The following is a 55,793-nucleotide window of genomic DNA, read 5'->3' on the forward strand; positions in this document are numbered from 1 at the left end:
CGCTCGACACCGCGACCGGCGCGGCCGACCTGCTGGTAGTAGGCCACCGGCGAGGACGGCGCGCCCAGGTGGGCGACGAAACCCAGGTCGGGCTTGTCGAAGCCCATGCCCAGCGCCGAGGTCGCCACCAGCGCCTTGACCTCGTTGTTCAGCAGCTCGCGTTCGGCGGCCAGGCGCTCGTCGGGATCGGTCTTGCCGGTGTAGGCGCGGACCTCGTGCCCCTGCTCGCGCAGGTACTCGGCGGTCTGCTCGGCGCCGGCCACGGTGAGGGAGTAGACGATGCCGGACCCCGGCAGCTCCCGCAGCCGCTCGGCCAGCCACGACAGGCGCGTGGGCGCGTCCGGTGTGCGGACCACCGACAGCCGCAGGCTCTCGCGGTCCAGCGGGCCGCGCAGCACCAGGGTGCCCTCGCCCAGCTGCTCGGCGACGTCGTGGGTGACGCGCGCGTTGGCGGTGGCGGTGGTGGCCAGCACCGGGATGTCGGGACGCAGCCCGGCCAGCAGGTCGCGGATGCGCCGGTAGTCCGGCCGGAAGTCGTGGCCCCAGTCGCTGACGCAGTGCGCCTCGTCGATGACGATCATCCCTGCGGTGCGCGCCAGGCCCGGCAGCACCGCCTCGCGGAACTCCAGGTTGTTCAGCCGCTCGGGGGAGACCAGCAGGACGTCCACCGAGCCGGTGCGCACGTCCTCGCTGACCCGCTCCCAGTCGTCGACGTTGGCGGAGTTGATGGTCGCGGCGTGCACGCCCGCCTTGGCGGCGGCCTCGATCTGGTTGCGCATCAGCGCCAGCAGCGGGGAGATGATGACCGTCGGGCCCGCGCCCTCCGACCGCAGCAGCGCCGTGGCCAGGAAGTACACCGCGGACTTGCCCCAGCCGGTGCGCTGGACGACCAGGGCGCGGCGGTGGTGCACCACGAGCGCCTCGATCGCGGTCCACTGGTCGGGGCGCAGGCGCGCGTCGGGCCCGGCCAGGTCGCGCAGAAGCGCCTCGGCGCGGTCCCTCAGGTCGTCGGTCATGCCGTCATTGGTACCAGGCGGGTCCGACAAAGGCGACGACCGGGACACGTGCGTGCGACACCGGCATCCCATAAGACGGGACACGATGGCCGCAATGCGGGACGCGTGGATATCGTGCACTAACGTCCCCTGAACCCGCGTTAAGACGACGAGAGCACGGAGGCAGATCGGTGACAGCGATCGCGGTCATTCCCGGCGACGGCATCGGCACGGAGGTCATCGCGCAGGCGCGCAAGGTCCTCGACGTGGCCCTGCCCGGATACACCGCCACCGAGTACGACCTCGGCGCCCGTCGCTACAACGACACCGGCGAAGTCCTCCCCGAGTCGGTCATGAACGAACTCGACGGGCACGACGCGATCCTCCTGGGCGCCATCGGCGACCCCAGCGTCCCCCCGGGCGTCCTGGAGCGGGGCCTGCTGCTCAAGCTGCGCTTCGACTTCGACCAGTACGTGAACCTGCGCCCCTCCCGCCTGTGGCCGGGGACGACCAGCCCGCTCGCCGACGTCAAGCCCGGCGAGATCGACATGGTCGTCGTCCGCGAGGGCACCGAGGGCCTGTACGCGGGCGCCGGTGGCGTCCTGCACGCCGGGTCCTCCGCCGAGATCGCCACCGAGGGCAGCCTCAACACCCGCTACGGGACCGAGCGCGTCATCCGCGACGCCTTCGAGCGCGCCCGCCGCCGCGACCGCAAGCACGTCACCTGCGTGCACAAGTCGAACGTGCTCGCCTTCGCCGGCGGCCTGTGGAAGCGGACCTTCGACGAGGTCGCCGCCGAGTACCCCGACGTGGCCACCGACTACCAGCACGTCGACGCCGCCGCGATGTTCCTCGTGACGCGCCCGCAGAGCTTCGACGTCATCGTCACCGACAACCTCTTCGGCGACATCCTCACCGACATCGCCGCCGCCGTCACCGGCGGCATCGGGCTGGCCGCGTCCGGGTGCGTCAACCCCGGCCGCTCCCACCCGTCGATGTTCGAGCCCGTGCACGGCTCCGCGCCCGACATCGCCGGCAAGGGCGTCGCCGACCCCATCGCCGCGATCATGTCGGCCGGGCTGCTCCTGGACCACCTGGGCCACGGCGAGGCCGCCACCGCGGTCACCGACGCCGTCGCCGCCGAGCTCGCGGAGCGAACCTCCGGCGAGCCGATCCGCACCGACGAGGTCGGGGACCGAGTAGCCGCGCGGGTAGCCGGGCTTCTCGGCTAGCCGCCGTGACCTGACCGTGTAGAAGACATCCACGACGGGCGCCCGGCGGAGCATTCGCCACGGGCGCCCGTCGTCGTTGTGGTGGGCTCGCACCGGCGCTCCTGAACGAACGGTAAGTTTGCCTTGAACACCACCATGACCGTCCCCGCCCCGGCGGGGGCCACCCCCAGCATTTCCGGAGGTCCACGCATGAGCGGCGCCGCACTGCTCCCGTTCGAATTCCGGCCGAACCCGAACCCCGCGACCGACGCCGAGCGTGCCGCGATCCTGGCCGACCCGGGTTTCGGCAAGACCTTCACCGACCACATGGTCACCATCAAGTGGACCGAGGGCGTTGGCTGGCACAGCGCCACGGTGGAGCCCTTCGGCCCGATCCCGATGTCCCCGGCCACGGCCGTCCTGCACTACGCGCAGGAGATCTTCGAGGGGATGAAGGCGTACAACGCCGCCGACGGCTCGATCACGATGTTCCGCCCCGAGGCCAACGCCCGCCGCTTCATCGAGTCGGCGCACCGCATGGCCATGCCGGAGCTCCCCGAGGAGCTGTTCGTGGAGTCGCTGCGCCAGCTGGTGCGCACCGACCGGGCGTGGATTCCCTCCGGTGAGGGCAGCCTGTACCTGCGTCCCTTCATGTTCGCCTCCGAGGCGTTTCTGGGCGTGCGGCCCGCCAAGGAGTTCCTGTACTGCGTGATCGCCTCCCCGGCCGGCGCGTACTTCAAGTCCGGCCCCAAGCCGATCTCGGTCTACGTCTCCGAGGAGTACACCCGGGCCGCCCCGGGCGGCACCGGCGCGGCCAAGTGCGGCGGCAACTACGCCACCTCGCTGCTGCCGCAGGCGCAGGCCATCGAACAGGGCTGCGAGCAGGTGGTGTTCCTGGACGCCGTGCACCGCAAGTACGTCGACGAGCTGGGCGGCATGAACGTCTTCTTCGTCTACGGCCTGGACCGCACCATCGTCACCCCCGAGCTGGGCACGATCCTCCCGGGCATCACCCGCGACGCGATCTTCGCCCTCGCCCGCGACTTCGGCTACGAGGTCGTCGAGCGCGCCTACTCCATCGACGAGTGGCGCGCCGACGCCGCCGACGGCAGCCTCACCGAGGCCTTCGCGTGCGGCACGGCCGCCGTGATGACCCCGATCGGCATGGCCAAGAGCGTCAACGGCGACATCGAGGTCGGCGGCGGCAAGGCCGGCGAGGTGACCATGCGGCTGCGCCAGGCGCTGCTGGACATCCAGCACGGCGCCGCCGAGGACACCCACGGCTGGATCACCCGCATCCAGTAGCGCGACGGGCGGACGGCGGGCGCGCGCCCGCCGTCCTACTTCTCCGCCTCCTGCTTGCGGGTCTTCTTGTTGATCCGCTTCTTGGCCGGGGCGTTCAGTTCGGCGCGGATGCTCAGCACGTTCGCGCGGGCGACCAGCACGTCCGGCGCGCTCGCGGGGTCCCCCTCAGCGCGCTCGCAGCGCGCCAGGGCCTCCCCGAGGACCCGCTGGGCGCGCTGGAGGCGCCGCACGATCCGCTTGCCGTAGAGGCCGTAGTCCTTGGCGGCCTTCTTGCGCGCGTGGCGGCGGGTCCGCAGGGTGCGCATCGCGTCCAGCTCATCCGGCGTGATCACCTCCGCCGGCTCCCCGGCCATGATCTCGGTGAACCAGTGCCACTCGCGGCGGGCGGCCATCCCGTAGACGATCAGGAAGAACACCAGGATCAGCGCGCCCTTGCCGTAGATGGCGAAGAAGCCCAGGCCCTTGGGCAGCCACGCCGGCAGCGGCGAGTTCCACAGGAAGTGCAGGGCCCACGCCGCCGTGAAGCAGCCCGCCGCCACCCCGAAACGCGTGTAGAGCGTGCGGTGGGTCTGCGTGGCGAAGAACGCGATGCCGAGCCCGGCGACGCCGCTGTACACCGGATGGCTCCACGGCCCGGCGATGAGGATCCGCAGCAGCGTGATCGAGACCGAGCCCGCGACATCGCTGTTGGGGTTGCTGAGCGCGTTGTTGATCGCGTACAGCAGGTTCTCCACGATCTGGAAGCCCAGGCCGACGAAGGCGCCGTAGGTCAGGCCGTCCATGCTCCGCTGGAAGTGCTCGCGCACGATCAGGACCAGGATGACCACGCCGATGGTCTTGACCCACTCCTCGTTGATCGGGCCCGCCAGGGCCGCGCCCCACTTCGCGGTGAACTCCACCCCGTAGGTCTTGGTGAGCAGCGAGATCAGCGCGTTGTTGGCGATGATCGCCACCGACGTCGCCACCAGCGCGCCCCACAGCATCGCCGCCGCCCGCACGGCCGCCGGCTCGCGCTCCAGGTAGTCCAGCTTGCCCAGGATCCACACGAACAGGACCGCCATCGCCCCGTTCAGCACCAGCGGCACCCACAGCGCCGAGGCGATGTGGTCGAAACCGCCGCGCAGGATCCCGCCGATGTGCAGCAGCCCGAACGCGATCAGCCCGACATAGACCCAGTAAGCGGGACGGCGGACGCGGACGAACGTGCCCTGCCCCTCCATCACGACCCGCTCCATCACCACGCGCTTGACCTCACTCGCCACCGCGCACCTCCAGCCCGGCCAGGATGCGGGTGATGTCGTCCATCTGCGACTCGACACTGCCCAGCGGCGCCGCCGCCGTCAGCACCGCCGCCGCCCCGTCATGCCCGACCACCACCAGCGCGCCGCCGTAACGGTCACCGGTCAGATCACCCCAGAACCCCGGCAGCCCACCCGGCGACGTGTACTCGTGCGAGCCCGTGGTGAACATGACCCGCGAGGCCACCCGCAGATCCCGCGACTGCCGGTCGAAGAGCAGCTTCAGATCACTCACCCCCGCCACCGCCTGCACCCGCACCACGATCGACCCGGCCACCAGGATCACCGAGTTCGACTTGTTGGCACCCCGGTCGGTGACCCAGCCCGGGCCGGGGACCGTGAAGGTCACGCCGCCGTGGCCCGCCGCGCCCGGGTTCGGGGCGGCTTCGAGGCGGTAGACGGTGCCGTCGGGGACGGGGAGCTCGCCGTCGACGGAGTTGTTCCACTGCGTCCATAGGACGGCCGGGGCGAAGACGGCGAGGAGGACGAGGATCGCGGGCAGGAGTTTGCCGCGCTCCAGGCCGAAGCGATTGAGTTGTACCGCGCCTTCGATCACGCCGCCCCCGGGGTCGAGTGCTGTGTTGTCCTTTGCTGGGGTGTTTGAGGGGTAGCTTAGGGGGGTTCGTCTGGTTTGGGGGGGATTGACGCTCGGGAATTGGGTTTTGGGGTGGGGGGCTGTGCCTCCGGTGCCTGGGTGTCCGCGCACCCGCCCTTGCGTCCCCGTTTCCTGGGCGTCCGCGTGTCCGCGCGTCCGCGCTCCTGCTTCGCTGCCCCTGCCCCTGCCCCTGCCCCTGCCCCTGCCCCGCACACCGCACGCCCGCGTCCCCGCCCCTGCACGCCAGCATGCCCCCGCCGCGCGTCCCTGCACCCCCGCCGGCTGCGCCGTATGCGCCCCGCTTCCCCGCTCCCTGGGCGTCCGCGCTCCTGCTTCCCTGCCGCCTGCGGCCCCGCCCCCCGCCCTCCGCCGCACACCCGCACACCCGCGCCACGCCCCCCCGCACGCCCGCGTCCCCGCCCAAGCACGTCCGCACCGCCGCCTGCACCCCTGCCTCACTGCGGCTCGGCCTGTTCGCTTGCGTCCCGTCCGGTGCGGGCGTGGGTGTCATGCTCGACGCTTGTGCCGGGCCTTGGGGGTGTGGTCTCGTTAATCGGGGTTCGCCTCATGGAGTCGCTGTGATCCGCGAGTCGCCGCGTTTTGGGGCGTCGGCGGGGGTGTGCTGGTCGGCACTGGCCTGCGTCGTCTCGCTTGTGCTGGCCCGGCTTGCACCATCCTGGCCCCAACGCCTCACTCCGCCCGGCCCGCACCGTCTCGGCCCCTAGCGCCTTGCTCCACACAGGCCCGGGCCGCGCCGCCCCGGTTCGGGCCGCTGTCTCTCGGCTTGCGGGGTGTGCGTCTTGCCTCCAGCCGTCGAGTGCACGCCATCCCGCCTTCCGGGGCTCCGTGTGAACCCCACCGCAGCGACTCCTCCACCCCTCAGCCTCGCACCAGCCGCCCCCGCACCACCCCGGCCCGCATCAGCCTCGTCGTGCCTCTCCGCCTTGGCCCGTCGCCTTCCATCCCCACCGTGGTCGTTCGGGTTACCGGCCGCGGATCTTCCGTCGTTCGGCCTCGCAGACGGTGAACGAGGAACCTGGGGGTGTCAAGACGGAAGAACATGTCTTGACACCCCCAGAACCCTCGTTCCAAAGACCCGTCAGGCCGCACGCCGAAAGATCCAGCTCTCGAAGGAAAGGTTGTGCGGGGCCTGGTCTGTCGTGACGGGCAGGTTTGCAAGCTGCGGGTCAGGTCAAGAGCCCTACCCTGCTACGCATCGCACCCGGCTCGACACATCGTCCCCGGACCTGTCTTCGGGCGGGCTTCACCCATCGCTGCCTTCGTGGCCCGGCCAGGACTTCGTCTCACCCTCACTGCACCAGGCTGCGCATCACATCCGGCCTGTCTTACGTCGTTCGCTTGTCTTCGGGCTTGCTTCACCCATCGCCGTGTGCCTGGCTCGGCTTTGCCTTCGTCGCGCGGCTTTGTTTTCAGCCGCAGCAGCCGCCTCCGCAGCATCCGCCGCCACCGGCGGGTGCCGCTGCTGCGCTGGTCGATGCGCTGCCGGTGATGCCCACGGTGGTCAGGAGTTTCACCGAGTCGGTGTGGCCTTGGGGGCAGGGGGCGGGGTCGCCGGATTCGCGCATCGGGCGGGTGAGTTCGAAGGTGGCGCCGCAGGAGCGGCAGCGGTAGTCGTAGCGCGGCATGGGGTGAAGTTTAGGTGGGAGATGTGGGGGGTGTGGGTGGTGCGGGGGTTGGTGCTGTGAGGAGGGCGTCGATGGCGGAGGTGATGAGGGCGTCGACGTTTTCGGGGAGGGCTGCGCGGGCGGTGTGCGCTAGTTGCGTGTGGCCGAGGTAGATGCTGACGCCGAGGGTGGCGCGGTGGTGGGCTTCTTCGGGGGTGAAGCCGACTTCCTCGAATAGTTCACGGACGTATGTCACGCGGCGTTCGGCGACGCGTTGCAGCACCGGTCCTACGGCGGGGTGGTCGCGGGAGCCGAGGAGGGAGAGCTCGATGCGGTGGGAGAGGCCGAATGCGATGACGGTGGTGAAGAGTTTGCGGAGTTTGGCTTCTGGACCCTCTTCGGCTTTGAGGGCTTCGATGACCTGTGAGGTGCCTCGCTCTTCCCAGCGGTGGAGGGCGGCTTCGATGAGGGCGTCGCGGTTGCGGAAGTGCCAGTAGAACGAGCCCTTGGTGGTGCCCAGACGTGCGGCGATGGGTTCTACGGCGATCGCCGGGAGGCCGCCGCGCCCTAGGGCGTCGAGGGCGGCGTCGGCCCAGTCTTCCGCGGACAGCCGTTGCGTCATGTCCATACGGTAGCGTACGGTCCAACCATACGGTCCCGTATGGAGGTTGCCATGCGAAACGTCCACAGTCGCGTCATCGACGCGCCCGCCCATGTCATCGACGGTCTGCTGGCCGGGCTCGCCACTCGGGAGGACCGGGTTTGGCCTTCGCCGCGGTGGTGGCCGATTCGCTTCGACGGGCCCGTCGTGCCGGGGGCGCGTGGGGGGCACGGTCCGGTTCGTTACGCCGTGGAGGACGTGGGTGTGGGGCGGGTGCGGTTCCGTTTCGATCCGCGGATCGGGCTCAGGGGGTATCACGAGTTCACGCGGGCCGAGGACGGTGGGGGCCGGACGGTCGTCACGCACGTCCTCGAAGGCCGCGCGAGTGGGTGGATGCGGGTGTTGTGGCCGCTGATGGTGCGGTGGTGCCACGACGAGCTGACCGAGGACGCCCTCGACAATCTCGAAGCCGCCGCCACCGGACGTCTCGGCGCGCCCCGGCGCGGGAAGGCGTGGGCGAGGTTGTGGCGGCGGTTCCTCTACGACCGGCCGAAGCGCTTGGACGCCATTCCGGAGGCGGCGCGGCTCGCCCATGGCGCCTTCGAGAAGCCCGACTACTGGGACTCCTTCGCGATCCCGCTGCGGCCTGGTCTGCCGCGTGATCCGGGGGAGTGGGCGGGCGCGATCTTCTTCCACAAGCCGTTCTCCGGCTACGGCAGCGCCGACGGGGAGGCGCTGATCGGTGATGTGAAGCCGGTCGACTTCCGGGTCTCGATCCTGGTGGAGGACGAGCGGCTGGTCATGTCGACGGTGGTGCGGTTGCGGGGGCCGGGGGAGCGGCTGTACTTCCGGGGTGTGCTGCTGATGCACCGGACGTTCGTGAAGTTCATGCTGCGGCGGGCGGTGCGCCGTGCGGGGCTGGCGCCGCGCGGCACACTGGTCGGGTGAGCGATGAACTCCCCGACTACGCCGACCGCGTCCTGGAGGTCGCCGAGCTGATCCCGCCGGGGAAGGTGATGACCTACGGGGACGTCGCCGACCTGCTGGGGCAGGGCGGGCCGCGCCAGGTGGGGCGGGTGATGGCCGTCTACGGCGGGTCCGTGCCGTGGTGGCGGGTGACGCGCGCGGACGGGACGCTCCTGCCCGGCCACGAGCAGCGCGCCCTCGCCCACTACCGGGAGGAGGGCACGCCGCTGCGGTACGCCGGCGACCAGTCGACGGGGCACATGCCGAAGGTCGACATGCGCAAGGCACGCTGGTCGTCTACAGAGTGACCACCCGGTCGGCGCGCGCCAGCGCGTACGGGTTGTGGCTGACGGCGAGGACGGTGCGCTCGCCGTCGAGAAGACGGTCCCACAGGTCGCGGGCGGTGACGGCGTCCAGCGCGCTGTCCACGTCGTCGAGGACCAGCAGGCGGGGGGCGCGGGCGAGCGCGCGGGCCAGCGCGAGCCGCTGCGCCTGGCCGCCGGACAGGCGCCGCCCGCCGGAGCCGATCCGGGTTTCGGGCGGGGTCTCCAGGACGGCGGTCGCCGCGGCGGTGGTGATGTCGCCGTCGGCGCCGAGGGCGATGTTCTCGGCGACGGTGCCGGTGAACAGGTGCGGCGCCTGCGGGACGTAGCCGGCCAGCGGCGCCTCCAGCCGCCCGGCGGGCACGCCGTTCCAGCGCACCTCGCCTTCGTGGGGGACCAGGCCGAGCGCGGCGCGCAGGGCGGTGGTCTTGCCGGAGCCGACCGGGCCGGTCAGGACGGTGAGGGTGCCGGGTGCCAGGCGCAGCGCGAGGCCGGGCAGGTCGATCTCCACCGACTCCAGCGGGGCGGCGGCGCCGATCGGCTCGACCGGCGGGAGGGGACCGGTGAGGTGGGTGGCGACGTGGCGGGTGACGGAGGCGTCGGAGAGCTCGCCGAGGCGTTTCGCCGAGACACCGGCCTGCCGGGCGCGGGCCGGGGCGAGGCCCGCAAGGAACACGAACTCGCCGAGGCTGCCGCCGAAGGCCAGCAGGAGCGCCATGTCGCCGACGCTCAAGGTGCCCGCCGCCATCGCGTGCGCCGACAGCATCATGATCGTGGCGCCGCTCAGGTTCATGGCCAGGTTGAGCGCGCCGGACTGGGCCTGCCCGAAGACGGCCTCCCGGACGGCGGCGCGCTCGCGCCCGCGGTTCAGGCCGCGCAGGCGCGCCACGGCGTGCCCGGTGTGGCCGAGCGCCTTGAGGGTGGCCGCGGCCCGCACCGATTCGCCGATCATCGCGCTGACCTCCGCCGAGGTCTCGCGGGCCGCCCGGCGCAGGCGGCCGACGGTGGTGTCCAGGACGGCGGCGAGGACCACGGCCAGCACGAACGGCACGACCACGCCGATCGCCACGAGGGGGCTGATCCAGAGCATCGCGGCCAGCATCGGCAGTCCGATGGCGGCGCGGCTGAGGCTGCTGGCGGCCCACAGGGGGAAGACGCGCAGTTCGTCGACGTCGCCGCCGAAGCGCTCCACGACGTCGGCGGGCGGCGGGGTGCGGCGGCGCAGGATTCCGGCGAGGGCGTTGAGGCGCAGGCCCTGCGCGGTGTCCTCGCCGAAGCGGGTCTCCAGGCGGCCCATGATCACGTCGCTCCAGATCACCGTCTGGGTGAGGAACGCTCCGGCCAGCAGCGCCAGGAGCGGCCACAGGGGGAGTCCGCCGCCGAGCCGGTCGAAGACGAGTTTGAGCAGGAGCCCGGCGGCGATCAGCGCCAGCCGCGAGGTGATCCACACGGCGGTCAGCAGCGCGAAGTAGCCCTTGCGGGCGGTGAAGATCTCCCGGACGCGGTTCATCGGCCGGCCTCCAGGGCGTGGGCGAGGAGGGAGCCGCCGGTGGCGGCCAGGTCGGCGAAGGAGCCGCGCTCGGCGACGCGCCCATCGGCGATGACGGCGACCTCGTCGGCGCCGGCGACGGTGTCGAGGCGGTGGGCGATGACGATGGCGGTGCGGCCCGCGGTCAGCCGGTCCATCGCGGCGGCCACCGCCGCGCGGTCGCCGGGGGCGATGCGCGAGGACGCCTCGTCGAGCACCACCAGCCCGGGGTCGCGCAGCAGCACCCGCGCCGCCGCGAGGAGCTGCTCCTCACCGGCCGACAGGCCCGCCGCGGCGCCCAGGACGGTGTCCAGGCCGTCCGGGAGCGCCGCCAGCCACCCGCCGAGCCCGACCTCCTCCAGTGCGGCCACCACGTCGGCGTCGGCCACGTCCGGGTCGAAGAGGGTGAGGTTGTCGCGGACCGGGAGGGCCATCACCCGCACCTCCTGGGTGACGTAGCCGATCGAGGCCCGCAGCGACTCCGGCTCGGCCTCGCGGGTGTCGACGCCGCCGAGCCGGACGGCTCCGGCGCCGGGGAGCAGCGCCCGGGTGACCAGCCGCGCGATCGTGGTCTTGCCCCCGCCGCTCACGCCCACCAGCGCCAGCGTCGACCCGGCGGGCACCGACAGGGACAGCCCGCGCAGGACCGGCGCGTCGGCGTAGGCGAAGTCCACCGCGTCCAGCTCCACCGACAGGGCGCCGGAGGGCAGCGGCGTGGTCCCCGGGGCGATGGACGGCCGCTCCGCCAGCAGCTCCCGGCAGCGCCGGATCGCCGCGAGCGCCTCGTCCACCTGGGACATCTGCCCGGCGACGATCATCAGCGGCATCCGGGTCAGCGTCAGGTACGCCAGGACCGCGTAGACCTCGCCGAGGCTGATCGCCCCCGCCCGGTGCAGGACCACGGCCGCCGCCAGGCCGCCGACGGTGCCGATCCAGGCCATGTGCTGCGCGGCGCGCGGCCAGCGGACCTGCGTCAGCGCCGAGAGCCGCCGCGCCCGGTACAGCTCCCGGCCGCGGATCACCAGGCCCCGCAGGACGTGTGCGGTGGCGCCGTTGGCGGTGACGTCCTCGGCGCCGCGCACGTGCTCCTCGACGTAGCCGCCGATCCCGGCGGCCAGGCGCGCGGCCTCGGCGGTGACCGTCACCGCCGCGCCGATCGTGCGCCGCACCATCGCCAGGCCCGAGGCGAACAGCAGCGCGCAGCCCAGCCCGACACGCCAGTCGATGAGCCACACCATCGCGCAGACCCCGGTCAGCAGCAGGGCGTTGACCGCCACCAGCAGGATCAGCCGCGAGGCCAGCCCGGCCAGTTTGCCGGTGTCGCCGTCGATCCGGGAGATCAGCTCGCCGGGGGAGTGCCGGGCGTGGAAGTCCAGGTCGGCGTCGAGGCAGTGCCGCAGCAGGTCCTCGCGCAGCGCGTTCGTCGCGCGCCAGGCGAGCCGGCCACCGGCGGCCTCGGCGGCCACCGTCGCGGCCGTGCCGCCCAGCACGACCAGCGCCAGCAGCGAACCGGTGGACACCGGCGCCGCGCCACCGGCCACGGCGTCGACGAAGGAACCCAGCAGCCCGGGACCGGCCAGCCCGGCGGCGGTCTGGGCGAGCAGCAGGACGGCCACCGCGAGCGCGAGCGGCCAATGGGGACGGACGTGGCGGAGCAGCAAGAATCCTCCGGAAGAAGGGCACGGTGATCCGCACGCGATATGCGCGTGTGGGCGAAGAAGAGTTGAACCGGCCTCACAGTAGCCCGCTGAGCTGCGAAAACACAGCCTGTCATTTCGCCGGTCCCGCTGATATGGTTGCCGAAGAGGGGGATTTCCGGGCTCCCTTTTTCTGCGCCCTTTCCCCCGCCCCGCCGCCGTTTTCGCCCTAATCTGCGATCATGGCCCCACGTCCCCGGCGTCCTCGCTCGACGATCCGCGAGCACCTGCGCGACACCCTCTGGTTCGCGCCGCTGGCCGCGATGGCCGCCGCCTGGTTCGCCGCGGTCTTCTCGGTGGCCATGGACTCGGTGATCGTGGAAGCCGTCCGCGACGCCGAACCCGACTACGTGGCGAGCCTGACGGCCTTCACCTCGGCGGCCAAGGGCATCATCTCGGCGGTCACCTCGGCGATGCTGACCTTCGTCGGCGTGGTCTTCTCCATCAGCCTGGTCGCGCTGCAGATGGCCTCCAGCCAGTTCTCGCCGCGCGTGCTGCGCCTCTACGTGCGCAGCCGCATCACCAAGGCCACCCTGGCGATCTTCCTGGCCACCTTCGTCTTCGCGCTGAACGTGCAGCTCGGCTACGACGACACCCCCGGCGACGAGGTCACCTCCGTGCCGCTGTTCTCGGCGGCGGTGGCGCTGCTGCTGGTGCACGTCAGCCTGGTGCTGTTCGTGCTCTACGTGAACTCGACCCTGCGGCTGATGCGGGTCACCTTCGTCATGGAGCGCATCGTCGCCGAGACCATGCGCACCCTGCGCCACTGGAACGCCCAGACCCCGCCGGACGGGCCGCTGCCCGAGCCGGTCACCGTCGTCGGCCACGACCGCCGCTCCGGCGCGCTGCGGGACGTGAACCTGTCCCGCCTCATCCGCATCGCCCGCCGGTACGGCGTGGTCGTCGAGGTCGTGCCCGAGGTCGGCGACTTCCTCACCACCGGGACGCCGGTCTTCCGCGTCCACGGGACGCGCGTGCCGCCCGCCCGCCGCCTCACCGGCTGCCTGTCGGTGGGCGCCGAGCGCAGCATGCACCAGGACGTCGGCTTCGGCCTGCGCCAGCTGTCCGACATCGCCATCCGCGCGCTGTCCCCGGCGGTCAACGACCCGACCACCGCCGTCACCGCCATCGACCGGCTCCAGCAGATCCTGGCCGTGGTGGCCACCGAACCCGACTCCGACACCGCCTGGCTCGACCGGCGCGGCGCCCTGCGCGTGGTCATGCCCGAACCGGGTTTCGCCGGGATGGTCGCGCAGGCCTTCACCGAGATCCGGCTGTGCGGGCGCGGGCAGCCGCAGGTCACCCGCCGCCTCGTCGCCGCCCTCGACGACCTGGAGGCGCTGGCCGCCGGCGAGCACCGCGAACCCCTGCGGGAGCAGCGCCGCCTGCTCACCGCCGACGTCCTGGCCAGTGTGGACGCCCCCGGCGAGCAGGTCTTCGCGCTGCGGCCCGACCGGCAGGGGATCAGCTGACCTGGCGCGGCTTCCAGAACGGCAGGTAGCGCACCGCCAGGTAGGCCAGCAGCCCCAGCGGCCCGAACATGATGGTCAGCAGCAGGATCGGCGCCATCAGCAGGCCGTGGACGCCCCGCTCGCGCGAGTCGAGGTACATCCAGCGCCCGGCGAACAGGTCGAAGGCGATGAAGTGCGCCCAGGCCAGCGCGGTCCCGGTGGGCTGGGCGAGCAGCTCGCCGATGCCGCCGATGCTGGGACTGGCCAGCGGCGCCCACAGCTCGGCGAGGCGGGGGATGGCCAGGACGGCGTAGATGGCGGCCGCGGGCGCGGCGATCAGCGGCGAGCCGACGATCCTCCGCGTCCACTTCCAGCCGGGGAACAGGATCATGAGCCCCCAGAAGGGGGCGGCGGTCAGGAAGACGACGCTGAACAGGGTCTCGGCCATCGGGGGCTCCAGGGGGAGAGACGTGGTTATGGATAACGATACTACCCACTATCCATTGGATCTCGGGTGCCCGAACGGTTACGGTGAGTGCTCTACTGGGGACCGTACGGAGTGGAGTGGGGCATGTTCGGTCGGCGCTACCCGGGACGGTTCATCGCCGCCCACCGGACGATCTTCGGACTGCTGACGCTGGGGGCCGTGGTGTGGCACCTGGTGCGCGCCACCGGTACCGACGACGCCTTCAACCCCGTCAACTATCTCTCCTACTTCACCATCCAGAGCAACATCATCGGCGGCGCCGTCCTGCTGTGGGGCGCCGTCCGGTACTGGCGGGGACGCGCCGAGACCGCCGCCTTCGGCTCGCTGCGTGGGGCCGCCGCGCTGTACCTGGCCACCACCGGCGTGGTCTACCACGTCCTGCTGGCCGACGTGGACGCCGTGAACGGCTCCACCCCCGGCGTCCTCAACCTGATCTGGCACACCCTCCTGCCGCTGGTGATCGTCCTCGACTGGCTGGTCTGGCCGCCGAAGCTCCCACCCGCCTACCGCGACATCCCCGTCTGGCTGATCTACCCGCTCGTCTACGGCGTCTACACGCTGGTGCGCGGGCCCGTCGCGGACTGGTACCCGTACCCGTTCATCGACCCGCGCCCGCACGGCTACGGGCACGTCGCCCTGATGTGCACCGGCGTGGCGGTGTGGTTCGTGGCCGCCGCGGCGGCCCTGGTGTGGGCCGCGCGGGCGATCACGGCGTCCCGAGCGCGGCGGAGCGCACGTCCAGCGTCCCCAGGACCTGGTCGATGACCACCGGGTCGTAGCCCGGCGAGCGGCGGGCGTCCACCAGCGCCGAACGGGCCGCCGACAGCAGGTGCCGCTCGGTGGCGCGGAGGTAGTCGCGCCGCTCGATGACGCGGCGGCGCTCCTCGCTCAGCTCGGCGTCGGGCAGGTCCTCCGGCGCCAGGAACAGCAGCTCGAAACGGGCGCGCATCCGGTCGCCGATCTCGCGGTCCAGGCCCTTCTCGCGGATGATCTCGTCGAGCGCGGCGAAGGCGGCGTCCTCGGCCACCGTGATCACCTTCCGCAGCGCCGCCGCCTCGCGCTCGGCGTCGCGGCGCAGCCCGATGCGCGCGATGATCCACGGCAGCGTCAGGCCCTGCAGCAGCAGCGTCACCACGACGACCACCATGGACACGAACAGGACCTGCGAGCGCCCCGGGAACGCGCTGCCGTCGTCCACCGTGAACGGCACCGCCAGCGCGGTGACGATGGTGACCACGCCCCGCATGCCCGACCAGCCGGTGACCAGGGCCTCGCGCCAGTCGAAGGTCCGCCCGCGCCAGTTGAGGCCCCGCCGCGACATCAGCCAGCCGATGGTCATCCACAGCGCGCGCACGGCGATGACGGTGCCGCTGATCAGCAGCGCCTGGAGCAGCAGCGTGGCCGCCGAACCGCCGACGTCGCGCCACACGTTGACCAGTTCCAGGCCGATCAGCCCGAAGGTCACCGCGGTGACCATCAGCTCGGTGACCTCCCAGAACGAGCCGCGGATCATCCGGCCCTCGATGTCGTCGGGATCCTGCGACTTGGCGCCCAGGTAGAAGGCGGTGACCAGGACCGACAGGACACCCGAGGCGCCCAGCTCCTCGGCGGGCAGATAGGCCAGGTACGGGATGAGCAGGCTCAGCGCGGTGGTCAGGCGCGCGTCCGACAGGTGGTCCAGCAACAACTTCGCGGCGAAACCGATGAGCAGGCCCACCACGATCGCCGCCAGCGACGAGTACGCGAACGACCCCACCGCGCCCCACACCGAGATCGAACCGGTCAGGACCCCGGCGATGGCGACCTGGTACAGCGTCAGCGCGGTGACGTCGTTGAACAGGCCCTCGCCCTCCAGGATCGTCACCGTCCGGCGCGGCAGGCCCAGCCGCCCGGCGATCGTGGTGACCGCGGCGGCGTCCGGCGGCGAGACGATCACGCCGAGCACGATCGCCACGCCCACCGGCAGCACCGGGTGCACCGTCGCCGCGACCAGCGCCACCGCCGCCGTCGTCACGAAGACCAGGACCACCGCCAGCACCAGGATCGGCTGGTAGTTGTCGGCGAACTCCCGCCACGACGAGCGGCGCGCGGCGGCGTACAGCAGCGGCGGCAGCACCAGCGGCAGGATCAGCTCCGGCGGGACCGCCAGGTTCGGGATGAACGGCAGAACGCCCAGGAGCAGCCCGTAGAAGGTGGTGAGCACCGGCGCGGGCACGCGCAGCCGCTCGGCCAGCGGGATGAGCAGGATCCCGCCCAGGACCAGCAGGAACAGCAGGCTGAACTGCCCCATGTCAGTGGAAGACCTTCAGGCCCACGACCCCGGCCACGATCAGCACCAGGCACGTGATCCGCATGATGTTGTGGGACTCGCCCAGCCACACCATCCCGATGATCGCCGTACCGACCGCGCCGATGCCCGTCCACACCGCGTAACCGGTGCCGACGGGGATGTCGCGCAGCGCCAGGCCCAGCCCCGCCATGCTCGCCAGCAGCGCCACACCGAAGACGACCGTCGGGGTGGGCCGGCTGAAGCCCTCCGACTTCTCCAACGCGACCGCCCACGCGGTCTCCAGGAAACCCGACAGGATCAGCAGCAGCCACGACATAGGGTCAGACTAGGACAGAACACCCGCCCGACCGGCGGGTTTGAAAGGCCTTCACCACCGCGCGGGCCGAGGTAGCGTCGCCTCGGAGGCGACGCGGGGGAGCGGTGCCCACGGGGGAGGAAACCACCATGGCCGTACCGTCGATCCTGCTCGTCCACGGCTTCTGGGGCGGCGCCGCCCACTGGGCGAAGGTCATCGTCGACCTGAACGAGCGCGGCTACCGCGACCTCCACGCCGTGGAGAACCCGCTCACCGCACTCGCCGACGACGCCGAGCGCACCCGCAAGATGGCCGCCCAGATCGACGGGCCCGTCCTGCTGGTCGGCCACTCCTACGGCGGCGCGGTCATCACCGAGGCCGGGGACCTGCCGAACGTCGTCGGCCTCGTCTACATCGCCGCCTTCGCACCCGACGCCGGGGAGAGCCCCGGCGCCATCACCGAGCAGCACCCGCCGGCCGCCGCCGCCAACCTCGCCCCCGACTCCGACGGATACCTGTGGGTCAAGCCCGGCAAGTTCCACGAGAGCTTCTGCCAGGACCTGCCCGAGGACGAGGCCCTCGTCATGGCCGTCACCCAGAAAGCGCCCCTGGCCGGCACCTTCGGCGACACCGTCACCGCGCCCGCCTGGAAGTCCAAGGCTTCCTGGTACCAGGTCTCGGCGGCCGACCGCATGATCCACCCCGACAACCAGCGCCGGATGGCCGCGCGCGTCAACCCGCACGAGATCATCGAGCTCGACAGCGGGCACGCGTCCCTGGCCTCGCGTCCCCGCGAGGTCACCGACCTGATCACCAAGGCGGCCGACGCGCTCGCCTAGGCTCAGTCGAGCAGGGCCTCGCGCAGGCGCGCGACGGTGCCGGGCCCGGCGTCCAGGCCCTCGGCGAGGAACGCGGCGAAGGACCCGTAGCGCGCCTCGGCCTCGTCGAAGGCGGCCTCCAGGTAGGCCGGGCGCTGCTCGATGAGCGGACGGTACAGGCCGGGGTCGATGTCGAGCCCGGACTGCGCCATCTTCGCCAGCATCGCCTCGCCGACGGGCAGGAAGTAGCGGTTGGACAGCAGGTAGTCGGCCATGACCTGGTCGCGCGGCACGTCCAGCGCGGTCAGCACGATCGCGGCGAGCCAGCCGGTGCGGTCCTTGCCGGCGGTGCAGTGGAACAGCAGGGGACCGCCGTCGGCGATCAGCGCCAGCGCGACGGCGAACTGAGCGCGCTGCTCGTCCTCGGCGACGAACGCGCGGTTGATGCCCGCCAGGACCTGCTCGGCGCGCCCGCCGCCGAGCAGCCGCTCGCGCGCCTCGGCGTCGGTGGCCGTCACGTAGTACTCGTCGAGGTTGCCGCCGCCCACCGGCAGCAGCACCTCGGCGGCGCCGTCCGGGAGCCGGTCGGCGCCGGAGGAGGCGATCTCGCCGGGCGTGCGGAAGTCCACCACCGTCTTCAGGCCCAGCCCGGCCAGGACGCCCAGGTCGGCGTCGGTGGCCCGGCCCAGGGCCGCGCCCCGGAACAGGCGGCCGGCGGCCACCGTCCGGCCATCGACGGTGGTGTATCCGCCCAGGTCGCGGACGTTCAGCGCGCCCTCAAGCGGGATGTGGCGGGCCTCGGCCATGCGGTCCTCCTCGGTGTGGGTGCACAGCCTAACGTGAGGACATGAGGATGATCGGGCGTGACGGCGTGACCGAGACGGAGATCAAGAAGTCGCGCTTCGTCTGCGCGCTGGCCCGCGTCCGCACCGAGGACGAGGCGGTCGCCTTCATCGCCGCCCGCCGCCGCGAGCACCGCGCGGCCACCCACAACTGCACCGCCTACGTCCTGGGCGACTGGGCCGACATCTCCAAGAGCAACGACGACGGCGAGCCCTCCGGCACCGCGGGCGTGCCGATGATGGAGGTCCTGCACCGCCGCGAGCTGACCAACGTGGTCGCCGTGGTGACCCGCTACTTCGGCGGCGTGAAACTCGGCGCGGGCGGGCTCGTACGCGCCTACGGGCAGTCGGTCGCGGCGGCGATCGACGCGGCGGGCGTCGTGGAGCGCGTTCCGGTCACCATCGTCACGGTGACCGTCGACCACACCCGCGCCGGGCGCTTCGCCGCCGACCTGCACGCGCGCGGCCTGAACCTGGGCGAGACCTCCTACGGGACCGGGGTGTCCACCGAGGTCCACGTGCCCGACGGCGAGCTCGGCGCGTTCACCGCGTGGGCGGCCGAGGCGACCGCCGGGCACGCGTCCGTCGAGCTCGGGGCATCGACCTATGTGGAAGTCCCAGTGGTCTGAATCGGCCACGAAACCACCTCTGACCTGTGATGATGATCGCGGCACGGGGAGAGGGAGTGCGCAATGGGACGACGTTGGAGCGCCGCGCTGGCGCTGCTGACCGCGTGCACCGTCCTCGCCTGGCCGCAGGCCGCCGCGGCCTCGCCGGTGGTGGTCCTGCCCGGTGGCGCGGGGCTCATGGGCACCTTCGACGCCAGCACCCGCGTCTTCCACGGCGTCCCCTACGCCCGCCCGCCGGTGGCGAACCTGCGCTGGCGCCCGCCCGCGCCGGCGATGACCTGGCAGGGCATGCGCGACGCGACCCGCCCGTCCCCGCGCTGCCCCGGCACGAGCCGCGCGAGCGGTGAGGACTGCCTGTACCTCCAGATCACCGCGCCCACCGACGTCCGCACGCCCCTGCCCGTCATCGTGTGGCTGCGCGGCGAGGACGACGGCGAGCACGACGCCCGCCGCCTGGCCGCCCACGGCGACGTCGTCGTGGTCCAGGCCGACACCCGCCGCGGGATCTTCGCCAACTTTGCCCACCCCGGCCTGGCCGAGTCGGGCGCGTTCGGGCTGCTGGACGCGCAGGCCGCGCTGGTGTGGGTCCGGGAGAACATCGCCGCCTTCGACGGCGATCCCACCACCATCACCCTCGCCGGTGAGGCCGACGTGTGCGCGCACCTGGCGTCCCCCGACGCCGCCGGTCTCTTCCAGCGCGCGGTCATCCGCAGCGGCGTGTGCACCTGGGACGTCCCCGCCACCGCCCTCGGCCCCGGCCACGCCGCCACCCCCTCGTGGACCCCGCTGGCCGAGGCGAGCGCCCTGGGCGAGGCCACCGCCGCGTCCCTGTGCGCCGGCGCCGCCGACGGCCTGGCGTGCCTGCGCGAGCTGCCCGCCGACCGCCTGACCGGCTTCACGCCGCGTTTCCCCGTCCCCGCCTACGGCGGCCGCGTCCTCCCGCGTCACCCCTACGACGCCATCCGCGAGGGGACCGTCCACGCCGTCCCCGTCCTGTCGGGCACCACCCGCGACGAGGCCCGCGCCCACGCCGTCGCCCACGCCCTCGCCGGTGAGACCGACTACCCCGCGCTGCTGACCGCCGCCTTCGACGACCGTGCGCCGGAGGTCCAGGCCCGCTACGCCACCCCCGGCGAGCATCCGGCGCTGACCTGGTCGCGGGCGATGACCGACCGCGTGTACACCTGCCCCGCCGCCGAACGCCACCGCCTGCTGGCCGCCGTCGCCCCCACCTACGCCTACGAGTTCGCCGACGCCTACGCGCCGAGCGCCTTCCCCGGCTTCACCGCCTTCCCCGACGGCGCCGCGCACGGCTTCGACGTCCCCTACCTCCTCGACGGCCCCGACGGCAACGACGCCCAGCGCGCCCTCGCCGACCAGATGGCCGGGTACTGGGCCGCCTTCGCCGCGATGGGCGACCCGAACGCCCCCGGCCTGCCGACGTGGCCGCGCTTCGCCGAGGGCGAGACGCTGCGGCTGGTGCCGGAGGACGTGCGGGCGGTGGATCTGGCGGGGGAGCGGGGGTGCGGGTTCTGGGCGGCCGTCCCCGCGCCGTGACGCGGGAACGGCCGGAAGGCGCTAGACCAGTTCCCCGCGACGGGCCACGATCCGCCCGCCCTTCACCACCAGGTCGCGCACGGGCCGCACCATCACCGCCTCCGCCGCGTTGCGGGCGGGCACGACGACGAGGTCCGCCACCGAGCCGACCGTGAGCCCGTAGTCGGGCAGCCCGGCCACCGAGGCGCCCCAGTAGGTGACCGCGTCGACGGCGAGCTGGATCTCCTCGTCGCGGGCGAAGCCGGCGTTCTTCGCCTGGAACAGCGCGCGTTCCAGCATGTCGCCGGTGCCGTAGGGGCTCCAGAGGTCGCGGATGCCGTCGTTGCCGAGGGTGACGGGGACGCCGGCGGCGGCCAGGTCGCGGATGGGCAGGGACTCGGCGGGGCCGGTGGAGGCGAGTGAGATCCCGTTCTCGGCGAGGGCGGCGATGAGCCGTTCGCGGGTGGCGGGATCGGCGCCGGCGAGGGCGTAGCCGTGGGAGATGGTGACGCGGCCGGAGAGGCCGAGGGCGCGGGTGCGCTCGATGATGAGGTCGTACTGGAAGACGCCGAGGGTGCCGCGGTCGTGGAGGTGGACGTCGACGCCCACTCCGTACTTGCCGGCGAGGGCGAAGACGATGTCGAGGTGGCGGACGGGGTCGCGGTCGACGCCGGCGGGGTCGATGCCGCCGATGTGCTCCACACCGGCCTTGAGGGCCTCTTCGAGGAGGGCCTCGGTGCCGGGGCTGATCAGCATGCCGGTCTGGGGGAACGCGACCAGTTCGGCGGTGATGCGGCCGTCCAGGCGGGACAGGGCCTCGCGGACGGCGTGCACCGAGCCGAGGCCGACGTCGGGGTCGACGTCCACATGGGACCGGACGTGGGTGGTGCCGAGGGTGACCATGTGGGTCAGCAGGGCGGTCACGTAGTCGGCGGAGGGGATGCCGAGCTCGGGGCGGCGGACGCGTCCATTGTGGATCTTCGCGGCCAGCCCGGCGGGTGCGGTGTGCGGGACCCAGGGGCCGCCCCAGAGGGTCTTGTCCAGGTGGGCGTGGCCGTCGATGAAGCCGGGCAGGACGAGGGCGCCGCCGAGCTCCTCGACGGCGGGGGCGGTGAGCCCGGCGCCGGTGGCGGCGATGCGCCCGCCGGAGATGAGGACGTCGGTGGGCGCGCCGGAGCCGAGGACGGCGTTGCGGAGAAGAAGGTCGCTCATGGGCGCCAGAATAACGGTATACCGTTAACTTCGGCTACCGTCGAAGCCCACGTGAGAGGGGGGTCATGAGCGGCACGCCCAGGCGCGACCACGCCCACGCCACGCTCAAGCGGCGCATCGTCGAGGCCGCCTACCTGCCCGGCCACCGCCTCGTCGAGCGGGACCTGGCCGAGGAACTGGACCTCTCGCGCATCCCGCTGCGCGAGGCGCTGCGGCAGCTGGCCGCCGAGGGCCTGGTCGTCACCGTGCCCGGGAAGGGCACCATCGTCGCCCCGGTCACCCCCGACGACGTGCGCGACCTCTTCGACGTCCGCGAGGCCCTCGAAGGCCTGGCCGCGCGACTGGCCGCCGAACGGGCCACCGACGAGGGCAGGGCACGGCTGCGAGAGTGCGTCGAGCGGGCCCGGGACGTGCGCGGCGCCGAGCAGATCAACGCGCGCGCCGACTTCCACGACGAGCTGGTCGCCCTGTCCGGCAACGCGCTGCTCGCCGACGTGCTCGGGGGCATCTCGGCGCGGGTGCGGCGGCTGTTCCACCTCACCGGCGACCGCGACGCCGAGGTCCAGTGCGCCGAGCACGAGGCCCTGTACGAGGCCATCGCGGTGGGGGACGGCGTGCGCGCGGCCGAACTGGGCGTCCGGCACGTCACCGGCGGGCGGGCCGAGACCATCGCGGCCGCCGAGGCGTGGACGGGCGTCGACCCCGAGGAGGCCACGCGGACCCGCAGGCGGCGCCGCGCGGGTTAGGTTGGCGCGATGACCATCGAAGGGAAAACGGTCCGGCTGCGGCCCGGACGCGATGAGCTGGGCGAGCTCTACACCGTCGCCAACGGAGAACCGGACGCCGTCGACGTCCCGCTGGAACTCGCGCTGCACGCCCGCATCACCCCGATCGGGCTCGCCGAGCGCGTCCTGCGGGCGGCCGTGGACGGCGGGCGCACCGAGGGCATCCCGGACGACCCGACCGCGCTGCCGCCGAAGCGGACCCGCGCGGGCGCGATCATCGTCCGCGACGGCATGGTCCCGCTGATCAAGTACCTGACGCCGCACGGCGAGCTGCGCTACGAGATCCCCGGCGGTGGCGTCGAGGAGGGCGAGGACCTGCACGCCACCCTGGCGCGGGAGATCACCGAGGAGACCGGCATGACCGGCCGCGCCGTCCGGCACATCGCGACGGTGTACCGGACCAGCGAGCGCTTCCCGGGCCTGTACCTCGACCACTACTTCCTCGCCGAGGCCGAGGGCGAGTTCGGTCCACTGGAGACGCTCGACCTGGACGCGGGCATGGAACCGGTGTGGGTGCCGCTGGCCGACGTGGTGAGCCTGCCGGTATGGCCGCGCCGGATCCGCTGGCGGATTGCGCACTGGCACGCCCACGGCTGGCCGGAGACGCCGCTGGTGCTGGCCGACCGCAACGCCGCCGACCTGGCCGCGCCCTGTCATTGGTGAACGGCGAGCGGCCCGCGTCCACAAGGGACGCGGGCCGCTCATCGCACGGGCGGACCTAGGCCAGCGCGGCCTCGGCGTCGAGGGTCACCGCGGCCGCGTGCACGACCGCCGCGATGCGCAGGGCGTCGTGCACGTTGTCGCGAGAGGCACCGGCCTTGGCCAGCGTCTTCTCATGCGACTCCAGGCACACCCCGCAGCCGGTGACGGCCGAGACGGCCAGGCACCACAGCTCGAAGTCGACCTTGTCCACGCCCGGGTTGCCGATCACCTGCATGCGCAGGCGGGCGGGCAGCGACTGGTAGGCGTCCTCGCCGATCAGGTGCTTGCCCCGGTAGTAGATGTTGTTCATCGCCATGATCGAGGCGGCGGCCTTGGCGGCCTCCAGCGCCTCGGGGGAGATGTTCTCGGCGGCCTCTTCGGCGATCTCGCGCAGCACGACGGCGTTGCGCGACGCGACCGCGGTCGCCACCAGGGTGCCCCACAGCTGCAGCGCCGACAGCGACGACGTTGTCGCCACCGAGCCCAGGTTCAGCTTGGTGTCCTTGGCGTAGGCCGGGAGGGATTCCTTGATGGTGTCGACGCCCATGGGATTCAGCCCGCCAGCAGCTTCTTGGCGTCGAGGGTCTCGCCGCCCTTGTTCCAGTTGCAGGGGCACAGCTCGTCGGTCTGCAGGGCGTCCAGGACGCGCAGGACCTCGGCCACGTTGCGGCCGACCGAACCGGCCGTCACCATGACGAACTGGATCTCGTTGTTCGGGTCGACGATGAACGTCGCGCGCTGGGCGACGCCGTCCTCGCCGAGGACGCCGGCGGCCTCGGTCAGCTCGCGCTTCACGTCGGCCAGCATCGGGAAGGGCAGCTCGCGCAGGTCGGGGTGGTCCTTGCGCCACGCGTGGTGCACGAACTCGTTGTCCACCGACCAGCCCAGGACCTGGGCGTCGCGGTCGGCGAACTCGCCGTTGAGCCGGCCGAACTCGGCGATCTCGGTGGGACAGACGAAGGTGAAGTCCTTCGGCCACGCGAACAGGACGCGCCACTTGCCTTCGTGGGACTTGCTGGTGATGGTCTCGAAGGCGTTCTCCGGGTCGAGGGAGACGCAGGCGGTCAGCTCGTAGGCCGGGAAGTGGTCGCCGACGGAAAGCACGATGAAGGCTCCTTGTGGACGCGCGTATGGGTAGCGACTCCATCACGATGGGTATTTTCTGGAGTCGTTCCAAATTATGGCCGATGACTCTCCGTAACCCAAGACCGAGGGTGCCCTAAGTGGGAGAGATCACCGATCATGGCGTCACGCTGCGGATTCGTCGCCGGATGCGGCGCACGGATGGCCGACGCGTAGGGGATGTATCAAGTGCCGCGCGCACGCTTCGGGCCGGTTCAGAGCGCGCCACGCGCCGCTCCGGAAAGGAAAACCTCATGCGTGTCAGAGCACGAACGTTCGCGGCCGTCGCCACCGTGGCGACCGTCGCCGGACTTCTCTTCACGGGTCCCGCCCACGCGGCGAAACCCACCTACACCGACGCCCAGATCGCGGCGATGAGCCAGCCGCAGCAGGAGCGCCTGCTCGGTCCGCTGCGCCGCGTCGCCAACGCCATCGGCGACTACGGCCGCCTGGGCGGTGCCGGCCACTTCTCGGGCATCGAGCTCGACGCCAACCACGGCGAGGTCACGGTCTACCTGACCGACACCGGCCGGAAGGGCGAGTTCCTGGCCGCCGCCCGCGGCGCGGACAAGGGTGTCGACACGAGCATCGTCCGCTTCGCGAAGAGCACCTACACCAAGCGGGACCTGCGGGCCGCGCGCGAGAAGCTCCTGGCGCAGCCGTCGCTGGTGCCGCAGGCGATTCGGACGATCTCGGTCCCGGCCTCCGGTGAGGGCCTGCGGATCGGGGTCTACGGCGCCGCGCTGTCGGCGGCTCCCGCGCCCAGCGAGGTCTTCGGCGTCCCGGCGCTCTTCGAGGCGGCCACGGACGTGCCGCAGACCATGTCGCGACGCAAGGACGAGCGGCCGTGGATCGGCGGCGAGGGCCTGAGCACCGCCGCGCGTGGCACGTGCACGTCGGGCCTGCCGGCCAGGCGCAACTACGACGGCCGGTCCTTCCTGATCACCGCCGAGCACTGCGGCGAGGAAGGCGAGTGGTTCTACACCGAATGGGAGAACAGCACCCGGAACTACATCGGCCGGACGACCTACACCCACGTCCAGTACGACGCCGCGGCGATCGACACCAATGACACCGGGGTGACCGGTGGCCGGACCTGGGAGGGCCCGAACGACGGGCGTGCCACCGTGGCGCCCATCGACGGCATGCGCTACTCGTACAACGGCGACTGGGTCTGCCACTCCGGCTTCCCGTCGGGCCAGGTGTGCGGCATCCGCGTCTGGGACCAGGACAAGACCTGGACGGACGATTCCGGCCACACCCGCCGTGGCGTGGTCGCCGAGAAGACCGACGGTCCCGCCGGCGCCCAGCACGGCGACTCCGGCGGCCTGGTCTGGACCTACACGAGCAACGGCCGCCAGGCCCGCGGCATCATCAGCGCGGGTAGCGGCCGGGACGTCTACTGGACCGAGGCCGTCGACATCCTCGGCGCCTGGGGCATGCGCCTCGCCTGACGCCTGAAGACGGCAGAGTGAAGGGCCGGGCGATCATGCTCGGCCCTTCGCCGTACCTAGACGCCGTCGAACAGCACGCTCAGGCTCTCCCGGTTGTGGATGCGCGCGATCGCCTCGGCGAACAGCGGCGCCACCGAGGCCACCCGGACCTTCGCGGAGAACTCCACGGGCTGGTTCTCCACGGTGTCGGTGATCCACAGGGTCTCGATGGGGCTGTCGTCGAGACGGTGCATGGCCTTGCCGGTGAACACGCCGTGGGACACCGCCGCGCGGACCGAGCGCGCGCCGCGCTCCATCAGGCACTCGGCGACCTCGGCGAGGGTCCCGGCGGTGATGGTGAAGTCGTCCACGATCAGCGCGTGCCTGCCCGAGACGTCCCCGATCAGGTCGATGACGCGCGCGGCCTCGCTGTGGTCGACGCGCTCCTTGTCGGCGATCGCCAGGGGCGCGTCCAGCGCGCGGGCGAACAGCCGGGCCTTCTTGGCGAAACCGGCGTCGGGGGAGACCACCACCAGGTCCTTGACACCCTCGTCGCGGATCGCGGTGACCAGCACCGGCAGGCCGTACAGGTCGTCCACCGGGACCTGGAAGAAGCCCTGGATCTGCGGTGCGTGCAGGTCCAGCGTCACCACCCGGTCGGCGCCGGCGGCCTCCATCGACTGCGCGCAGACCCGCGCGCGGATGGATACGCGCGGCTCGTCCTTCTTGTCGCCCTTGGCGTAGCTGAAGTAGGGCATGATCACCGTCACCGACGCCGCCGAGGCGCGCTTGAGGGCGTCGATCCAGAACAGCAGTTCCATGAAATGGTCGTTGGCCGGGAACACCGTCGACTGGACCAGGTAGACGTGGCGTCCGCGCACGTTCTCCCCGACCTTGACGAAGAGGTTGCCGTCGGAGAACTGGAGGACCTCACCCCGGCCCGCCTTGATGCCGAGGTGCCGGCAGATCGACTCGGTCAGGACCGGGCTGGCCGATCCGCCGAATACCAGGAGTTCGTCGTCGTACGCCATCATGATTGCCTCCCTGCGCCTATGGGCCTTCAACCGGCCCGCCGGGGGACCGGAAGGTTTCCATCACATGGCGCACGCGTCTCTTTCTCGCGGCCACGGGGAGGATCATGCCATGCCGCGCCGCGCCGGAGCGTTGGGTTCCCGACACGCCGAGTATCCCGCGAAGTGGGAAAGCGGGCCAAGATCTGGACAGCGCTGGCATACTCGTCGCCGTGAACCTCAGCCTCATTATTGGCCCCTAGCGCGCTGTCGAACGACCGGACAGCGCGCAGACCTCCCGTGACCACGGGGGGTCTTCTTGTTTTCCAGGCCAGAGGCGACGAAAGGAAACCCGAGATGATCGGTCCCGCCGACGAGTTCCACGTGTTCGACACGACCCTGCGCGACGGCGCGCAGCGGGAGGGCATCCGTTACTCCGTAGCCGACAAGCTCGCCATCGCCCGCCTCCTCGACGACCTCGGCGTCGACTACGTCGAGGGCGGCTGGCCGGGCGCGCTGCCCAGCGACACCGAGTTCTTCCGCCGGGCCCGCGCCGAGATCGACTTCAAGAACGCCACGCTCGTCGCCTTCGGGGCCACCCGCAAGGTCGGCCGTCACGTGGAGGACGACCCGCAGGTCAAGGCCCTGCTGGACGCCGAGACCAGCGCGCTGTGCCTGGTCGCCAAGTCCGACGTCCGCCACGTCGAGCGCGCCCTGCGCACCACCCGCGAGGAGAACCTCGCCATGATCGCCGACACCGTGTCCTACGGGGTGGCCATGGGACGCGAGGTCTTCCTCGACTGCGAGCACTTCTTCGACGGGTACCGCCACGACCCCGGCTACGCCGCCGCCGTCGTGGGCACCGCCCTCGAAGCCGGAGCCGACGTCGTCGTCCTGTGCGACACCAACGGCGGAATGCTCCCCTCAGACGTCCGCGACACGATCGCGGGACTGCGCGAGCGCCTTGGGGGCCAACCCCGCCTGGGCATGCACGCGCAGAACGACACCTCCTGCGCCGTGGCGAACACCATCACCGCGGTGCAGGCCGGGGTCATGCACGTACAGGGCACCGCCAACGGATACGGCGAGCGTCCCGGGAACGCCGACCTGTTCGCCGTCCTGGGCAACCTCGCCCTCAAGCTCGGCCTCCCCGTCCTACCCGACGGTGGGCTGGCGAAGATGACCCACGTCTCCCACGCCATCGCCGAGATCGCCAACCTCGCGCCCGACACCCACCAGGCCTACGTCGGACACGCCGCTTTCGCCCACAAGGCGGGGCTGCACGCCAGCGCGATCAAAGTGGACCCCGAGTTGTACAACCACGTCGACCCGGCGCTCGTCGGCAACGACATGCGGGTCCTCGTCACGGAGATGGCCGGCCGGGCCAGCATCGAGCTCAAGAGCGCCGAGCTGGGGCTGGACCTGACCGGCCGTCCCGACGTCTCCGCCCGCGTCACCGAGCGCGTCAAGGAACTGGAGGCCGCCGGGTGGTCCTTCGAGGCCGCCGACGCCTCCTTCGAGCTCCTCGTCCGCGACGAACTCGGCAGCCCCGTCCCCGCGCCCTTCACCCTGGAGTCCTACCGGGTCATCGTCGAGCACCGCGAGGACGGCGCCGTGGTCAGCGAGGCCACTGTCAAGGTCGGCGTGCGCGGTGAGCGGGTCATCGCCACCGCCGAGGGCAACGGACCCGTCCACGCCCTCGACTCGGCCCTGCGGCAGGCGCTCCTGCCACACCACCCCGGCCTGGCCGGGGTCGAACTGGCCGACTACAAGGTCCGCATCCTGGCCGGATCCCACGGCACCGCCGCCGTCACGCGCGTCCTCATCGGCTCCAGCGCCGGTGAACGCGAGTGGACCACCGTCGGCGTCCACGAGAACGTCGTCGAGGCCAGCTGGCACGCGCTCGTCGACGCCCTCGCCTTCGGGCTGTCCAGGGAGGTCGGCACCACCTGATCAACCGGGGCGCGGGGTCGACGCGGCTGGGTACGGTTGGCGCGTGAGCATCAACGAGACCCGCCGTTACGTCCCGCGCCCCGACCCCGCCTTGGCGCGCCGCCGGATCGTGGCCGGCGCGCTGCTCGGGCTGCTGCTCCAGATGCTCGTCGCGATCGTGCTGGGCCTGATGATGCCCGGCACGTCCTTCTCCGACGGCGTCACCATGTCGGCCATCTCCAGCATGGTCGCCACCCCCGCCTGCTTCGCGGTGGCCTTCTCCCTGATGTTCAGCCCCCGCACCCGCCAGGTCGGCGTCGGCCTGCTCATCGGCGCCATCGTCGGCACGCTGCTGCTCGCGGGCGGGTGCGCCGCTTTCGGCTGATCCGGTCCTAAAGCCGCGATAGCGTCACCCCGGGAAGAACCGACCAGTCCTTGGGGGGACGCCGCCATGCCAGCCGACCCGGTTCACGGGAAATACAGTCGTGTGCGCACCATCGCCGATCTCGTCCGCGCCGAAGCCGACCGGATGCGCCGCCAGGCCCAGGTCCTGGCCGACATGCCCGCCGTCGCGCCCGACGCCGTCCTGCGCGAGGAACTCGACGGGCACGGACGCCGCTGCCAGACCGTGGCCCGCCAGCTCGACGCGCTCGCGGCCACCATCGACGCCCACGCCGGTGCGGTGGAGGGCCCGGCGGTGCGTCGGCACCTGCCGGAGATCGCCGCCGCCATCGGCGTCGGCGCGGCCGTGGGGGCCGGGGTCTACGCGCTGTCCCGGAGGACGAAATGAGTCAGGCCACCGGCCACAAGCACGATCACGACGTCCACGAGCACACCGCCGAGGAGGTCGAGGGCCTGATGGGCCTGGCCCGCGACCTGGGGGTCTGCGCCGAGCAGATCGCCACCACCGCCGCGCGGCTGACGGCGCTGCTGAGCGACCCCGTCCTGCTGCGCTCAGTGGCGGCCTCGCCGCGCACCGGCGCGAAGGTGACCGCGCGGCTGGGCCGGGCCATCGCCGGTGGCCTCGGCTGCGGCACCGAGACCAACCGGCTCGGGAAGGTCATCGCGATGCTGACCAGCGCCACCGGCCGCGAGAGCCTCCCGGCGCTGGTGGCGGCCTCGGCGCTGAAGACGCGCGTCCGGGCCTTGACGAAGCTGCACCCCGAGCTGCGCGAGGACGCCGACCTGGCGGCCCTCATCGCCGCCATCGAGGGCGACCGGCAGGTGGAGGCGGTCCGCCGGTTCCGCCGCCTGATGAAGGAACGCGGCACCCAGCAGGCCCTGGGCGCGATCGCGCCGGTGTTCATCGAGCTGTCCGGGCTCATCGCGCTGCTCGACGAGAACCCCTTCAACGACGCCGTGGGCTGGAACTTCGCCGTCGGCAAACCGCCCACCGGCGAGCCGCTGCTGGGCGTGTCGATGACGTGGGTCTCGGCCTTCGAGAAGGGCGAGGGCTCGGCGATACCCGTCGGCCTGCCGCCCGAGGTGAGCCTCGACGACACCGGCACCATCGCCGGTCACATGCGCAACATCGGCGTCCTGCGCCCCTACGGTTACATGCTCCTCCAGCGCGTGCGCGCCGGGGACGGCGCCGAGCGCTGGCTGCTGGTGCTGCCCGGGATGACCTCCGACACCGTCAGCAGCGACTCCACCCAGGACCTGGTGGGCGCCATCCGCAACACCCAGCTCACCGAGTCGACCTACACCCGCGCGCTGCGCACCACCTTCGCCGCCGCCGGGGTCCCCGACGGCGCCGAGATCGCCCTCATCGGGCACAGCCAGGGCGGTGTGGTGGCGATGAACATCGTCTCCGACGCCGAACTCGTCGAGCGCTACCGCTTCACCCACCTGGTCGCCGTCGGCTCGCCCGTCGACTACAAGAAGCCCCTCGTGGCCGACCTGTGGGTGGCCAGCGTGACCAACCAGCACGACATCGTGCCCGCCCTCGACGGGCGCGGCTTCGGGGCCGTGCACAACCCCCACCCCGACTGGTACGAGGTCGACTTCGCCGACGGCCGCCACGGCTTCCCCGCCTGCCACGGCGCCAAGCGCTACGCCGAGAACCTCGCCGAGGACATCCCGGAGGCCGCCGCGCACATCGACCGGAAACTCACCGGGTACCGGGGGGAGGTCCTGGGGACGGCGGCGTTCCGGCTCAGTGACAAGTGACGGGGTGGCGCGGCGGCCGCCGATGCGCGAGAATTCCGCTTCATGCCCCCCGAGATCAGCCCGGCCGTGCGGGCCACGATCGAAGCCGACGCCCTCCGGCAGCGGCGACGCCGCCGCATCCGGTTCGCCCTGCTGGGCGGGCTGGCGCTGGTGATCGCCGGGATGCTGGGGTACTGGCAGATCACCGCCGCGACCTGCGACGGCGACGTCCAGCACCGAACCGCGCGCGTCTGCTACCCCAACCCCGACGGCTTGCCCGAGGACCGCGACGACGTCGGCCTGGTCCACCTCGGCCGTGGCTTCGACGGCGTCACCGAGGACTCCGAGTACATCACGTCGAGCGGACCGTTCCGGCTCGCCGGCGGCGACCTCGCCGCGATCGCCACCGAGCGGTCCACGTGCCGCGGACCCGCCTCGGCGGCCACCGTCGACAGGCACCCCGCGGCCGTGGTGACCTGCGAGGGCCGGGAGTACCAGCGGCTGATCGTCGTGGACGTCGGCGAGGGCGAGTACGCCGTCGTCGAGGGCCGGGTCGGGCCCGGCGGCGACCACGCGGCCGTCGACGCGATCCTGGCCCGGATCACGGTCTTCGACTGAGCTTGATCACGCTCACTACCATCCCCGCGTGGACTCCATCGACGACGCCGTACGCGAACTGACCAAGGACATCGGGAAGGTCCTGCGGACCCGGGGCTTCAAGGGCTCCGGCGGCAAATGGCGGTACACCTCGCCCGACGGCCTCGTCCTGGTCCACCGCTGGACCGCGCAGGTCCCCGACGACCGGGGCACCGTCAAGCGGATCGGGCTCACCGGTGAGGTCGTCCCGGCCGAGTGGTGGCGCTACACCGCGTGGAAGGACGCCCGGGACCGCCACCCGGTCACCCCCATCGAGCGCACCGCCGGTCCCCGCATCATCGACCACGTCTACGACGATTCGCGCCCGGCGTGCGTGTGGAGCATCCGCCTGCACCCGCACTACTGGGGACGCCCCGACACCCTCGACGACGACGTCGCCGCGATCGGCGAGGAGATGCCCGGAGCCGTCGACGCCCTCGCGCGGGCGATGATCGAGCTCCTCACCGGCGACCGGTACGCCGAGGCGATCATCGCCGACGGGCGCATGGACGTCCGGGAATGGTTCGCCGTCGCCGTCCTGCTCGCCGGGAACGGGAGCACCCGGGGACTCGACCACGCGCTCCGGGAGCTCACCGTCCTGCTGTCGGACCCCTCCGATCAGTGGCTCCTCGACGAGATCACCGCCTACACCGACGACCGCCTCGCCGGACGCGCCTAGCCCAGCCGGATGACCCCGCGCTCCACACCCACCGTCACCGCCGCCGTCCGCGTGTCCACGCCCAGCTTGGCGTAGATGCGCTGGAGGTGCGTCTTCACCGTCGCCTCGGTGATGAACAGGCGCTTCCCGATCTCCTTGTTGCCCATGCCCTCGGCCAGCAGCCGCAGGATCTCGATCTCCCGCGGCGACAGCCCCGGCAGCGGGTCCCGCATCCGCTTCATCATGCGCGTCGCCACCTGCGGCGACAGCACCGTCTCACCCCGCGCCGCCGCCCGCACGCCCCGGAACAGCTCCTCCGGCGGACCCGCCTTCAGCAGGTAACCGACCGCCCCGGCGTCGATCGCGCGCGTGATGTCGGCGTCGGAGTCGTAGGTGGTCAGCACCAGCACCGCCGGCGGCTCCGGCAGCGCGCGCACCCGCCGGGTCAGCTCCACCCCGTCCACGCCGTCGCCGAGCTGGAGGTCCATCAAGACCACGTCGGGCTTCTCCAGCGCGATGCCCCGCACCGCGTCGGCGGCCGCACCCGCGTCACCGACGACCTCGATCCCCTCCTCGGCCGACAGCAGCGCCCGGACCCCCGCGCGCACCACGACGTGGTCGTCCACCAGGAACACCCGCACACCGCACCTCGTCTCACACACCGGCCTTCACCGGAACCGACACCGACACCGCCGTCCCCTCACCCGGGGCCGTCTCCACCGCGAGGTACCCGTCGAGGGCCGCCGCGCGCTCCCGCATCGCCGCCAGGCCGTAACCCCGCCCAGGGACCGTGACCGGCGCGTCCGGGTCGAAACCCGCGCCATCATCGTGCACGTCCAGGTTCACCCGGTCCCCGATCCGCGCCAGCGTCACCACCGCCCGCGCCGCCCGCGAATGCTCCCGCACGTTCGCCAGCGCGCCCTGCGCGACCCGCAACAGCGTCGCGGCGGCCTCCTGGCCGAGGTCGCCGAGCTCGCCCTCGACGCGCAACCGCACGTCCACACCGCTCACCGCGCCGGTCTCGGCGACCAGCGCGCGCAGGGCGTCCACCAGCGGCTCCGGGACGCTCAGGTCGCGCACGAACCCCCGCGCCTCCTCCAGGCCCCGCACCGCCATGTCCGCGGCGAGCCGGACGTGCTCCCGCGCGCCCTCGCTCGCCCACGCCCGCTCGGCGTTCTGCAGCAGCACCGCGATGCCGGACAGGTCCTGCGCGAGCGTGTCGTGGATCTCCCGCGCCAGCCGCGTCCGTTCCTCCAGGACCCCCGTCCGCCGCTGCGAGGCCGCCAGCTCCCGCTGGTCGCGCTTGAGCTGGAGGACCGTCGCCACCGTCATCCCCGCGATCGCGATCGGCACCAGCACCAGACTCGGGTCGACGACCTCGTTCAGCGCCAGCAACGCCACCACGACCACCCCCGTGAGCACCCCGCCCACCACCACCGTCGCCGTCGGCGACAGCAGCCGCAAACACAGGAACAGCAGCGGCACCGCCACGATCGCGAACGAAGGCGCCCGCCACGTCAGCACCACCCAGCACACCAGGACGCCCGCCAGCCACCCCAGCGACCAGCCCCGCCCCAGCCGCGTCCACCCCCAGACACCCGTCGCGTACACGACCACGGTCACCGCCGCGATCGCCAGGTCGACGACCATCCGCCGGTCGAAAGGGTGCCGGATGATCAGCCGCGAAGCACCAGCGGCCATCAGCAGGAAGAAGCCCACGTGCATCGCGACATCAAGAAGCCGAGTCTTCTCCCGCATGATCGCACCATATCCGCACTTCACAGGCCATGTGTAAACCGATCGGATGACGCCCCGCGTCAACCGGGCCACGCCCGAGGTTCACGCCCACGCCCGACATCGGCCCACCCGACGCGGCAGAAGCTGGAACACGTCAGCCCACCGAGCCACGACGCTCCACCGGGCGAGCCAAGCCAAGCCAGCGCGAAAGCCACACGATCGGAGCCGACCCCGTGAAGAAGCCCTCCCTCCTCACCAAGACCATCGCCGCCACCACCCTCGGCCTCGCCCTCGTCGGAGGCATCGCCGCCACCGCCAACGCCGCCGTAGAGCCCACCAACACCACCGCCAACCAGGCCGTGACCGTGGAACAGGCCGCCAAGCACGACAACAAGACCCCCAAGGGCATCGTCGAAGTGGACACGATCTCGGCGGACACCGCCATGAAGGCCGCCCAGGCCGCCCTCAAGGAAGCCCAGAAGAAGAACGTCCGGGTCACCATCGTGATCGTCGACCGCTCCGGCGCCACCCGCCTCGTCGTCCACGGCGACAACGCCGGCCCCCAGACCGAGGAATCCGCCCAGCGCAAGGCCTTCACCGCCGTCTCCTTCGGCAAGGCCACCAGCCAGCTCGCCGGCGGCGCCACCGGCGACGCCCCCAACATCGGCGACATCCCCGGCACCCTCTTCCTCGCCGGCGGCGTCCCCGTCGCCGTCGACGGCCTCTCCATCGCCGGCATCGGCGTCGGCGGTGCCCCCTCCGGCGACATCGACGAGGCCATCGCGAACGCGGCCCTTGCCGCCATCGCGAACGACCTGAAGTAGGAAACGCAGGAGGAAGAGGAAGAAGACAAAGACTCCCGCGCCGGGCCGCAACTCCATCCCCCCTGGACTGCGGCGGCCCGGCGCGGGTCACGTAGGAGAACGAAAGGGCCGGGCCACGCAGAAGAGCGTGGCCCGGCCCGACCGTGTGCCGGGGAAGAGTGTGGAAGCGGAGGAGAAGGGCATGGGGGAGTAGCCGGAGACGCAAGATCGGCCGGGAGCGACCCAAGCCCGTGCACGAAGCCCACCCGAGGACAGGGGCGAGACGCAGGGCAGACCCGGGTGCGATGCGTAGCCGAGGGCGGCTTGAACCCGGGCGAGGTGATTGGCGGGCAACGGGGTCAAAACCCGGGCAACAGACAAGCTCGTTGTTTTAGACCCGGGCAAGGTGACTGGCTGGCTACGGGGTCTGAACCCGGGCAACAGACCGAGCTTGTTGTTTTAGAGCCGGGCCAAAAGACAAGCCGGGGACGCACGACAACACGGGCCCGGGACCAGCTTGTGCGGGGGCTGTCTCGGGATAGGAGAGGATCCTCCCTCGGTCGGCCGGATGGGTTCTTGGAACGAGGGTTCTCGGGGTGTCAAGACAGCACTTCCGTCTTGACACCCCGGGGTTCCTCGTTCACCGTCGCAAAGGCCGAACGCGGGTGGAGCCTCCCGAGAGAGGTCCGGCGTCCAGGGGCCGCACCCCTGGTCGGGTCCCAGGGGTGAAACCCCTGTCCAGAGGGTGAGGATCGACTCGCGCCGATGCAGGTGATCGGGCGAGGGCGACCCGTGGGGGGAAGGCAAGAAGCCAGACGGCCCGCGCCCGTGGCGGGGGGTGGGGTGACGGGGGATGCCGGGCGAGGCCCGCCAGCGAAACTGGCTGGGGCTGGGGCTGGGGCTGGGGCTGACGCTGAGGCCAGCGCCGAGGCCGAGCCCACCCCCGCCCGCCCCCAGGTCACCCACGACCGGGTCTGAGCCCAACCCTCCCACCGTCCCACCCCCTCAAACCCCTGCGCAATCCGCCCCCTTTGATCATGATGGACCCGGTACCTCCGCCCGAAAGGACCCTCATGGCCACGATCCGCGAAGTCGTCTTCGACCAACTCCGCGCCTGGGGCATGACCACCGTCTACGGCAACCCCGGCTCCACCGAGCTCTCCTTCCTCCGCGACTTCCCCGCCGACTTCCGCTACATTCTCGGTCTCCAGGAAGCCGCCGTCGTCGGCATGGCCGACGCCCATGCCCAGGTCACCGCCCGCCCGACCCTGGTGAACCTGCACACCGCCGCGGGCCTGGGCAACGCCATGGGCGCCATCATCAACGCCGCGGCGAACAAGACCCCCCTCGTCATCACCGCGGGCCAGCAGACGCGCGCGATGATCACCCTCGAAGCGCTCCTCACCAACGTCGACGCCACGACCCTCCCGCGCCCGGCGGTGAAGTGGTCCTTCGAGCCCCCACGGGCCGCCGACGTCCCCGCCGCCCTGGCGAGGGCGCGCCTGATCGCCGACACCCCGCCGAGGGGCCCGGTCTTCCTCTCGCTCCCGATGGACGACTTCGACGCCGAGGTCGACGAGCAAGACGAAGGGAAAGCACGAACGCTCGCGAAACGCACCGTCGCCGCCACCACCGCCGGCGACCCCCAAGCCCTCGCCGCCCTCGCCGAGCGCCTCGCCGCCGCCGAGAACCCCGCGCTGGTGTGCGGCTCCGAGGTCGACGCCGACGGTGTCTGGCAGGACGCCGTCGCCCTCGCCGAGCGGCTCCAGACGCCGGTGTGGTCGGCGCCGATCGAGGGCCGGGTGACGTTCCCGCAGAGCCACTGGCTGTTCCGGGGGCACCTGCCGCCCGCGATCGGCCCGCTGGCCAAGGCCCTCGACGGGCACGACCTCGTGGTGGTGCTGGGCGCGCCGGTGTTCCGCTACTACCCGTACGTCCCGGGCGAGTACCTGCCCGCCGGGACGGCTCTCGCGCACATCACCAGTGACCCGGGCGAGGCCGCGCGGGCGCCGGTGGGGGACGCGATCATCGCCGACGTCGGCTACGCCCTCCAGACGCTGCTGGACCTGATCCCGGACCCGAAGAAGCCGGTCCCGGCGATCTGCCCGCCCGCGCCGGGGGCGGTCCCGGACGACACGGGCGTCCCGCTGGAGCCCGGGGCGGTCTTCGCCGCGCTGGCCGCCGCCGTCCCCGGCGACGCCCGCTGGGCGCACGAGTCGCCCTCGAACACGCAGTTCTTCCAGGACCACGTCAAGCTCGACCGGCCCGGCTCGTACTACATGACCGCCGGTGGCGGCCTGGGCTTCGGGCTCGCCGCGGGCGTCGGCGCGCAGATCGCCGACCCGTCGCGGCCGGTGGTGGCGCTGATGGGCGACGGGTCGATGCAGTACGCGATCTGCGCGCTGTGGACGGCCGCCGCCTACAAGGTGCCGCTGACGATCGTGGTCCTGGCCAACGCCGAGTACGCGATCCTCAAGTGGTTCGGCGCCTTCGAGCGCGCCGACGGCGTCCCCGGCCTCGACATCACCGGCCTGGACACCGCCGCGATCGCCGCCGGGTACGGCGTCCGCTCGCACCGGGTCACCAGCGCCGCGCAACTGGCGTCCCTGCTCGGCGAGGCCATCGCCGCCAAGGACGGCCCCACCCTCATCGAAGTGCCCATCAAGACCGTCTTCCCGAGCATGTGAGAGGAGCGTCCGTGACCACGACCCTGCGGGCCCAGGACCAGCTGATCGGTCTCCTCCGGGACGGTCTGCCCGACCGCGCGGTGCTGATCGCCGAACGCGACCGCCGCGCCTACGAGCGCGACACCGCGCCGTTCGGGCCCTCGGGCACGCCCGCCGTCGTGGTGCGGCCGGAGACCGTCCAGCAGGTCCAGCACGTGCTGCGGGTGGCCTCCCACCTGGGCGTGCCGGTCGTCCCGCAGGGCGCGCGCACCGGCCTGGCGGGCGCGGCCAACGCCGTCGAGGGCTGCGTGGTGCTGTCGATGCTGGCCATGAACCGGATCCTGGAGATCGACGCGCCCAACCGCCTCGCCCGCTGCGAACCCGGCGTCATGACCGGCGACATCTCACGCGCGGTCGCCCACCTGGGCCTGTGCTACCCGCCCGACCCGGTATCGGCCGACATCTGCACCATCGGCGGCAACATCGCCACCGGCGCCGGCGGCGTGTGCTGCGTCAAATACGGCGTGACCACCGACTACGTGCGCGAGCTCGTCGTCGTCCTCGCCAACGGCGAGGTCACCCGCCTGGGCGGCAAGACCGTCAAGAACGTCGCCGGACTCGACCTCAAACGGCTCTTCGTCGGCTCCGAGGGCACCCTCGGCGTCGTCGTGGAAGCCACCCTCGGGCTGCGGCCGGTGCCGGGGGAGTCGCTGGCGATCCTCGCCCAGTTCCCCACCGCCACCCTCGCCGGGGAGGCCGTCGCCGCGATCATCAAACGCGGCCACACCCCGTCGGCACTCGAACTCATGGACGCCGTCACCACCGGCGCCGTCCACGCCCTCGGCCACCCGTCCATCCAGGACCCGAACGCCGCGACCCTCATCGCCGAGAGCGACGCGCCCGACCGCGTGGACGAGGTCGCCGCCATGGCCCGCGTCTGCTCCGAGAGCGGCGCGACCGTCGTCGTGGCCGCCATCAACGACGAGGAGTCCAAGCAGCTCCTGTCCGCCCGGCGCATGATCATGCCCGCCCTCCAGGCCAAGGCCGCCACCATGCCCGGCGACGTCCGCTCCTTCATCGAGGACGTCGCCGTGCCCCGCACCCGCCTCGCCGAACTCATCGACCGCATCGGCGAGGTCTCCGCCGAGCACGGCGTCTTCATCGCCACCCTCGGCCACGCCGGGGACGGCAACCTGCACCCCATCGTCGTCTTCGACGCCGCCGACCACGGCAGCCTGCGCCGCGCGCAGCACGCCTACGACGACGTCATGGCCGCCGGGCTCGCCCTCGGCGGCACCATCACCGGCGAGCACGGCGTCGGCGTGGTCAAACGCGACTGGCTCGCCCGTGAGCTGGACCCCGTCAGCCTGCGCCTCCAGCAGGAGATCAAACGCGTCTTCGACCCGGCCGGGATCCTCAATCCCGGCAAGGTCCTGGCTTAGAGGAGCGGCGATGACCGACCCGAACTTCCCGCAGATGTCGCCACTCGACCAGCTGCGCATGGTGCTCCTGCACAATGTGAACGCGCTGGGCCGCGGCATCGTCATCGCACGCCCCAAGGTGGCGTTGCTGCTCGACCGGCTCCAAGCCGACCGGCGGCTCATCGCGATGATGGACCGCCTCCACGAGGAGCACCAGGGCGACCCGGTGTGGACGAAGGGCATCACCGGCTCCACGCTGGTGGCGCTGTCGCCCTCCGACTGCCGCCGCGTCCTGGGCGGCAGCGACCAGACCTACGCCATGGCCACGCCCCTCAAACGCCGCATGATGGGCCACTTCCAGCCCGACGGCGTCATCCTCACCCGCCCCGGTGAACTGCGCACGCACCGCCGCCAGTTCAACGAGGTCGTCCTGGACTGGGGACGCGAGGTCCACCGCGAGGCCGCCACCTTCATCAAAGTGGTCAACGAGGAGGTCGACGCCCTCCTCCAGGGCCCCATGGCCACCGGCCGCCCCCTCACCTACCGCTCCATCCGGCGCATCTTCCAGCGCATCGGCCGCCGCTGCGTCCTCGGCGACGCCGCCGCCGAGGACGTGGAGATGTCGGAGCTGCTGGACGCCCTGCGCCGCGAGGGCAACTGGCTCGGCCTGCGCTTCTGGCGCCGCAACCGCACCCACGCCCTGCGCGCCCGCTTCGTCGACCGCGTCCACCGCTACGTCGAACTCGGCCAGCGCGGCAGCCTCGTGGGACGCTTCGCCGACCTGCCCACCGAGGCGCGCCTGCACCCGTCCGGGCAGGTCGCGCACTGGCTCATGGCCTTCGACATCCAGCCGGTGGTCATCACCCGCGCGCTGGCGCTGCTGTCGACGCACCCGCAGCACCTCACCCCGATCGAGGAGGAGCTCGCCGACGCCGACCGCTTCCACGGCACCGGTTCGGCGCAGGCCGTCCTGGCGATGCCGTACCTGCGCGCGTCGGTGATGGAGGCGGCGCGGCTGTGGCCGGTGGTCCGCGACCTGGCGCGGGTGATGGCGCGCGACGCCGACTGGGACGGGCGGCTCGTCCCGCAGGACGCCGAGGTGCTCATCTCGACCGTCTACCACGGTCGCGCCGCCTACCGGGGCCGCGCGGCCAACCGCTTCACCCCGCAGCAGTGGATCGACGGCAGCGCCGACGGCGACTGGGGGCTGTCCCCGGCCAGCCGCGGCCCGGCGGGGTGTCCCGGCGCCGATCTCGGCTTCTTCCTCATCACCGGGTTCCTGGCGGCGACACTGCGCAAGGCGCGGTTCCGGCTGCTGACGCAGGAGCTGCGGCCCGACATCCCGCTGCCGGTGAACTTCGACCCGTTCCACGCCAAGTTCGCCGTCGCCGACAAGCCCGACGCCCCACCGACGGTGATGGTGTCGATGGGGCCCGGGAACGAGGACTACGGCGAGGACTGACCTCGCCGGGGACGGAGACGAAGGGGGAGCCGGGCGGCTCCCCCTTCGTCGTCACAGCTCCGACTCGCCCCACTCCTCGACGGACACCTCGTCGCCGACGGCGAGCTCGCCCTCGGCGGCCACCACGAAGTGCGCGCCGAAGCAGACGCCGCCCTTGCCGGGCTTGCGGTAGGTCGCCAGGGTCTTCGTCGGTTCGTGGCCGGTCTTGCGCCCGGTCTCCTGGTCGACGGTGATCACCACGCAGCGTTTGCCGAGTTCGGAGTAGGCCAGCTCGGCGGTGCCCACGCGCACGCGGCGGACGCGGTCCTCGCCGAACGCGCCGAGCCCGCTGACCACCACGCTGGGGCGGAAGCGGTCCATCGGCACCGGCGCGGCCAGGCGCCCGTTGAGGTCGGCGAGGGACTCCTCCGAGATGATCAGGACGGCGGAGTCGTCGGCGAACAGGGCGGTGCCGTGGTTGGCGCCCTCGGTGACGCGGTCGTGGTCGGGCGGGACGCGCACCAGCCGGGCGGGCGTCCCCAGGTACGCGCTCAGCCAGGCGGCGATCTCGTCGCCCTGGTCCACGCCCTTGTACGCCTGCTTGAACATCGAGACCGGGACACGGGGGCCGTCGACGGTGACCACGAGGTGGAACTCGGGGGCGTCCGGGGCGGTCAGGACGAGGGCGTCACCGTCGAAGGCGGGCCGGATGAGCGCCATGGAGGGGACCTCGCGCTGCGAGATGAGCGTGCCCTCGGGGTCGACGATCATGAATGACCGGTCGTGGGGGAGGCCGGTGGCCAGCAGCGTGGAACGGGTGAGCGGGGTGGGGGCGCATCCCTTGACCGGGTAGGTCAGCAGCGCGGTGACGGTCGCCATCCCGGAAGACTAGTCCGGGACGGCGACCGGACGGTCTCAGCACTCGACGTCGGTGCAGACCTCGTGGCAGGGTCCGGTGACGTAACAGCAGGTGCGGAACCAGCGGCCGGTCGGGTCCAGCCAGCAGCGACCGCAGCGCGGGGCCACGGCGGCGCATCGCGCCGACCCCGCGGCCCGCGGGACGATGGCGCGCAGGATCCGGTCGGCGACGTTGGTGGGTGAACGCATGTGATCTCCCGGGACATCGGTTGACCGAAGACCCGATTGTGGCGAAACGGGGCGGGTCCCGCCGTCCCGGCCGGACGAAACGGTACGAAAAGGCCCGCCTCCGGTACGGAGGCGGGCCTTCCACGTCGTTACAGCTTCGCGCGGGCCTCGCCCAGGCGGGCCATGCTGACCTCGCGGCCGAGCAGCTCCATCGACTCGTACAGCGGCGGCGACACGGTCTTGCCGGTGACGGCCACCCGCAGCGGGCCGAAGGCCTTGCGCGGCTTGATGCCCAGCTCGTCGATGAGGGTCGCCTTGAGGGTCTCCTCGATGGCGGGCGTGGTCCACTCCGGGAGCTTCTCCAGGGCGGTGACCGACGCGTCGAGGATCTGCGCGGCCTCGTCCTTCATCGTCTTCGCCCAGGACTCGGCGTCGACCTCGAAGGCGTCCCCGGCGAACAGGAAGCGCATCATCTCCGCCGCCTGCACCAGCGTCTGCGAGCGCTCCTGCACCAGCGGCGTGGCCACGGCCAGGACGCGCAGCTGCTCCGCGGTGGGCTCGGCGGGCAGGAGCCCGGCGGCCTGGAGGAACGGCGTCACCCGGCCGGCCATGTCCTCGGGGGAGAGCAGGCGGATGTGGGTGGCGTTGATGGCGTCCATCTTCTTCTCGTCGAAGCGCGCCGGGTTGGAGTTGACGTCGGCGATGTCGAAGGCCGCGACCAGCTCCTCGGCGGAGAAGACGTCCCGGTCGGGCCCGATGGACCAGCCGAGCAGCGCGATGTAGTTCAGGATGCCCTCGGGCAGGTAGCCCTTGGTGCGGTAGGCGAGGAGGTCGGAGCGCGGGTCGCGCTTGGACATCTTCTTGCGCGTCTCGTCGGTGACCAGCGGCGCGTGCGCGTAGGTCGGGACGGCCTCGGCGATGCCGAGCTCGATGAGCGCGCGGTACAGCGCGATCTGGCGCGGGGTCGACGACAGGAGGTCCTCGCCGCGGATGATGTGGGTGATCCGCATCATCGCGTCGTCGACGGGGTTGACCAGCGTGTACAGCGGGGTCCCGTCGGCGCGGGTGATCGCGAAGTCCGGGACCATCCCCGCGCGGTAGGTGACCTCGCCGCGGATCAGGTCGGTGAAGGTGATGTCCTCGTCGGGCATCCGCACGCGGATGACGGGCTTGCGGCCCTCGGCGACGTAGGCCGCCTTCTGCTCCTCGCTCAGGTCCCGGTCGAAGTTGTCGTAGCCGAGCTTCGGGTCGCGGCCGGCGGCCTTGTGCCGCGCCTCGACCTCCTCCGGGGTGGAGTAGGCCTCGTAGGCGTAGCCGCCCTCCAGGAGCCGCCGGGCGACGTCCAGGTGGATGTCGCGGCGCTCGCTCTGGCGGTAGGGGCCGTGCGGGCCGCCCTTCTCGGGGCCCTCGTCCCAGTCGAAGCCCATCCACCGCAGCGCGTCCAGGAGCTGCTCGTAGGACTCCTGGCTGTCCCGGGCGGCGTCGGTGTCCTCGATGCGGAACACGAACTGGCCGCCGTGGTGGCGCGCGAAGGCCCAGTTGTACAGGCAGGTGCGCGCCAGGCCCACGTGCGGGATGCCCGTCGGGGACGGGCAGAAGCGGGTGCGGACGTTAGTCAAGATCGATCACCTGGTTCGTGAGCGTGCCGATGCCCTGGACCGACACGGATACCTTGTCACCGGCCACGATCGGCTCGACGCCCTCGGGCGTGCCGGTGAGGATGACGTCGCCGGGCAGCAGCGTCATGATGTGCGAGATGTAGGAGACGAGCGCGTAGACGTCGAAGACCATGTCGCTCGTGCGCCCGAGCTGGCGCACCTCGTCATTGACCTCGCAGCGGATCTCCACGTCGTCCACGTTGATCGTGGTGTCGATCCACGGGCCGATCGGGCAGAACGAGTCGAAGCCCTTCGCGCGCGTCCACTGCCCGTCCTTCGCCTGAAGATCGCGGGCGGTGACGTCGTTGGCGCAGGTGTACCCGAAGATCGCCCGCCGCGCGCCCTCCCGCGTCAGCCGTCGCGCACCGGACGCGCCGATGACCACGGCGAGCTCGGCCTCGTGCTCGACCTGCTTGGTGAAGGCCTTCGGGATGCGGATGGCGTCGCCCGGGCCGATGATCGACGTGGACGGCTTGAGGAACAGCAGCGGCTCCTGCGGCACCTCCGCGCCGTGCTCGGCGGCGTGGGCGGCGTAGTTGCGGCCGACGCACACGACCTTGCTGGGCAGGATCGGCGACATCAGCCGGACGTCTTCGAGGGCCCACCGCTGGCCGGTGAAGGTGATCTCGCCGAACGGGTGGCCCTCGATCTCGGCGACGGTGGTCCCGCCACCGGCGCCGGGGTCGCCCTCGACGACGCCGAACGACATGCCCTGTGGGTGGGCGACACGCGCGATCCGCACGGCTGGACTCCTTCGATGGCCCGGGCTCCGGGCCCGCTGCACGCCTGCCAGGCAGACGTCGATGGTCAGATCCTCATGTGCACGCACGCTGGATTCCACACTTTTTTGAGCGTGCGTGCTTGCACACGGAAAGCCTAGTCGCGGCCGTGGTGACGCCTGCGCCACACCTGCGGATCTACCGTCCCAGTCCCATCCGGCCGAGCGTGTCGGCCATGCGCGCGCTTTCGGCGGCGATGTACTCGCCGAACGCGGGCCCTTCCAGGTAGGCGTCGCGCCAGCCGTACCGCTCCAGGGCCGCCGCCCACTGGGGTGATTCGTGCAGTCGCCGGACGGTCTCGGTGAGCAGCGCGGTCTGTTCGGGCGCGAGTCCGGGTGGCGCGACGATGCCGCGCCAGTTCTCGAAGACCACGTCGATGCCGCATTCCCGCAGGGTGGGCGCGCCCGCGCTCGTCTTCTCCCCGGTGCTGGCGAGGATCCGCAGTTGCCCGGAGCGGATCTGGTCGGCGTACTCGCCGACGCCCGAGACCCCGAAGGCGACCTCGCCGGACAGGATGGCGGCGAGCAGGTCGCCGCCGCCGTCGTAGCGGTGGTACTGGACGTCGCCGGGGGCGATGCCGATCTTCTCGGCGACCAGCATCGGCGCGAGGTGGTCGGGGCCGCCGGGGGAGGATCCGCCGCCGACGGGCACCGTCGCCGGGTCGCGCCGCCAGGCGTCGACGAGGTCGCCCATGTCGGCGTAGGCGGAGTCGCCGCGGACGACGATGATGCCGGGCTCCGACACCAGCCGCGCGATGGGCGTGGTCCGGGACAGGCCGAGGGCCGAGCCGGAGGTGTACTCCGCGCCGACCAGGCCGAGCCCCATCAGCATCATCAGGGTGCCGTTGCCGCTCTCGTAGACCAGCCGGTGCAGGCCGGTGGTCCCGCTGCCGCCGGGCAGGTTGAAGACCTCCACGTCGGGCAGGACGCCGGAGTCGCCCAGTGCCCGCGCCATCGCCCGCGCGGTGAAGTCGTAGCCGCTGCCCGGCGGATTGGGCACCATGACGCGCAATCCGGGCAGATCGACCGGGTCGGGGGCGGCGCAGCCCGCCAGCAGGAGCAGGGCGGCGAGCAGGATTCGCCGCAGCGCCATGACCACGCGTACTCTCCAAACCCGCATGTGACGGCCGACACGAGGGAGAGGAGACTACCGTGCGTCGCGGCCTGACGCTCGCCGGGCAGCTCCTGGCCCTCCAGCTCGGCATCGTGCTGCTGGTGGTCGGCGCGGTCGCCGCGGTCTCCATCGCCGAGTCGGACGCCGACTTCCGCGGCCGGGAGGGCGCCCGCCTGCGCTCGGTGGGCGAGAACCTCGCGGTGAACTCCACCGTGCGGCTGAGCCTGTCCGGCGGGGCCGAGGCGGAGACCCTGGCCACGGCCGCCGAGAGCGCTCGCGCGGTCTCCGGCGCGACCTACGTCCACATCGCCGACGCCACCGGGCGGCTGCTGACCGGCCCGGACGCGGGCCGCGCGGCCCGGCTGGGCGAGTCGGACGCGCTCACCGGCCGGTCCTGGGTCGGCGTCGTCGACGACGGTTCGGCCTTCCTCGTCGCGCACGTCCCGGTGCTGGACGAGGAGGGCGATCTGATCGGGCTGGTCGTCGTCGGCCGTTCCTATCCCACCGTCCCGCAGCAGCTGGCGAACGCCTCCTCCGACCTCCTCACCTACCTCGCCGTCGGCGCGGCCCTCGGCGTCGCGGGCTCGCTGCTCCTCTCGCGCCGGGTCAAGCGACAGACCCTCGGCCTGGAACCCGCCGAGATCACCGGCCTGTGGGAGCACCGGGAGGCGATGCTGCACGGCATCCGCGAGGGCGTCGTCGGCACCGACACCGCCGACCGGATCACCCTCATCAACGACGAGGCCGCGCGGCTGCTGGGCATCCCGGACGCCCGCACCGGCGTCTCGGTGCACCAGCAGGAGCTCGACCCGCACGTCCGCGACGTGCTCACCGGCCGGGTCGTGGGCGCCGACCGGGTCGTCCTGGCCGGCGACAAGGTCGTGGTCATGAACCGGCAGCCGGTGCTGGTGCGGGGCCGCCGGGTGGGCTCGGTGACCACGCTGCGGGACCGCACGGAGCTGACCGCGCTGCGCCGGGAGCTGGACCGGTCCCGGCACACCACCGACACCCTGCGCGCCCAGGCGCACGAGTTCGCCAACCGGCTGCACACCATCGCCGGGCTGGTCGAGCTCGGCGAGCACGACGAGGTGGTCCGCTACATCACGCGCGTCAGCGAGGTCCGCGAGGAGTTCAACCGCGAGGTCACCCGCCGCGTCAACGACCCCTCGGTGGCCGCGCTGCTGATCGCGAAGGGCTCGGTGGCCCTGGAGCAGGGCGCGAGCCTGCGCCTGGCCGAGGACACAGACCTGCCCGCGCTGGACGACGCGCACGCCGCCGACGTCGGCACCGTCCTGGGCAACCTCGTGGACAACGCGCTGGAGGCGATCGCCACCGGCGGCTGGACCGAGGTCGCGCTGTCGTCGGACCCGGACGGTACGGTGTCGGCCACGGTCACCGACTCGGGACCGGGCGTGCCGCCGGAGCTGGCCGAGAAGGTCTTCCGGCAGGGCTACACCACCAAATCGGCCGACAAGGGCAGTGGCCAGCGCGGTCTCGGGCTGGCGCTGACCCGGATGATCTGCGCCCGCAGGGGAGGCGACGTGCGAGTGGAGAACGGCGTGTTCGTCGCGCGGATCCCGCGATGATCCGGGTCCTCATCGTCGACGACGACTTCATGGTCGCCAAGGTGCACAAGGGCTTCGTCGAGCGCGTCGCGGGCTTCGAGGTGGTCGGCCTGGCGCACACCGGCGCCGACGCGCTCGCCGCGATCGCCGGGCTGCGGCCGGACCTGGTGCTGCTGGACATCTACCTGCCGGACCTGACCGGCCTGGAAGTGCTGCGGCGGCTGCGCGACGAGGGGACGGCCGTGGACGTCCTGGCGGTCACCGCCGCCCGCGACGCCGACACGGTGCGCGCGGCGCTGCGCGGCGGCGTCGTCCACTACCTGATCAAGCCGTTCACCTTCGACGGCCTGCGCGAGCGCCTGGAGCGGTACGCGGCGGCCTTCGGCGGCCTGTCCGCCGAGGGCGAGGTCGCCCAGGACGACGTGGACCGGCTGTTCACCGCGATGCGCCCGGCGAAGGTCGAGCTGCCCAAGGGCCTGTCGGCGGCGACCGCCGAGCTGGTCGCCGCGGCCCTGCGCGGCGCCGAGGACGACCTGTCGGCCGCCGAGTGCGCCGCCCAGGCGGGCCTGTCGCGGGTGGCGGCCCGCCGCTACCTGGAGCACTTCGCCGACGCCGGGCGGGCCCGCGTCCGGCTCCGCTACGGGCAGGCCGGACGGCCCGAGCGCCGCTACCGCTGGGCCGGGCCGAAAGCCTGAGACGCGCCCGCCCCATGGCGAACGGGCGCGCCTCTGACTAGTCGTCCTCGCCGAACGCCAGGCGCTGCGCGGTGCGTCCCCGCAGCCGCGCGATGAGGCGCGGCAGGTACGGCAGGATCAGCGCGAACACCGCCAGCCCCAGCAGGACCGCGGTCAGCGGCCGGGTGAAGAACACCGTCAGGTCGCCGTTGGACACCAGCAGCGTGCGCCGGAACTGGAGCTCCATCATCGGCCCGAGGATGACCCCGAGGATGACCGGCGCGATGGGGAAGTCGAAGCGCCGCATCACGAACCCGAGGGCGCCCACGCCGTAGGCGATGAGGACCTGCACGACGCTGCCCGACACCGCGTACACGCCGATCGTGGCGAACACGAGGATGCCCGCGTACAGCGAGGGGCGCGGGATCTTCAGGACCTGCACCCACATCTTGATCAGCGGCAGGTTCAGCACCAGCAGCATCAGGTTCCCGATGTACAGCGACGCGATGAGCGCCCACACGATCGGGCCGGACTTCTCGAACAGCTGCGGGCCGGGCTGGATGTTGAAGCCCTGGAAGGACGCCAGCATCACCGCCGCCGTCGCCGAGGTGGGGATGCCCAGGGTCAGCAGCGGGATCAGCACGCCGGAGAAGGCGGCGTTGTTGGCCGCCTCGGGACCGGCGACGCCCTCGATGGCGCCCTTGCCGAACTCCGCCTTGTGCTTGGAGCGGTGCTTTTCGAAGGTGTAGGACAAGAACGTCGGGATGTCGGCGCCGCCGGCGGGCAGCGCGCCGAACGGGAAGCCCACCGCCGTCCCGCGCAGCCACGGCATCCACGAGCGCCGCCAGTCCTCGCGGGTCATCCACTTCTCGCCGGAGGCGCCCAGGGGCGCCACCGTCTCCGGCAGCCGCTTCAGGCGCGCGGCCACGTGCAGGGACTCGCCCACCGCGAACAGGCCGACGATGACGATGACGATCGAGACGCCCTCGAACAGCTCCATGGACCCGAAGGTGAAGCGCGCCTGCCCGGTGAGGCCGTCGAGCCCGACGAGGCCGATGAACAGCCCCAGCGTCAGCGACAGGACGCCCCGGACCAGCGAGCGCCCGACGAGGGCGGTCACCGACATCATCGCCAGCACCGCCAGCGCGAAGTAGTCCTGCGCCTTGAACTGCACCGCCAGGCCCGCCAGGGGCTTGGCGAACAGCGTCAGGCCGATGGTGGAGATGGTCGCGGCCACGAAGGAGCCGATGGCGGCGGTGGCCAGCGCGGCCTTCGCGCGTCCCCGCCTGGCCATCTGGTAGCCCTCGATCGCCGAGGCCACCGACGAGGACTCACCCGGCGTGTTCAGCAGGATCGAGGTCGTCGAGCCGCCGTACATGGCGCCGTAGTAGATCCCGGCGAACATGATGAACGCGCCGGTGGGGGAGTCGAGGCTGAAGGTGATCGGCAGCAGCAGCGCGATCGTCAGGGCCGGGCCGATGCCGGGCAGCACGCCCACGAACGTCCCGACGGTGACGCCGATGGCCGCGTACAGCAGGTTCTCCGGGGACAGCACGGTCCCGAAGCCACTGAGCAGGTCGCTCCACACGCTCACAGCGGCAGCACCCCCTCGGGCAGCGAGATCTCCAGGAGCCGCGTGAACGCCAGGTACACCCCGAAGGACAGCACGAGCGCGACGATGACCTCGCGGACGATCTTCTTGCTGCCCAGCGCGCGCGTGACGCCCAGGTAGAACGCGCCGGTGGCCAGCACGAACCCGGCCGGTTCCAGCAGCAGCGCGTAGGCCGCCAGCAGGACCGCCACGATCGCCGGCGCCTTCCAGTCCAGCGGGGTGTGCACCGAGTCGGCGTGCTCGTCCTCGCCCTCGGGCTCGGGGTAGTCGGCGGCGGGGGCGAAGATCTGCCGCAGCAGGTAGATCACCGCGAACACCACCCACAGGCCGGTGACGATGATCGGCGCCAGGCGCGGCCCGCCCAGGGTGACCTCACCCTCGGCGCGCCACGCCTCCCAGAACAGGCCCAGCCCGAGCAGGACGAGGACCCCGCCGAGGATCCTGGGGCCCACCGGCGTCCGGCGGGCCTTCGGCGCGATGGTCTCGGCGGTCACGCCAGCCCGATCTCGGTCAGCACGGCCTTGATGCGCTGCGTCTCGGCGGTGAAGAACGCCTTGGCGTCCTCACCGCTCTTGTAGAAGTCCTCCCAGCCCTGGTCGGTGAGGGTCTGCTGCCACTGCGGGGACGCGTGCAGCTTGTCCACCAGGCCCACCACGGCGGCCTTCTCGTCGTCCTTGAGTCCGGGCGGGGACGCCAGGCCGCGCCAGTTCATCAGCTCGACGTCGAAACCGGCGGCCTTGATGGTCGGCGCGCTCGGCAGCTTCGCGGGGGCCGCCGCGCCCGACACCGCCAGCGCGCGCACCTCACCGGCGGTCACCAGGTCGGCGTACTCGCCGACGCCGGACACCGCGGCGGTCAGGTCACCGGCGAGCAGGGCCGCCTTGGACTCGCCGCCACCGGAGTAGGCGACGTACTTCATGGCCTTGGGATCTGCCCCGGCGGCCTTGGCGAGCAGCCCGATGAGGATCTGGTCGGTGCCGCCGGCCGAGCCGCCGCCCCAGTTGACGCTCGCCGGCGCGGTCTTCGCCGCGTTCATCAGCGCGGCCAGGTCCTGGTACGGGGAGTCCTTGGGGACGACGATGACCTCCTGCTCGGCGGTCAGCGTCGCGATGGGGGTGGTCTGGTCGAGGGTCACCGGCGACTTGTTGGTGACCACGCCGCCGACCATGACCAGGCCCATGACCATCAGCTGGTGGGCGTCGCCCTTGTTCTTGGTGGCCAGCTGGGCGAGCCCGAGCGTCCCGGCGGCGCCTTCGACGTTGTAGACCTCGACGCCGTTGGCGGCGAGCTTGGCCTCGGTGAGGGCCTTCTGGAGGGCGCGGGCGGTCTGGTCCCAGCCGCCACCGGGCTTGGCGGGCGCCATGAGCTGGAGGGTCTTGGACGGGAAGGACCCGGCGTCGCCGGACTTCTTGGCGCAGCCGGTCACCGCGACGGCGAGGACGGCCCCGGCCCCGGTGAGGAGGGCACGGCGGGAAAGGGCGGGGGATCGCATGGGGGTGGTTCTCCTCGGCTGCGTTGCCGGGGCCTGAGATGTATGGGGTGTGGCGCCCGGGTTGCCGACATGTTGCCGAGACCACACGGGAGGAGGCGAGCTTGTGGTCGTGGAGATTCTTGTGGTCTTTGTGGTCGCGGCCGTGGGACGGCGGAGACGGAACCGGAGGGCGCGAAAAAGGCCCACCGGAAACCGGTGGGCCTTTTGCTGGTACCCCCGAGCGGATTCGAACCGCCGTTACCGCCTTGAGAGGGCGGCGTCCTAGGCCACTAGACGACGGGGGCCTGCCTGTGTCCCCTGCGGGACTTGCAGAAGCTTACAGGGTGGGGGAGGGGGATCCGCAAAGGGGTTACGAGAGCCCGGTCTCAGGCCGTGCGCGGTCGCCATACCCTCTCGATCATGACTGAGCCCCCCACCCCATCCCCTCTCGCCGCCACCCACGTGCGCGTGGCGCGGCCCTCGCGCGACCTGGCCGCCGTGGAGCGCTTCTACGTGGCCGGACTCGGCCTGGACGTGCTGTGGCGGACCACCGAGCGCGTCTCCGGCGAGCACGACCTGGTCATGGTCGGACCGCGCGGCGGCGCCTGGCACTTCGAGCTGACCCACGACCCGGAGAACCCGGTGGAGCCCTCGCCCACCGTGGACGACCTGTTCGTGCTCTACCTGGGCGCACCGGTCGAGGAGGCCCTCGTGGACCGGCTCGTCGCCGCCGGTGGCGCGCGCGTCAAGGCGCACAACCCGTACTGGGACCGCTTCGGCGTCACCCTCCGGGACCCCGACGGCTATCTGCTGGTCCTCTGCGAACGCAGCTGGGGATAGGCCGAACGTGCTTGGGGATAGCGAGAAGCCCGGTGTCATCGACACCGGGCTTCTCCCGTTGGTACCCCCGAGCGGATTCGAACCGCCGTTACCGCCTTGAGAGGGCGGCGTCCTAGGCCACTAGACGACGGGGGCTTGCCTCAACTCGTTCCTCGCGGAACTCAGCTGGCTGGGGTACCAGGACTCGAACCTAGAACAACTGAACCAGAATCAGTCGTGTTGCCAATTACACCATACCCCATCAACCCGGACATTCCTCCCGGCTCTCGCCGGGCCTCATATCCGCGCCGAGATGAAACAATACCGGACGGCTCTGGCGGCCCCCAAACGGGTATCGCCCCCGCGTCGTCTCACAGTCCGGACAGGCGCTGACCGGCCCGGATGACGGCCATCGCGTGGCGCTCGCCGGGCCTGCGGCCGAAACGCTCTATCGGGCCGGAGACCGAGATCGCGGCGATGACGCGGCCGGTGCGGTCGCGCACCGGCGCCGAGACCGAGGCCACGCCGGCCTCGCGTTCGGCGACCGACTGGGCCCAGCCGCGGCGGCGGACCTCGGCGAGGGTACGGCCGGTGAACTTGCAGCGGGGCAGCAGCGGCAGGACGGCCTCGGCCGGTTCCCACGCGAGCAGGATCTGCGCGGCCGAGCCGGCCGACATCGGCAGCACCGAGCCGATGGGAACGGTGTCCCGCAGTCCGGACGAGCGCTCGGAGGCCGCGACGCACACGCGCTCGTCGGCCCGGCGGCGGTAGAGCTGCGCCGATTCGCCCGTCTGGTCGCGCAGCACGGCCAGCACGGGCTCGGCGGCGGTGAGCAGGACGTCCGGGGTCGCGTTGGACAGTTCGCCCAGGCGGGGGCCGGGGTGCCAGCGCCCGCGCGGGTCGCGGACGAGCATCCGGTGCGCCTCAAGGGCCTGCGCCAGGCGGTGCGCGGTGGCGCGCGGGAGACCGGTGTGCTCCACCAGTTCGGCGAGGCTCGCGCCGTCCACGCACGCGGTGAGGATGAGAACGGCCTTGTCGAGGACCCCGACGCCGCTGATATTGTTTCCCACGACCCGAAACATACATCCCAAATCCCGGGATGTCCAGATGATGGGAGCAGTGATGCCGGACAAGCCGCGCACACTCGCGGAGAAACTGTGGGACGCGCATCTGGTGCGCGCCGGAGGCGATGAGCCGGACCTGCTCTACATCGACCTCCACCTCATCCACGAGGTGACCAGCCCCCAGGCCTTCGACGGGCTGCGGGCGGCCGGGCGGGCGGTCCGCCGGACCGATCTCACGATCGCGACCGAGGACCACAACACGCCCACCGACAACCTGTTCACCATCGCCGACCCGATCAGCCGAACGCAGATCGAGACGCTGCGCAAGAACTGCGCCGAGTTCGGTGTGCGGCTGCACCCGCTCGGGGACGACGAGCAGGGCGTCGTGCACGTCGTCGGGCCGCAGCTCGGGCTCACCCAGCCGGGCATGACGGTCGTGTGCGGCGACTCCCACACCTCCACGCACGGCGCTTTCGGGGCCCTGGCCTTCGGCATCGGGACCAGCGAGGTCGAGCACGTGCTGGCCACGCAGACGCTGCCGCAGCGGCGTCCCAAGACGATGGCGGTCACGGTGAACGGCGTGCTGCCCGAGGGCGTCAGCGCCAAGGACCTGATCCTGGCGGTCATCGCCCGGGCGGGCACCGGCGGCGGCATCGGGCACGTCGTGGAGTACCGCGGTGAGGCGATCCGCGCGCTGTCCATGGAAGGCCGCATGACGGTCTGCAACATGTCCATCGAGTGGGGCGCCAAGGCCGGGCTGATCGCGCCGGACGAGACCACCTTCGCCTACCTGGAAGGCCGTCAGCACGCCCCCGAGGGCGCGGCGTGGGACGCGGCGGTGGAGTACTGGAAGACGCTGCCCACCGATGAGGGCGCCGAGTTCGACGCCGAGATCGTCATCGACGCCGCCGAGCTGACCCCGTTCGTCACGTGGGGCACCAACCCCGGCCAGGGCGTGCCGCTGGGCGCGGAGGTGCCGGATCCGGCCTCCTTCACCGATCCCGTGGCGCGCGGTGCCGCCGAACGTGCCCTGGAGTACATGGATCTGGCTCCGGGCACCAAGATGCGCGATGTGGGCGTCGATGTCGTGTTCGTCGGTTCCTGCACCAATGGCCGCATCGAGGATCTGCGCGGCGCTGCGGCCGTCCTGAAGGGACGCAAGGTCGCCGATGGCGTGCGGATGATGATCGTGCCGGGTTCGGCGCGCGTGCGCGCGCAGGCCGAGAGCGAGGGCCTGCACGAGGTCTTCATCGCCGCCGGCGCCGACTGGCGCTTCGCCGGCTGCTCGATGTGCCTGGGCATGAACCCCGACAAGCTCGCCCCGGGGGCGCGTTCGGCCTCCACGTCCAACCGCAACTTCGAGGGACGCCAGGGACCGGGCGGCCGCACGCACCTGGTCTCCCCGCAGGTGGCCGCGGCCACCGCCGTCGCCGGGCGATTCGCGTCCCCCGCCGACCTCGACAAGTAGGAAAGGGGACGTTCGATGGAGAAGTTCACCGTGCACACGGGAACCGCGGCTCCGCTGCGTCGTTCCAACGTGGACACCGATCAGATCATCCCCGCCGAGTACCTCAAGCGGGTCAGCCGCACCGGCTTCGCCGACGGCCTCTTCAAGGCCTGGCGCGACGATCCGGCCTTCGTGCTCAACCAGCCGCGCTACGACGGCGCCACGGTCTTGGTGACCGGCACCGAGTTCGGCGTCGGATCCTCCCGCGAGCACGCGGTGTGGGCGCTCCAGGACCAGGGTTTCAAGGCGATCGTGGCCCCGCGCTTCGGCGACATCTTCCGCAACAACGCCCTCAAGGGCGGCCTGCTGCCGGTGGAACTGCCCACCGCGGCCGTGGAATGGCTGTGGGACGCCCTGGAAGGCGATGAGCCGCCCGCGGTCACAGTGGACCTGGCGGCGCGCGAAGTCCGCGCCGGGGAACGGACCTGGGCCTTCCCGCTGGACGATTTCAGCCGCTGGCGCCTGATGGAGGGTCTCGACGACATCGGCCTGACCCTGCGCCACGAAGCCGACATCACCGCTTTCGAGGCGACCCGGGCGTCCTGGCTGCCCGCCACCCAAGGCGCCTGACCCGCCGCGACGAGACCGATCCGGCCCTCTTCCGACACCGGAAGGGGGCCGTTTCGCGTCCTCTCGGGACCTTCGGAGAGCACTTCCGCGGGGTCTTCGGCCGACTTCGAAGACCCTCTGTGGGCCCGACTTCACGCCTGGTGAACGATTTTTCCTTGCGACACAACGACTTTCCTGCCGAAATAGTTGAAATCAGACGCAATGCGGCATACCGTTCGCCCATACGGTTCGTAAGGACCACCGAACATTCCGGGAGGGAAAGTCGTGAACAAGGCCGAGCTTGTCGAGGTGCTCTCTGGCCGCTTGGGGGACCGCAAAAGCGCCCAGGCAGCGCTCGACGCGGTGCTGGAGGAAATCCAGCGCGCGGTGTCCAAGGGGGACAAAGTCTCCGTCGCCGGTTTCGGCGTCTTCGAGAAGCGGGCCCGCGCGGCCCGCATGGCGCGCAACCCGCGTACGGGTGAAGCGGTCAAGGTGAAGAAGACGTCCGTTCCGGCCTTCCGTCCCGGTCAGGGCTTCAAGGACCTGGTCTCCGGCGCGGCCAAGCCCGCCCCGGCGCCCAAGTCCTCGGCCAAGAAGGCGGCCGCGAAGTCGAGCGCGGCCAAGTCCGTGGCCAAGCCCGCCGCGAAGACCACCACGGCGAAGAAGGCGGCTCCGGCCAAGAAGGCGGCCACCGCCAAGAAGACCGCGGCGAAGAAGACCACCGCTCCGGCGACCAAGGCGGCCACGCGCAAGACGACCGCCACCGCCGCCAAGAAGACGGTGAAGGCGGCCGCCAAGACCGCCACCAAGAAGGCGACGACCACCAAGGCCGTCGCGAAGAAGACGACGACCAAGAAGGCCGCCGCCAAGAAGAAGTGAAGCGCGTCAGCGCCGAGCGCGGCCCGCCGGTTCACCCCGGCGGGCCGCGCTTTTCGGCGTCCGGCGGGCTTTCCAGGCCACCGGTTTCGCCGAAACCGTGCGCGCGGAGGCGATCCGGAGGCATGATGCATGTCGATGTCCGCGTATAACGCCGAAAGGACGATCGGCGTTATAAAGGCGGGCCTATTGGGGGAGGACCGGCGGCAAAGGCGAACCGGATGGGGCGGGGTTCGCGCAATTTGCACGGGAAGAACGCGGCCATGCCCGAACGCGGAGGCCGGAATGGGGAATGCCGACAGCGGCCCCTTTCAACGGTGCCGGCATCCCGATCCCGGCGGCGCACTCGTCCCGATGCGCGAAAGGCGCCCCGGTGAGGGGGCGCCTTGAGTCTCGCGGGCGAATCCGGTCCTAAGAGGACCTCACCAGGCCGTCCCCGAGGAGCGCAGGAAGTCGGCGAAGAACAGGCCCAGGCCCAGGGCGCCCGAGACGCCCGCCAGCAGCCAGAACCGGATCACGATCGTGGTCTCGCTCCAGCCGGCCATCTCGAAATGGTGATGGAGCGGCGCCATCCGGAAGACCCGTGTACCCGTGGTCTTGAACGACACGTACTGGATGATGTTCGACGAGGTGATGAGCACGAACAGCGCGCCGATCACCGGCAGCAGCCCGATGGTGTGCGTCGAGATCGCCATGCCCGCCATGAGGCAGCCCAGGCCGAGCGAGCCGACGTCGCCCATGAAGATCTTCGCCGGTGAGGCGTTCCACCACAGGAATCCCACCAGTGCCCCCACGACCGCTCCCGCGACCAGCGCGACCTCC

The 55,793-nt window shown here is 71.9% G+C and carries 55 protein-coding genes and 3 tRNA genes (2 of these 58 cut by a window edge); 28 read left to right on the forward strand and 30 right to left on the reverse strand.

Annotated features, from left to right (window positions below; translation table 11 throughout):
* Window positions 1-1,016: the 5' end (the start) of a RecQ family ATP-dependent DNA helicase gene (locus QSK10_RS22910; protein ID WP_285664994.1), read on the reverse strand. Its footprint begins 1,048 nt before the window's first position; only the first 1,016 of its 2,064 coding nucleotides appear in the window; it begins with the start codon at window positions 1,014-1,016; its stop codon lies beyond the left edge, outside the window.
* Between the two features lie 170 nt (window positions 1,017-1,186).
* On the opposite strand from QSK10_RS22910, the gene QSK10_RS22915 reads away from it, so the two are divergent.
* Complete coding sequence (locus QSK10_RS22915) at window positions 1,187-2,227, forward strand: 3-isopropylmalate dehydrogenase (RefSeq protein WP_285664995.1); 1,041 nt, start codon at window positions 1,187-1,189, stop codon at window positions 2,225-2,227.
* 189 nt (window positions 2,228-2,416) lie between these two features.
* Window positions 2,417-3,511 (forward strand): branched-chain amino acid aminotransferase, encoded by a 1,095-nt coding sequence (locus QSK10_RS22920; RefSeq protein ID WP_285664996.1) that lies wholly within the window; start codon window positions 2,417-2,419, stop codon window positions 3,509-3,511.
* 35 nt (window positions 3,512-3,546) lie between these two features.
* On the opposite strand, the gene QSK10_RS22925 is transcribed toward QSK10_RS22920, so the two are convergent.
* The 4 genes from QSK10_RS22925 to QSK10_RS22940 form a co-directional block, all read right to left on the reverse strand.
* Window positions 3,547-4,773, reverse strand: a complete 1,227-nt coding sequence (locus QSK10_RS22925) for a PrsW family intramembrane metalloprotease (RefSeq protein WP_285664997.1) — start codon at window positions 4,771-4,773, stop codon at window positions 3,547-3,549.
* Entirely contained in the window at window positions 4,763-5,365 is a 603-nt protein-coding gene (locus QSK10_RS22930) for a hypothetical protein (RefSeq protein ID WP_285664998.1), read from the reverse strand. The genes QSK10_RS22925 and QSK10_RS22930 overlap by 11 nt, the downstream gene beginning before the upstream one ends.
* A gap of 1,469 nt (window positions 5,366-6,834) precedes the next feature.
* Complete coding sequence (locus QSK10_RS22935; protein ID WP_285664999.1) at window positions 6,835-7,050, reverse strand: FmdB family zinc ribbon protein; 216 nt, start codon at window positions 7,048-7,050, stop codon at window positions 6,835-6,837.
* A 10-nt stretch (window positions 7,051-7,060) separates the two neighbouring features.
* The gene (locus QSK10_RS22940; protein WP_285665000.1) at window positions 7,061-7,651 is read right to left on the reverse strand and encodes a TetR/AcrR family transcriptional regulator; all 591 of its coding nucleotides are present in this window, start codon (window positions 7,649-7,651) and stop codon (window positions 7,061-7,063) included.
* Window positions 7,652-7,702: 51 nt separating this feature from the next.
* On the opposite strand from QSK10_RS22940, the gene QSK10_RS22945 reads away from it, so the two are divergent.
* Both QSK10_RS22945 and QSK10_RS22950 read left to right on the forward strand, forming a co-directional pair.
* Window positions 7,703-8,578 (forward strand): hypothetical protein, encoded by an 876-nt coding sequence (locus QSK10_RS22945; RefSeq protein ID WP_285665001.1) that lies wholly within the window; start codon window positions 7,703-7,705, stop codon window positions 8,576-8,578.
* Window positions 8,575-8,904, forward strand: a complete 330-nt coding sequence (locus QSK10_RS22950; protein WP_285665002.1) for an MGMT family protein — start codon at window positions 8,575-8,577, stop codon at window positions 8,902-8,904. The genes QSK10_RS22945 and QSK10_RS22950 overlap by 4 nt, the downstream gene beginning before the upstream one ends.
* Here the strand turns inward: QSK10_RS22950 and QSK10_RS22955 are convergent.
* Complete coding sequence (locus QSK10_RS22955) at window positions 8,894-10,429, reverse strand: ATP-binding cassette domain-containing protein (RefSeq protein WP_285665003.1); 1,536 nt, start codon at window positions 10,427-10,429, stop codon at window positions 8,894-8,896. The two genes, QSK10_RS22950 and QSK10_RS22955, sit on opposite strands and share 11 nt — an antisense overlap.
* Window positions 10,426-12,108: an ABC transporter ATP-binding protein gene (locus QSK10_RS22960; protein WP_285665004.1), complete on the reverse strand. Its 1,683-nt coding sequence runs from the start codon at window positions 12,106-12,108 to the stop codon at window positions 10,426-10,428. Before QSK10_RS22960 ends, QSK10_RS22955 begins: the two co-directional genes overlap by 4 nt.
* A gap of 218 nt (window positions 12,109-12,326) precedes the next feature.
* Between QSK10_RS22960 and QSK10_RS22965 the strand changes: the two genes are divergently transcribed.
* Complete coding sequence (locus QSK10_RS22965; RefSeq protein ID WP_285665005.1) at window positions 12,327-13,616, forward strand: DUF2254 domain-containing protein; 1,290 nt, start codon at window positions 12,327-12,329, stop codon at window positions 13,614-13,616.
* Here QSK10_RS22965 and QSK10_RS22970 read toward each other — a convergent pair.
* Entirely contained in the window at window positions 13,609-14,043 is a 435-nt protein-coding gene (locus QSK10_RS22970; protein WP_285665006.1) for an ABA4-like family protein, read from the reverse strand. The genes QSK10_RS22965 and QSK10_RS22970 overlap by 8 nt on opposite strands.
* A gap of 123 nt (window positions 14,044-14,166) precedes the next feature.
* Between QSK10_RS22970 and QSK10_RS22975 the strand changes: the two genes are divergently transcribed.
* Window positions 14,167-14,847: a Pr6Pr family membrane protein gene (locus tag QSK10_RS22975; protein WP_285665007.1), complete on the forward strand. Its 681-nt coding sequence runs from the start codon at window positions 14,167-14,169 to the stop codon at window positions 14,845-14,847.
* On the opposite strand, the gene QSK10_RS22980 is transcribed toward QSK10_RS22975, so the two are convergent.
* On the reverse strand, window positions 14,789-16,372 hold the full coding sequence (locus QSK10_RS22980) for a Na+/H+ antiporter (protein ID WP_285665008.1): 1,584 nt from the start codon (window positions 16,370-16,372) through the stop codon (window positions 14,789-14,791). The genes QSK10_RS22975 and QSK10_RS22980 overlap by 59 nt on opposite strands.
* Before the next feature lies 1 nt (window position 16,373).
* The gene (locus QSK10_RS22985) at window positions 16,374-16,688 is read right to left on the reverse strand and encodes a DMT family transporter (RefSeq protein ID WP_285665009.1); all 315 of its coding nucleotides are present in this window, start codon (window positions 16,686-16,688) and stop codon (window positions 16,374-16,376) included.
* A 128-nt stretch (window positions 16,689-16,816) separates the two neighbouring features.
* Between QSK10_RS22985 and QSK10_RS22990 the strand changes: the two genes are divergently transcribed.
* Complete coding sequence (locus tag QSK10_RS22990) at window positions 16,817-17,506, forward strand: alpha/beta hydrolase (protein ID WP_285665010.1); 690 nt, start codon at window positions 16,817-16,819, stop codon at window positions 17,504-17,506.
* Between the two features lie 2 nt (window positions 17,507-17,508).
* On the opposite strand, the gene QSK10_RS22995 is transcribed toward QSK10_RS22990, so the two are convergent.
* The gene (locus tag QSK10_RS22995; protein WP_285665011.1) at window positions 17,509-18,291 is read right to left on the reverse strand and encodes a tyrosine-protein phosphatase; all 783 of its coding nucleotides are present in this window, start codon (window positions 18,289-18,291) and stop codon (window positions 17,509-17,511) included.
* Between the two features lie 41 nt (window positions 18,292-18,332).
* On the opposite strand from QSK10_RS22995, the gene QSK10_RS23000 reads away from it, so the two are divergent.
* Both QSK10_RS23000 and QSK10_RS23005 read left to right on the forward strand, forming a co-directional pair.
* Window positions 18,333-18,956 carry a YigZ family protein gene (locus QSK10_RS23000; RefSeq protein WP_285665012.1) on the forward strand — a complete coding sequence of 208 codons (624 nt, stop codon included), beginning with the start codon at window positions 18,333-18,335 and terminating at the stop codon, window positions 18,954-18,956.
* Window positions 18,957-19,019: 63 nt separating this feature from the next.
* Window positions 19,020-20,513, forward strand: a complete 1,494-nt coding sequence (locus QSK10_RS23005; protein WP_285665013.1) for a carboxylesterase/lipase family protein — start codon at window positions 19,020-19,022, stop codon at window positions 20,511-20,513.
* Window positions 20,514-20,534: 21 nt separating this feature from the next.
* Here QSK10_RS23005 and QSK10_RS23010 read toward each other — a convergent pair whose 3' ends face one another.
* Window positions 20,535-21,704 (reverse strand): amidohydrolase, encoded by a 1,170-nt coding sequence (locus QSK10_RS23010; RefSeq protein WP_285665014.1) that lies wholly within the window; start codon window positions 21,702-21,704, stop codon window positions 20,535-20,537.
* A gap of 65 nt (window positions 21,705-21,769) precedes the next feature.
* Here QSK10_RS23010 and QSK10_RS23015 point away from each other — a divergent pair, with 65 nt between their 5' ends.
* On the forward strand, window positions 21,770-22,450 hold the full coding sequence (locus QSK10_RS23015) for a GntR family transcriptional regulator (protein WP_285665015.1): 681 nt from the start codon (window positions 21,770-21,772) through the stop codon (window positions 22,448-22,450).
* A gap of 9 nt (window positions 22,451-22,459) precedes the next feature.
* Window positions 22,460-23,152, forward strand: coding sequence for an NUDIX domain-containing protein (locus QSK10_RS23020; RefSeq protein ID WP_285665016.1), 693 nt, complete (start codon window positions 22,460-22,462; stop codon window positions 23,150-23,152).
* A 55-nt stretch (window positions 23,153-23,207) separates the two neighbouring features.
* On the opposite strand, the gene ahpD is transcribed toward QSK10_RS23020, so the two are convergent.
* Window positions 23,208-23,738 (reverse strand): alkylhydroperoxidase, AhpD family, encoded by a 531-nt coding sequence (ahpD, locus tag QSK10_RS23025; protein WP_285665017.1) that lies wholly within the window; start codon window positions 23,736-23,738, stop codon window positions 23,208-23,210.
* Window positions 23,739-23,743: 5 nt separating this feature from the next.
* Entirely contained in the window at window positions 23,744-24,295 is a 552-nt protein-coding gene (locus tag QSK10_RS23030) for a peroxiredoxin (protein ID WP_285665018.1), read from the reverse strand.
* A 272-nt stretch (window positions 24,296-24,567) separates the two neighbouring features.
* Between QSK10_RS23030 and QSK10_RS23035 the strand changes: the two genes are divergently transcribed.
* Window positions 24,568-25,767 carry a S1 family peptidase gene (locus tag QSK10_RS23035; protein WP_285665019.1) on the forward strand — a complete coding sequence of 400 codons (1,200 nt, stop codon included), beginning with the start codon at window positions 24,568-24,570 and terminating at the stop codon, window positions 25,765-25,767.
* A gap of 56 nt (window positions 25,768-25,823) precedes the next feature.
* Here QSK10_RS23035 and QSK10_RS23040 read toward each other — a convergent pair whose 3' ends face one another.
* The gene (locus QSK10_RS23040; RefSeq protein ID WP_285665020.1) at window positions 25,824-26,780 is read right to left on the reverse strand and encodes a ribose-phosphate diphosphokinase; all 957 of its coding nucleotides are present in this window, start codon (window positions 26,778-26,780) and stop codon (window positions 25,824-25,826) included.
* A gap of 333 nt (window positions 26,781-27,113) precedes the next feature.
* On the opposite strand from QSK10_RS23040, the gene cimA reads away from it, so the two are divergent.
* The 6 genes from cimA (at window position 27,114) to QSK10_RS23070 (ending at window position 32,151) form a co-directional block, all read left to right on the forward strand.
* Window positions 27,114-28,709: a citramalate synthase gene (gene cimA, locus QSK10_RS23045; RefSeq protein WP_285665021.1), complete on the forward strand. Its 1,596-nt coding sequence runs from the start codon at window positions 27,114-27,116 to the stop codon at window positions 28,707-28,709.
* Window positions 28,710-28,752: 43 nt separating this feature from the next.
* On the forward strand, window positions 28,753-29,073 hold the full coding sequence (locus QSK10_RS23050) for a hypothetical protein (RefSeq protein WP_285665022.1): 321 nt from the start codon (window positions 28,753-28,755) through the stop codon (window positions 29,071-29,073).
* Between the two features lie 102 nt (window positions 29,074-29,175).
* Window positions 29,176-29,478: a hypothetical protein gene (locus QSK10_RS23055; protein WP_285665023.1), complete on the forward strand. Its 303-nt coding sequence runs from the start codon at window positions 29,176-29,178 to the stop codon at window positions 29,476-29,478.
* Window positions 29,475-30,857, forward strand: coding sequence for an alpha/beta hydrolase family protein (locus QSK10_RS23060; RefSeq protein WP_285665024.1), 1,383 nt, complete (start codon window positions 29,475-29,477; stop codon window positions 30,855-30,857). Before QSK10_RS23055 ends, QSK10_RS23060 begins: the two co-directional genes overlap by 4 nt.
* 42 nt (window positions 30,858-30,899) lie before the next feature.
* Entirely contained in the window at window positions 30,900-31,454 is a 555-nt protein-coding gene (locus tag QSK10_RS23065; protein WP_285665025.1) for a hypothetical protein, read from the forward strand.
* A gap of 28 nt (window positions 31,455-31,482) precedes the next feature.
* The gene (locus QSK10_RS23070; RefSeq protein ID WP_285665026.1) at window positions 31,483-32,151 is read left to right on the forward strand and encodes a hypothetical protein; all 669 of its coding nucleotides are present in this window, start codon (window positions 31,483-31,485) and stop codon (window positions 32,149-32,151) included.
* Here the strand turns inward: QSK10_RS23070 and QSK10_RS23075 are convergent.
* Window positions 32,148-32,771, reverse strand: a complete 624-nt coding sequence (locus tag QSK10_RS23075; RefSeq protein WP_285665027.1) for a response regulator — start codon at window positions 32,769-32,771, stop codon at window positions 32,148-32,150. The genes QSK10_RS23070 and QSK10_RS23075 overlap by 4 nt on opposite strands.
* Window positions 32,772-32,784: 13 nt before the next feature.
* Entirely contained in the window at window positions 32,785-33,888 is a 1,104-nt protein-coding gene (locus QSK10_RS23080) for a sensor histidine kinase (RefSeq protein ID WP_285665028.1), read from the reverse strand.
* Between the two features lie 212 nt (window positions 33,889-34,100).
* Between QSK10_RS23080 and QSK10_RS23085 the strand changes: the two genes are divergently transcribed.
* The 4 genes from QSK10_RS23085 (at window position 34,101) to QSK10_RS23100 (ending at window position 40,219) form a co-directional block, all read left to right on the forward strand.
* The gene (locus tag QSK10_RS23085; RefSeq protein ID WP_285665029.1) at window positions 34,101-34,691 is read left to right on the forward strand and encodes a GlcG/HbpS family heme-binding protein; all 591 of its coding nucleotides are present in this window, start codon (window positions 34,101-34,103) and stop codon (window positions 34,689-34,691) included.
* 1,052 nt (window positions 34,692-35,743) lie between these two features.
* Window positions 35,744-37,357 (forward strand): benzoylformate decarboxylase, encoded by a 1,614-nt coding sequence (gene mdlC / locus QSK10_RS23090; RefSeq protein WP_285665030.1) that lies wholly within the window; start codon window positions 35,744-35,746, stop codon window positions 37,355-37,357.
* An 11-nt stretch (window positions 37,358-37,368) separates the two neighbouring features.
* The gene (locus tag QSK10_RS23095) at window positions 37,369-38,778 is read left to right on the forward strand and encodes an FAD-binding oxidoreductase (protein WP_285665031.1); all 1,410 of its coding nucleotides are present in this window, start codon (window positions 37,369-37,371) and stop codon (window positions 38,776-38,778) included.
* A 10-nt stretch (window positions 38,779-38,788) separates the two neighbouring features.
* Window positions 38,789-40,219 carry a cytochrome P450 gene (locus tag QSK10_RS23100; protein ID WP_285665032.1) on the forward strand — a complete coding sequence of 477 codons (1,431 nt, stop codon included), beginning with the start codon at window positions 38,789-38,791 and terminating at the stop codon, window positions 40,217-40,219.
* A gap of 51 nt (window positions 40,220-40,270) precedes the next feature.
* On the opposite strand, the gene QSK10_RS23105 is transcribed toward QSK10_RS23100, so the two are convergent.
* From QSK10_RS23105 to QSK10_RS23125, 5 genes are all read right to left on the reverse strand, one after another.
* Window positions 40,271-41,077, reverse strand: coding sequence for an MOSC domain-containing protein (locus QSK10_RS23105; protein ID WP_285665033.1), 807 nt, complete (start codon window positions 41,075-41,077; stop codon window positions 40,271-40,273).
* A gap of 36 nt (window positions 41,078-41,113) precedes the next feature.
* A complete protein-coding gene (locus QSK10_RS23110) occupies window positions 41,114-41,305 on the reverse strand; it encodes a hypothetical protein (protein ID WP_285665034.1) in 192 nt (63 codons plus the stop codon).
* 128 nt (window positions 41,306-41,433) lie between these two features.
* Complete coding sequence (gene gltX, locus QSK10_RS23115) at window positions 41,434-42,903, reverse strand: glutamate--tRNA ligase (protein ID WP_285665035.1); 1,470 nt, start codon at window positions 42,901-42,903, stop codon at window positions 41,434-41,436.
* Complete coding sequence (locus QSK10_RS23120) at window positions 42,896-43,684, reverse strand: fumarylacetoacetate hydrolase family protein (protein WP_285665036.1); 789 nt, start codon at window positions 43,682-43,684, stop codon at window positions 42,896-42,898. The genes gltX and QSK10_RS23120 overlap by 8 nt, the downstream gene beginning before the upstream one ends.
* Before the next feature lie 175 nt (window positions 43,685-43,859).
* The gene (locus QSK10_RS23125) at window positions 43,860-44,813 is read right to left on the reverse strand and encodes a Bug family tripartite tricarboxylate transporter substrate binding protein (protein WP_285665037.1); all 954 of its coding nucleotides are present in this window, start codon (window positions 44,811-44,813) and stop codon (window positions 43,860-43,862) included.
* A 59-nt stretch (window positions 44,814-44,872) separates the two neighbouring features.
* Between QSK10_RS23125 and QSK10_RS23130 the strand changes: the two genes are divergently transcribed.
* Both QSK10_RS23130 and QSK10_RS23135 read left to right on the forward strand, forming a co-directional pair.
* Window positions 44,873-46,420 carry a sensor histidine kinase gene (locus QSK10_RS23130; RefSeq protein ID WP_285665038.1) on the forward strand — a complete coding sequence of 516 codons (1,548 nt, stop codon included), beginning with the start codon at window positions 44,873-44,875 and terminating at the stop codon, window positions 46,418-46,420.
* A complete protein-coding gene (locus QSK10_RS23135; RefSeq protein WP_285665039.1) occupies window positions 46,417-47,094 on the forward strand; it encodes a response regulator in 678 nt (225 codons plus the stop codon). The genes QSK10_RS23130 and QSK10_RS23135 overlap by 4 nt, the downstream gene beginning before the upstream one ends.
* Window positions 47,095-47,131: 37 nt before the next feature.
* Here QSK10_RS23135 and QSK10_RS23140 read toward each other — a convergent pair whose 3' ends face one another.
* The 4 genes from QSK10_RS23140 to QSK10_RS23155 all read right to left on the reverse strand — a co-directional run bounded on the left by QSK10_RS23140 (window position 47,132) and on the right by QSK10_RS23155 (window position 50,461).
* Entirely contained in the window at window positions 47,132-48,667 is a 1,536-nt protein-coding gene (locus QSK10_RS23140; protein WP_285665040.1) for a tripartite tricarboxylate transporter permease, read from the reverse strand.
* A complete protein-coding gene (locus QSK10_RS23145) occupies window positions 48,664-49,179 on the reverse strand; it encodes a tripartite tricarboxylate transporter TctB family protein (protein WP_285665041.1) in 516 nt (171 codons plus the stop codon). The genes QSK10_RS23140 and QSK10_RS23145 overlap by 4 nt, the downstream gene beginning before the upstream one ends.
* The gene (locus QSK10_RS23150) at window positions 49,176-50,177 is read right to left on the reverse strand and encodes a Bug family tripartite tricarboxylate transporter substrate binding protein (protein WP_285665042.1); all 1,002 of its coding nucleotides are present in this window, start codon (window positions 50,175-50,177) and stop codon (window positions 49,176-49,178) included. The genes QSK10_RS23145 and QSK10_RS23150 overlap by 4 nt, the downstream gene beginning before the upstream one ends.
* Window positions 50,178-50,385: 208 nt before the next feature.
* Window positions 50,386-50,461, reverse strand: a tRNA-Glu gene (locus QSK10_RS23155).
* Between the two features lie 115 nt (window positions 50,462-50,576).
* Between QSK10_RS23155 and QSK10_RS23160 the strand changes: the two genes are divergently transcribed.
* The gene (locus tag QSK10_RS23160) at window positions 50,577-50,996 is read left to right on the forward strand and encodes a VOC family protein (protein ID WP_285665043.1); all 420 of its coding nucleotides are present in this window, start codon (window positions 50,577-50,579) and stop codon (window positions 50,994-50,996) included.
* A gap of 59 nt (window positions 50,997-51,055) precedes the next feature.
* On the opposite strand, the gene QSK10_RS23165 is transcribed toward QSK10_RS23160, so the two are convergent.
* The 3 genes from QSK10_RS23165 to QSK10_RS23175 form a co-directional block, all read right to left on the reverse strand.
* A tRNA-Glu gene (locus QSK10_RS23165) sits at window positions 51,056-51,131 on the reverse strand.
* A 31-nt stretch (window positions 51,132-51,162) separates the two neighbouring features.
* Window positions 51,163-51,237: transfer RNA gene (locus QSK10_RS23170), tRNA-Gln, on the reverse strand.
* Window positions 51,238-51,346: 109 nt separating this feature from the next.
* Complete coding sequence (locus QSK10_RS23175) at window positions 51,347-52,033, reverse strand: IclR family transcriptional regulator (RefSeq protein ID WP_285665407.1); 687 nt, start codon at window positions 52,031-52,033, stop codon at window positions 51,347-51,349.
* Between the two features lie 52 nt (window positions 52,034-52,085).
* On the opposite strand from QSK10_RS23175, the gene leuC reads away from it, so the two are divergent.
* From leuC to QSK10_RS23190, 3 genes are all read left to right on the forward strand, one after another.
* On the forward strand, window positions 52,086-53,507 hold the full coding sequence (gene leuC, locus QSK10_RS23180) for a 3-isopropylmalate dehydratase large subunit (protein ID WP_285665408.1): 1,422 nt from the start codon (window positions 52,086-52,088) through the stop codon (window positions 53,505-53,507).
* A 15-nt stretch (window positions 53,508-53,522) separates the two neighbouring features.
* Entirely contained in the window at window positions 53,523-54,116 is a 594-nt protein-coding gene (gene leuD, locus QSK10_RS23185; protein ID WP_285665044.1) for a 3-isopropylmalate dehydratase small subunit, read from the forward strand.
* Between the two features lie 264 nt (window positions 54,117-54,380).
* The gene (locus tag QSK10_RS23190; protein ID WP_285665045.1) at window positions 54,381-54,974 is read left to right on the forward strand and encodes an HU family DNA-binding protein; all 594 of its coding nucleotides are present in this window, start codon (window positions 54,381-54,383) and stop codon (window positions 54,972-54,974) included.
* Window positions 54,975-55,393: 419 nt separating this feature from the next.
* Here the strand turns inward: QSK10_RS23190 and mraY are convergent, their stop codons facing one another.
* Window positions 55,394-55,793, reverse strand: the end of a protein-coding gene (gene mraY / locus QSK10_RS23195) for a phospho-N-acetylmuramoyl-pentapeptide-transferase (RefSeq protein ID WP_285665046.1). 701 nt of this gene lie beyond the right edge of the window; 400 of the gene's 1,101 nt are visible here — the last part of the coding sequence; its start codon lies beyond the right edge, outside the window; its stop codon occupies window positions 55,394-55,396.

The sequence above is a fragment of the Actinorhabdospora filicis genome, from assembly GCF_030269765.1.
Taxonomy (GTDB): Bacteria; Actinomycetota; Actinomycetes; order Mycobacteriales; family Micromonosporaceae; genus Actinorhabdospora; species Actinorhabdospora filicis.

Coding starts and splice junctions, on each gene's coding strand:
- QSK10_RS22985 (WP_285665009.1), bottom strand. CDS start 16,688: ATGTCGTGGCTGCTGCTGATCCTGTCGGGTTTCCTGGAGACCGCGTGG.
- QSK10_RS23005 (WP_285665013.1), top strand. CDS start 19,020: ATGGGACGACGTTGGAGCGCCGCGCTGGCGCTGCTGACCGCGTGCACC.
- QSK10_RS23080 (WP_285665028.1), bottom strand. CDS start 33,888: ATGCGGGAGAAGACTCGGCTTCTTGATGTCGCGATGCACGTGGGCTTC.
- QSK10_RS23105 (WP_285665033.1), bottom strand. CDS start 41,077: ATGGCGACCGTCACCGCGCTGCTGACCTACCCGGTCAAGGGATGCGCC.
- QSK10_RS22970 (WP_285665006.1), bottom strand. CDS start 14,043: ATGGCCGAGACCCTGTTCAGCGTCGTCTTCCTGACCGCCGCCCCCTTC.
- mdlC (WP_285665030.1), top strand. CDS start 35,744: ATGGCCACGATCCGCGAAGTCGTCTTCGACCAACTCCGCGCCTGGGGC.
- QSK10_RS23135 (WP_285665039.1), top strand. CDS start 46,417: ATGATCCGGGTCCTCATCGTCGACGACGACTTCATGGTCGCCAAGGTG.
- cimA (WP_285665021.1), top strand. CDS start 27,114: ATGATCGGTCCCGCCGACGAGTTCCACGTGTTCGACACGACCCTGCGC.
- QSK10_RS23125 (WP_285665037.1), bottom strand. CDS start 44,813: ATGGCGCTGCGGCGAATCCTGCTCGCCGCCCTGCTCCTGCTGGCGGGC.
- QSK10_RS22975 (WP_285665007.1), top strand. CDS start 14,167: ATGTTCGGTCGGCGCTACCCGGGACGGTTCATCGCCGCCCACCGGACG.
- QSK10_RS22980 (WP_285665008.1), bottom strand. CDS start 16,372: ATGGGGCAGTTCAGCCTGCTGTTCCTGCTGGTCCTGGGCGGGATCCTG.
- QSK10_RS23020 (WP_285665016.1), top strand. CDS start 22,460: ATGACCATCGAAGGGAAAACGGTCCGGCTGCGGCCCGGACGCGATGAG.
- QSK10_RS23150 (WP_285665042.1), bottom strand. CDS start 50,177: ATGCGATCCCCCGCCCTTTCCCGCCGTGCCCTCCTCACCGGGGCCGGG.
- QSK10_RS22940 (WP_285665000.1), bottom strand. CDS start 7,651: ATGACGCAACGGCTGTCCGCGGAAGACTGGGCCGACGCCGCCCTCGAC.
- QSK10_RS22935 (WP_285664999.1), bottom strand. CDS start 7,050: ATGCCGCGCTACGACTACCGCTGCCGCTCCTGCGGCGCCACCTTCGAA.
- QSK10_RS23110 (WP_285665034.1), bottom strand. CDS start 41,305: ATGCGTTCACCCACCAACGTCGCCGACCGGATCCTGCGCGCCATCGTC.
- QSK10_RS22965 (WP_285665005.1), top strand. CDS start 12,327: ATGGCCCCACGTCCCCGGCGTCCTCGCTCGACGATCCGCGAGCACCTG.
- QSK10_RS22945 (WP_285665001.1), top strand. CDS start 7,703: ATGCGAAACGTCCACAGTCGCGTCATCGACGCGCCCGCCCATGTCATC.
- leuC (WP_285665408.1), top strand. CDS start 52,086: ATGGGAGCAGTGATGCCGGACAAGCCGCGCACACTCGCGGAGAAACTG.
- QSK10_RS22990 (WP_285665010.1), top strand. CDS start 16,817: ATGGCCGTACCGTCGATCCTGCTCGTCCACGGCTTCTGGGGCGGCGCC.
- QSK10_RS23035 (WP_285665019.1), top strand. CDS start 24,568: ATGCGTGTCAGAGCACGAACGTTCGCGGCCGTCGCCACCGTGGCGACC.
- QSK10_RS23015 (WP_285665015.1), top strand. CDS start 21,770: ATGAGCGGCACGCCCAGGCGCGACCACGCCCACGCCACGCTCAAGCGG.
- QSK10_RS23065 (WP_285665025.1), top strand. CDS start 30,900: ATGCCCCCCGAGATCAGCCCGGCCGTGCGGGCCACGATCGAAGCCGAC.
- leuD (WP_285665044.1), top strand. CDS start 53,523: ATGGAGAAGTTCACCGTGCACACGGGAACCGCGGCTCCGCTGCGTCGT.
- QSK10_RS23100 (WP_285665032.1), top strand. CDS start 38,789: ATGACCGACCCGAACTTCCCGCAGATGTCGCCACTCGACCAGCTGCGC.
- QSK10_RS23000 (WP_285665012.1), top strand. CDS start 18,333: ATGAGGATGATCGGGCGTGACGGCGTGACCGAGACGGAGATCAAGAAG.
- QSK10_RS23160 (WP_285665043.1), top strand. CDS start 50,577: ATGACTGAGCCCCCCACCCCATCCCCTCTCGCCGCCACCCACGTGCGC.
- QSK10_RS22920 (WP_285664996.1), top strand. CDS start 2,417: ATGAGCGGCGCCGCACTGCTCCCGTTCGAATTCCGGCCGAACCCGAAC.
- QSK10_RS23040 (WP_285665020.1), bottom strand. CDS start 26,780: ATGATGGCGTACGACGACGAACTCCTGGTATTCGGCGGATCGGCCAGC.
- QSK10_RS23060 (WP_285665024.1), top strand. CDS start 29,475: ATGAGTCAGGCCACCGGCCACAAGCACGATCACGACGTCCACGAGCAC.
- QSK10_RS23010 (WP_285665014.1), bottom strand. CDS start 21,704: ATGAGCGACCTTCTTCTCCGCAACGCCGTCCTCGGCTCCGGCGCGCCC.
- QSK10_RS22955 (WP_285665003.1), bottom strand. CDS start 10,429: ATGAACCGCGTCCGGGAGATCTTCACCGCCCGCAAGGGCTACTTCGCG.
- ahpD (WP_285665017.1), bottom strand. CDS start 23,738: ATGGGCGTCGACACCATCAAGGAATCCCTCCCGGCCTACGCCAAGGAC.
- QSK10_RS22995 (WP_285665011.1), bottom strand. CDS start 18,291: ATGGCCGAGGCCCGCCACATCCCGCTTGAGGGCGCGCTGAACGTCCGC.